Source organism: Streptomyces sp. NPDC045431 (assembly GCF_040646655.1).
In the GTDB taxonomy this organism is placed as follows: Bacteria; Actinomycetota; Actinomycetes; order Streptomycetales; family Streptomycetaceae; genus Streptomyces.
This window is the reverse complement of sequence record NZ_JBEZAQ010000011.1, coordinates 57672-114219: the sequence shown is the minus strand read 5'-3', so window position 1 is coordinate 114219 and position 56548 is coordinate 57672. Positions and strand designations below refer to the sequence as shown.

48 protein-coding genes and 2 pseudogenes (2 of these 50 only partly in view) are annotated in these 56548 nt (G+C 73.4%); 12 read left to right on the top strand and 38 right to left on the bottom strand.

The features are described 5' to 3' along the window. From AB0A69_RS22275 to AB0A69_RS22195, 17 genes are all read right to left on the bottom strand, one after another. Positions 1–1259, bottom strand: partial view of an ATP-binding protein gene (locus AB0A69_RS22275; RefSeq protein WP_361424564.1) — the 5' portion only. It extends 1090 nt beyond the left edge of the window; 1259 of the gene's 2349 nt are visible here — the first part of the coding sequence; its start codon is at positions 1257–1259; its stop codon lies beyond the left edge, outside the window. Between the two features lie 205 nt (positions 1260–1464). Next, on the bottom strand, positions 1465–2166 hold the full coding sequence (locus tag AB0A69_RS22270) for a TIGR02391 family protein (protein ID WP_361424561.1): 702 nt from the start codon (positions 2164–2166) through the stop codon (positions 1465–1467). Then, positions 2139–2501: a hypothetical protein gene (locus tag AB0A69_RS22265; RefSeq protein WP_361424558.1), complete on the bottom strand. Its 363-nt coding sequence runs from the start codon at positions 2499–2501 to the stop codon at positions 2139–2141. The genes AB0A69_RS22270 and AB0A69_RS22265 overlap by 28 nt, the downstream gene beginning before the upstream one ends. Before the next feature lie 401 nt (positions 2502–2902). Beyond that, the gene (locus AB0A69_RS22260; protein WP_361424555.1) at positions 2903–3172 is read right to left on the bottom strand and encodes an HNH endonuclease signature motif containing protein; all 270 of its coding nucleotides are present in this window, start codon (positions 3170–3172) and stop codon (positions 2903–2905) included. A 390-nt stretch (positions 3173–3562) separates the two neighbouring features. After that, positions 3563–3907: a MerR family transcriptional regulator gene (locus tag AB0A69_RS22255; protein WP_361424552.1), complete on the bottom strand. Its 345-nt coding sequence runs from the start codon at positions 3905–3907 to the stop codon at positions 3563–3565. Between the two features lie 532 nt (positions 3908–4439). Beyond that, positions 4440–7190 (bottom strand): SpoIIE family protein phosphatase, encoded by a 2751-nt coding sequence (locus AB0A69_RS22250; protein WP_361424549.1) that lies wholly within the window; start codon positions 7188–7190, stop codon positions 4440–4442. A gap of 57 nt (positions 7191–7247) precedes the next feature. Beyond that, a complete protein-coding gene (locus tag AB0A69_RS22245) occupies positions 7248–8303 on the bottom strand; it encodes an MBL fold metallo-hydrolase (RefSeq protein ID WP_361424546.1) in 1056 nt (351 codons plus the stop codon). 224 nt (positions 8304–8527) lie between these two features. After that, positions 8528–9934 (bottom strand): FAD-binding oxidoreductase, encoded by a 1407-nt coding sequence (locus AB0A69_RS22240; RefSeq protein ID WP_361424543.1) that lies wholly within the window; start codon positions 9932–9934, stop codon positions 8528–8530. A gap of 78 nt (positions 9935–10012) precedes the next feature. After that, positions 10013–10756 (bottom strand): GntR family transcriptional regulator, encoded by a 744-nt coding sequence (locus AB0A69_RS22235; RefSeq protein WP_361424540.1) that lies wholly within the window; start codon positions 10754–10756, stop codon positions 10013–10015. Between the two features lie 23 nt (positions 10757–10779). Then, positions 10780–11781, bottom strand: coding sequence for a proline racemase family protein (locus AB0A69_RS22230; protein WP_361424537.1), 1002 nt, complete (start codon positions 11779–11781; stop codon positions 10780–10782). A 2-nt stretch (positions 11782–11783) separates the two neighbouring features. After that, entirely contained in the window at positions 11784–12680 is an 897-nt protein-coding gene (locus AB0A69_RS22225) for a dihydrodipicolinate synthase family protein (RefSeq protein ID WP_361424534.1), read from the bottom strand. Then, on the bottom strand, positions 12680–14032 hold the full coding sequence (locus tag AB0A69_RS22220) for an NAD(P)/FAD-dependent oxidoreductase (RefSeq protein WP_361424531.1): 1353 nt from the start codon (positions 14030–14032) through the stop codon (positions 12680–12682). Before AB0A69_RS22220 ends, AB0A69_RS22225 begins: the two co-directional genes overlap by 1 nt. Beyond that, positions 14022–14354, bottom strand: coding sequence for a (2Fe-2S)-binding protein (locus AB0A69_RS22215; protein ID WP_361424528.1), 333 nt, complete (start codon positions 14352–14354; stop codon positions 14022–14024). Before AB0A69_RS22215 ends, AB0A69_RS22220 begins: the two co-directional genes overlap by 11 nt. Further along, a complete protein-coding gene (locus AB0A69_RS22210) occupies positions 14351–15550 on the bottom strand; it encodes an FAD-binding oxidoreductase (protein ID WP_361424525.1) in 1200 nt (399 codons plus the stop codon). Before AB0A69_RS22210 ends, AB0A69_RS22215 begins: the two co-directional genes overlap by 4 nt. 81 nt (positions 15551–15631) lie before the next feature. After that, positions 15632–17962 (bottom strand): collagenase, encoded by a 2331-nt coding sequence (locus tag AB0A69_RS22205; protein ID WP_361424522.1) that lies wholly within the window; start codon positions 17960–17962, stop codon positions 15632–15634. 131 nt (positions 17963–18093) lie between these two features. Continuing rightward, positions 18094–18492, bottom strand: a complete 399-nt coding sequence (locus tag AB0A69_RS22200) for a RidA family protein (protein ID WP_361424519.1) — start codon at positions 18490–18492, stop codon at positions 18094–18096. Next, on the bottom strand, positions 18489–19652 hold the full coding sequence (locus tag AB0A69_RS22195) for an acyl-CoA dehydrogenase family protein (RefSeq protein ID WP_361424517.1): 1164 nt from the start codon (positions 19650–19652) through the stop codon (positions 18489–18491). The genes AB0A69_RS22200 and AB0A69_RS22195 overlap by 4 nt, the downstream gene beginning before the upstream one ends. Before the next feature lie 137 nt (positions 19653–19789). On the opposite strand from AB0A69_RS22195, the gene AB0A69_RS22190 reads away from it, so the two are divergent. Both AB0A69_RS22190 and AB0A69_RS22185 read left to right on the top strand, forming a co-directional pair. After that, complete coding sequence (locus AB0A69_RS22190; RefSeq protein ID WP_361424514.1) at positions 19790–21403, top strand: AMP-binding protein; 1614 nt, start codon at positions 19790–19792, stop codon at positions 21401–21403. Between the two features lie 20 nt (positions 21404–21423). Next, a complete protein-coding gene (locus AB0A69_RS22185) occupies positions 21424–22242 on the top strand; it encodes a PaaX family transcriptional regulator C-terminal domain-containing protein (RefSeq protein ID WP_361424511.1) in 819 nt (272 codons plus the stop codon). On the opposite strand, the gene AB0A69_RS22180 is transcribed toward AB0A69_RS22185, so the two are convergent. Both AB0A69_RS22180 and AB0A69_RS22175 read right to left on the bottom strand, forming a co-directional pair. Further along, the gene (locus AB0A69_RS22180; protein ID WP_361424508.1) at positions 22220–24508 is read right to left on the bottom strand and encodes a bifunctional salicylyl-CoA 5-hydroxylase/oxidoreductase; all 2289 of its coding nucleotides are present in this window, start codon (positions 24506–24508) and stop codon (positions 22220–22222) included. The genes AB0A69_RS22185 and AB0A69_RS22180 overlap by 23 nt on opposite strands. A 6-nt stretch (positions 24509–24514) precedes the next feature. Continuing rightward, a complete protein-coding gene (locus AB0A69_RS22175) occupies positions 24515–25342 on the bottom strand; it encodes an enoyl-CoA hydratase family protein (RefSeq protein ID WP_361424505.1) in 828 nt (275 codons plus the stop codon). A gap of 322 nt (positions 25343–25664) precedes the next feature. Here AB0A69_RS22175 and AB0A69_RS22170 point away from each other — a divergent pair, with 322 nt between their 5' ends. Continuing rightward, positions 25665–26096, top strand: a complete 432-nt coding sequence (locus AB0A69_RS22170) for an ATP-binding protein (RefSeq protein ID WP_361424502.1) — start codon at positions 25665–25667, stop codon at positions 26094–26096. On the opposite strand, the gene AB0A69_RS22165 is transcribed toward AB0A69_RS22170, so the two are convergent. From AB0A69_RS22165 to AB0A69_RS22150, 4 genes are all read right to left on the bottom strand, one after another. Then, positions 26068–27510, bottom strand: a complete 1443-nt coding sequence (locus AB0A69_RS22165; RefSeq protein ID WP_361424499.1) for an amino acid permease — start codon at positions 27508–27510, stop codon at positions 26068–26070. The genes AB0A69_RS22170 and AB0A69_RS22165 overlap by 29 nt on opposite strands. Before the next feature lie 169 nt (positions 27511–27679). Beyond that, positions 27680–28678, bottom strand: coding sequence for an ornithine carbamoyltransferase (gene argF, locus AB0A69_RS22160; protein ID WP_361424496.1), 999 nt, complete (start codon positions 28676–28678; stop codon positions 27680–27682). A 206-nt stretch (positions 28679–28884) separates the two neighbouring features. Continuing rightward, positions 28885–30117, bottom strand: a complete 1233-nt coding sequence (locus tag AB0A69_RS22155; protein WP_361424493.1) for an arginine deiminase — start codon at positions 30115–30117, stop codon at positions 28885–28887. A 60-nt stretch (positions 30118–30177) separates the two neighbouring features. Beyond that, positions 30178–32001, bottom strand: a complete 1824-nt coding sequence (locus tag AB0A69_RS22150) for a hypothetical protein (protein WP_361424490.1) — start codon at positions 31999–32001, stop codon at positions 30178–30180. A gap of 332 nt (positions 32002–32333) precedes the next feature. On the opposite strand from AB0A69_RS22150, the gene AB0A69_RS22145 reads away from it, so the two are divergent. Both AB0A69_RS22145 and AB0A69_RS22140 read left to right on the top strand, forming a co-directional pair. Then, on the top strand, positions 32334–33797 hold the full coding sequence (locus AB0A69_RS22145; RefSeq protein ID WP_361424488.1) for a 3' terminal RNA ribose 2'-O-methyltransferase Hen1: 1464 nt from the start codon (positions 32334–32336) through the stop codon (positions 33795–33797). Next, positions 33794–36358 (top strand): polynucleotide kinase-phosphatase, encoded by a 2565-nt coding sequence (locus AB0A69_RS22140; protein WP_361424485.1) that lies wholly within the window; start codon positions 33794–33796, stop codon positions 36356–36358. Before AB0A69_RS22145 ends, AB0A69_RS22140 begins: the two co-directional genes overlap by 4 nt. A gap of 28 nt (positions 36359–36386) precedes the next feature. Here the strand turns inward: AB0A69_RS22140 and AB0A69_RS22135 are convergent. Beyond that, positions 36387–36473: pseudogene (locus tag AB0A69_RS22135) on the bottom strand (RidA family protein); the annotation flags it as partial. A 47-nt stretch (positions 36474–36520) separates the two neighbouring features. Next, positions 36521–37444, bottom strand: a complete 924-nt coding sequence (locus AB0A69_RS22130) for an LLM class F420-dependent oxidoreductase (protein WP_361424482.1) — start codon at positions 37442–37444, stop codon at positions 36521–36523. A gap of 170 nt (positions 37445–37614) precedes the next feature. On the opposite strand from AB0A69_RS22130, the gene AB0A69_RS22125 reads away from it, so the two are divergent. Continuing rightward, positions 37615–37797, top strand: coding sequence for a hypothetical protein (locus tag AB0A69_RS22125; protein ID WP_361424479.1), 183 nt, complete (start codon positions 37615–37617; stop codon positions 37795–37797). Between the two features lie 295 nt (positions 37798–38092). On the opposite strand, the pseudogene AB0A69_RS22120 reads toward AB0A69_RS22125, so the two are convergent. The 4 genes and pseudogenes from AB0A69_RS22120 to AB0A69_RS22105 form a co-directional block, all read right to left on the bottom strand. Next, positions 38093–38524, bottom strand: a pseudogene (locus tag AB0A69_RS22120) (DUF6099 family protein); the annotation flags it as partial. 124 nt (positions 38525–38648) lie between these two features. Further along, the gene (locus tag AB0A69_RS22115; protein WP_361424476.1) at positions 38649–39017 is read right to left on the bottom strand and encodes a nucleotide pyrophosphohydrolase; all 369 of its coding nucleotides are present in this window, start codon (positions 39015–39017) and stop codon (positions 38649–38651) included. Continuing rightward, on the bottom strand, positions 39014–40168 hold the full coding sequence (locus tag AB0A69_RS22110) for an ATP-binding protein (RefSeq protein WP_361424473.1): 1155 nt from the start codon (positions 40166–40168) through the stop codon (positions 39014–39016). Before AB0A69_RS22110 ends, AB0A69_RS22115 begins: the two co-directional genes overlap by 4 nt. A gap of 54 nt (positions 40169–40222) precedes the next feature. Further along, positions 40223–40624, bottom strand: coding sequence for a cell division protein SepF (locus AB0A69_RS22105; RefSeq protein WP_361424470.1), 402 nt, complete (start codon positions 40622–40624; stop codon positions 40223–40225). 97 nt (positions 40625–40721) lie between these two features. On the opposite strand from AB0A69_RS22105, the gene AB0A69_RS22100 reads away from it, so the two are divergent. Next, positions 40722–43427, top strand: coding sequence for a SpoIIE family protein phosphatase (locus tag AB0A69_RS22100; RefSeq protein WP_361424467.1), 2706 nt, complete (start codon positions 40722–40724; stop codon positions 43425–43427). A 9-nt stretch (positions 43428–43436) separates the two neighbouring features. On the opposite strand, the gene AB0A69_RS22095 is transcribed toward AB0A69_RS22100, so the two are convergent. Further along, a complete protein-coding gene (locus AB0A69_RS22095) occupies positions 43437–43679 on the bottom strand; it encodes a hypothetical protein (protein ID WP_361424464.1) in 243 nt (80 codons plus the stop codon). 51 nt (positions 43680–43730) lie between these two features. After that, a complete protein-coding gene (locus AB0A69_RS22090; RefSeq protein WP_361424461.1) occupies positions 43731–44054 on the bottom strand; it encodes a hypothetical protein in 324 nt (107 codons plus the stop codon). Between the two features lie 285 nt (positions 44055–44339). On the opposite strand from AB0A69_RS22090, the gene AB0A69_RS22085 reads away from it, so the two are divergent. Beyond that, positions 44340–45143: an ABC transporter permease gene (locus AB0A69_RS22085; RefSeq protein WP_361424458.1), complete on the top strand. Its 804-nt coding sequence runs from the start codon at positions 44340–44342 to the stop codon at positions 45141–45143. A gap of 3 nt (positions 45144–45146) precedes the next feature. Then, positions 45147–45905, top strand: a complete 759-nt coding sequence (locus tag AB0A69_RS22080) for an ATP-binding cassette domain-containing protein (protein ID WP_361424455.1) — start codon at positions 45147–45149, stop codon at positions 45903–45905. Between the two features lie 70 nt (positions 45906–45975). On the opposite strand, the gene AB0A69_RS22075 is transcribed toward AB0A69_RS22080, so the two are convergent. The 7 genes from AB0A69_RS22075 to AB0A69_RS22045 form a co-directional block, all read right to left on the bottom strand. Continuing rightward, a complete protein-coding gene (locus AB0A69_RS22075; protein ID WP_361424452.1) occupies positions 45976–46764 on the bottom strand; it encodes a DNA-binding response regulator in 789 nt (262 codons plus the stop codon). A gap of 111 nt (positions 46765–46875) precedes the next feature. Then, positions 46876–47298, bottom strand: coding sequence for a DUF2511 domain-containing protein (locus AB0A69_RS22070; RefSeq protein WP_361424449.1), 423 nt, complete (start codon positions 47296–47298; stop codon positions 46876–46878). A gap of 13 nt (positions 47299–47311) precedes the next feature. Continuing rightward, positions 47312–48214: an ATP-binding cassette domain-containing protein gene (locus AB0A69_RS22065; protein WP_361424446.1), complete on the bottom strand. Its 903-nt coding sequence runs from the start codon at positions 48212–48214 to the stop codon at positions 47312–47314. Further along, positions 48211–49005 carry a hypothetical protein gene (locus AB0A69_RS22060; RefSeq protein WP_361424443.1) on the bottom strand — a complete coding sequence of 265 codons (795 nt, stop codon included), beginning with the start codon at positions 49003–49005 and terminating at the stop codon, positions 48211–48213. The genes AB0A69_RS22065 and AB0A69_RS22060 overlap by 4 nt, the downstream gene beginning before the upstream one ends. Then, on the bottom strand, positions 49002–49646 hold the full coding sequence (locus AB0A69_RS22055) for a hypothetical protein (RefSeq protein WP_361424440.1): 645 nt from the start codon (positions 49644–49646) through the stop codon (positions 49002–49004). The genes AB0A69_RS22060 and AB0A69_RS22055 overlap by 4 nt, the downstream gene beginning before the upstream one ends. A gap of 239 nt (positions 49647–49885) precedes the next feature. Continuing rightward, positions 49886–50908 (bottom strand): hypothetical protein, encoded by a 1023-nt coding sequence (locus AB0A69_RS22050; RefSeq protein ID WP_361424438.1) that lies wholly within the window; start codon positions 50906–50908, stop codon positions 49886–49888. Beyond that, positions 50905–51462: a sigma-70 family RNA polymerase sigma factor gene (locus AB0A69_RS22045; protein ID WP_361424435.1), complete on the bottom strand. Its 558-nt coding sequence runs from the start codon at positions 51460–51462 to the stop codon at positions 50905–50907. The genes AB0A69_RS22050 and AB0A69_RS22045 overlap by 4 nt, the downstream gene beginning before the upstream one ends. A 230-nt stretch (positions 51463–51692) precedes the next feature. Here AB0A69_RS22045 and AB0A69_RS22040 point away from each other — a divergent pair, with 230 nt between their 5' ends. The 3 genes from AB0A69_RS22040 to AB0A69_RS22030 form a co-directional block, all read left to right on the top strand. Further along, a complete protein-coding gene (locus tag AB0A69_RS22040; protein WP_361424432.1) occupies positions 51693–51863 on the top strand; it encodes a gallidermin/nisin family lantibiotic in 171 nt (56 codons plus the stop codon). A 287-nt stretch (positions 51864–52150) separates the two neighbouring features. Further along, on the top strand, positions 52151–55258 hold the full coding sequence (locus AB0A69_RS22035) for a lantibiotic dehydratase (protein WP_361424429.1): 3108 nt from the start codon (positions 52151–52153) through the stop codon (positions 55256–55258). Further along, positions 55255–56548, top strand: the 5' portion of a protein-coding gene (locus AB0A69_RS22030; RefSeq protein WP_361424426.1) for a lanthionine synthetase C family protein. It continues 53 nt past the right edge of the window; 1294 of the gene's 1347 nt are visible here — the first part of the coding sequence; the start codon lies at positions 55255–55257; its stop codon lies off the right edge, out of view. The genes AB0A69_RS22035 and AB0A69_RS22030 overlap by 4 nt, the downstream gene beginning before the upstream one ends.

Genomic DNA, 56548 nt, shown 5'->3' with positions numbered 1-56548 from the left:
CCCCAGCGGCGGGTCTCCTCGTGGATGGGCCTGCGGCCGTCGCCAGGCACCAGACAGCGAAGGCCGGCGTCGCTACGGCGGTATCCCTTGTAGAGCTGGGCCAGGGGGCTGGTGTTCTCGGGGTAGCCGAGGGACTCGGCGCGCTTGGGCTGGAGCGGGGCGACGCCACGCAGCAGCTCCACGGCGCTGCGCCAGCTCCGGTCCGCGTACTCGAAGGCGTCCTTCTGGTAGGTGACGGGGACGTGGTCGAGGTGGATCTCGCCGATGATGCGACCGCCCAAGTGGCCGAGGTCCACGGGGTACTCGGGGTCCTCGTTGCCGGGAACGCCGTCGGGGTTGTTCCAGGTGAACAACTGCTTGTCCCAGCGCAGGATCTTCCGGCCGTTACGGAGGAAGTCGATCCCGTAGTCGGTCTTGTGGAGGTAGCGCTGGATGCCGAGCCAGCCCCAGACACGGCGCTTCCGCACCGAGAGCCTGTCACTCCCGCAGTCGGAGCAGACGTCACCCTGGGTCAGCTGCCACTGGCCGCAGTCGGAGCAAGCGAGACCGTCCTGCAGCTCCTCGTCGATCTCGATGTAGGCGGGGATCCGCTCCTTGCCGTTGAACAGCACGGAGCGGTCGTCTCCCCAGCGGCAGTGCCGGACCGGCTTGACCTTGGTGCCGCCCACGTAGAGCTCGAAGCCGCGCGCGTCCAGGATCCACGAGTAGACGGAGCCGAGCACGTTGCGGAGCACCGACCCGTTGCGGCGGAGCCACTCCACGCGCTTCCCGTGCAGCCGGTCGATGATGATCCTCGTCCCGTGCTGGGCGGGGTCGCTCTTCGGCTCGGTGATGTCCGTCGCCTCGAAGTCGTCCTTGATGTGGTCCAGGTCGATCTCGACGCCGATCCACTGGCTGTCACCGGGCCGCGTCGTCAGGACACGGGTGCGCTTGCCGAGGCGAGCCGTGGCCACGTTGAAGCCCATGCCGAACAGGCCGAGCTTGTCGTGCATGTCATTACCGGACCAGCCGGCCCGCACCGCCCGCTCGAGTCGCTCATAGTCCATCCCCCGACCGGTGTCGGTGACCACGAGTTCCCCGCTGGTCGAGGACGGCAGCGAGACGCTGACCTTGTAGCCGTCGGGCCACTCTGCCCCGGACCGGACGATCTCGCTGAAGTCGTCGAAGGAGTTGTCGACGAGCTCGGCCACGCACTGCCACTCGTCGAACTCGATCTCGCCCAGCATGCGGAGCACGCGGGCGGAGGGGGTGATCTTCACTCGGGCTGAAGCCTCTCTCCGGCAGAACCGACACGCTCAGGGCCGCTTCTTGCGCCAGCGCACGGCGAAGCGGCCCGACTCGGACGAGTCGCGCGTAAGCCAGAGCGTATACCTGGCCACTGACAACCCGTCTGCTATCGCCAAGTTCCTGCGCGACACCTCTGCGTATGACATGCTGACCGGTTCCGCAGGACGCCTTTGGACATCACCCCCGCATAAGGACGAGGGGAACCACCCGCGGGTCCCCGTTGTCGAGGAGTTCCAGCGTGTCTTTCCGTACCTCGAGTTCGGCCGGTGTCATCGCCATGCCGAGAGCCTTGGGGGCGGAGCGGTAAGGGCAGCGACCCGCTTTACGGACCGGTTCGGCCGACGGAAACGACTCACGTGTCTTGCGCTCCTTCGCGCGTCGGATCTCGCACTGATTGAGCAGCCGGACGAAGTAACTGTAGGCCGCCAGACGCTCCATGCCCTCCTGCTCGGTCAGCTCACCGCGGGTGTGTGTCGCAACGTTTCTGACCGCGCGGTTCAGTCTGGTCGCGAGATTGTTGAGCGCTGCGGCCAACGGTGCCAGAACTCCGCGCATGCTCTTTGCCGTCTGGTCCTCCGCCGGACCGGGCCAGGCGAGATCGGGCCTGCCAGGATCCGGGACTTCCGCAGAGAGGGTCTGCTGCCAGAAAGAGGTGTCGGTCACGTCGTTGCGGCCCAAGCGTTCCTTCCAGTGGACGGTCAGCGCCTCCGACGCCTCGTGCACCGCGACCCGGTACTGGTGGGTCGTCCAGTGCGCGGCCGCCGCCGTCCAGATCACCTGGTGGAGTTCGGAGGGGGCGAATCCCGGCGTCGCTGACTCGACTGCTTCCTCTGCCTCACCGATCACCGTGCTCAGCCGGCCCCGGATCCTGGCCGCCATGGCACGGGCGTCCCGGGGGAAAAGAGCGCCCGCGGGGCCGCCACCGACGACCAGTTGTCGATCGGATCAACCACACCGATCCCGGCGACGCCCATACCCGCCCCCGTGACGGTGCCCGCACGCGCGGCGGCCCCCGCGGCCTCCGCAACGCCGAGCTCCAGCATGCGGACCGCTGCCTGGCCCTGTCCGTCCTTGGTCCAGACCGTGGGGTACAGCCCACGCGATTGGAAGTGGTCCGACTCCTCCTGGGTGTCCATCCAACGCCCGAAGGCCGCCTCGAACCACTCCACAGCGGCCATCAACCGCTGCAAGTAGTCAACGCTGTAAGTCGCCATGCCTACCCCCTTCACCGGATCACGTCTCGCTGGAACCGAAAGCCTAGAAGGGCGTAGCGCGACGGCTGGTTACGGTAGGCAGCATGACGCCCTCTTGGGTTGGTGCGCGTCATGCTGCCGCCGGAGCAGTAGAAGCGGCAGTTGACACCCGGCTCGGGTGTACGGAGTCGCCAGGGGTCGGGTCATCCAGGGCGCGGCCGCCAGCCACCGCGACAGCTCGGTGGTCCGTTCGACACCGCCGTCGACTTCCTCGGTCCGCCACCCGTACATGTCCAGCGGCAGGTCGTCCAGCTGCCTGCCGACCTGTTCGGCGTAGATCCGGTGTGGGATCGGTCCGTAGCCCCATGTCGCCACGCGACCTCCCCTTGGCATCAGTTGGAGAGCTGAGGCTTCTCGTCGCGTCAGCGCCAGTTGAACTCGCGGCCTTCCTCGATGCGGCCCGCGTACCGACTGCGGCAGAAACCCACGCTGAAAGACGGCGACCGCATCAGTGTGTTGATGGCCCACTCCATCGGCGTGCGGTTGCCCTTGCGATTGTTGCAGGCCGAGCAGGACGGAACGAGGTTCCTGAGACTGTCCGCGCCGCCCTGGGCGAAAGGTATGACATGATCCATTTCCTCCGAGCGGCGCGTCTGGCAGTACACGCACAGTCCGCCGTTTGCCTCAAGCACACACAGCCATTCCTAGAGCCGCCAACGGCGCCTGTTCCTCTCCAATCCCTCCCCTATTGTCTCAAGTTCGCACAGCTCATACTTGGGGGTGCCGTCGAGCAGGCACGCTCGGTCCCACGAGGTGGCAGAGCACCAGCGAACGCCGAGCAGGCGTGATCGTCGGCGCCCCGTCGGCATCTCGACCGCTGCTGCGACGCGAGCGCAAGAACGACTCACAGAGGTAGGCAGTCGCCCGTTCCCGCCAGGTCGGCCGAATGGCTGGTCTCTTCCGCGACACCTGACCGGCGGATGCCGCCGCCCCGTCGGCCAGCACTCGTGCGGGCCACGCGGGGCGGCGGCATCCGCGCCCGGGACGCGCCCGCTCGTTCCCGGAGGCGCCCCGGGGTCTGGTCAGGCGGGGCTCGTCGGCTGGGACTCGCCGCGTTGGCTGCGCAGTTGCTCGTTCATGCGTTGGGCTTCTTCGAGCTGGTCCTCGAGGATGACGATGCGGCAGGCGGCCTCTATGGGGGTGCCCTCGTCGACGAGTTCACGGGCTCGGGCGGCGATGCGCAGCTGGTAGCGGGAGTAGCGGCGGTGGCCGCCCGGCGAGCGTCCGGGGCTGATCAGGCGGTGCTCGCCGAGGGCCCGGAGAAAGGCGGGGGTGGTGCCGAGCATCTCGGCGGCCCGGCCCATGGTGTAGGCGGGGTAGTCATCGTCGTCGAGGTTGGCGACGTGGTGGGAACTGCCAGGGGGCATAGACCTCTTCTTTCGGGGGACGCGTCGGGGGGCCCGGGTGCCGTACCGGCACCCGGGCCCCGAGCTTTCAACACCATCTACCGGCACACCGTGCCGGCCTTCTTCGTCCGCAGGTTCCGCCTGAAAGAGCGGGACTGCGGGGATCGCGGATGCGTGACCGGGGACCACCTTCCAATCCGGGGCCTGCGGTACCCGGGCGGCTACGTCCTCGCCCGGGCGATCCTGATGGCGTTCTGCTCCTTACCTCGGTTACTCGCTTGCACTGCTGGATACCGCGGGTACTGCTCACGGCCCCTGGGGCCGTGTCCTTCTCGACCTTCTTGCACGGCAGTTCGTGTCTGCCGTGCCCACTTCGACTTCCTGGGTACGACGACAACAGTAGCCCTGCGACTGGGCAATGTCTACCGTCGCCATGACAGATTTTCTCCAGAGCCGACGGATGCACTTCTCCCTCGAGTACATCCGTAAAAGTGCTGCTCCGGGTTGCGGTCCCGTCGGCCCCGTGGGCACGACCGGAGCCTGGCGAGCAGTCTCAGAGGGGATCGTCGGCCCACTGGTCGAGGAGGGCGTCGGCCGAGAGCCCCGCGGCTTCCGGGGCGCCGTGGAGGGACTGCTCGGCCCAGATGACCTTGCCGGCGGGGGTGTAGCGGGTGCCCCAGCGTTCGGTGTACTGGGCGACGAGGAACAGGCCGCGGCCGCCCTCGTCCGTGGTCTTGGCGCGGCGGAGGTGGGGCGAGGTGCTGCTGGCGTCGGCGACCTCGCAGATCAGGGTCCGGTCGCGGAGCAGCCGGACGGTGATGGGCTCGGCGCCGTAGCGGATGGCGTTGGTGAGGAGTTCGCTGAGGACCAGTTCGGTGGCGAAGCCGATGTCCTCCAGGCCCCACTCCGCCAGCCGGCGGGCGCAGGCGGCGCGGACCGGGGCCACCGCCGAGGGGTCGCGGTCCACCTCCCAGTGGGCGACGTTCGCGGGGTCGAGCCGGCGCGTACGGGCCACGAGGAGCGCGATGTCGTCCCTGGGTCGGGCGGGCACCAGGGCCTCGATGGCCGCGGCGCAGGTGTCCTCGGGCGTGCGGCCGGTTCCGGTCAGGGCGTCGCGCAGGATGTCCAGGCCGGTCTCGAGGTCCCTGCCGCGGTCCTCGACGAGCCCGTCGGTGTAGAGCACCAGGTGGGAGCCCTCGGGCAGGACGAGCTCTCTGCTCTCGAACGGCAGGCTCGCGCTCAGGCCGAGGGGAGGCGAGACCGGCAGCTCGGGGAAGTCCACGGTTCCGTCGGGGTGGACCACGGCCGGTCCGAGGTGGCCGGCGGTGGCGGCGGCCACCCGCCCGGAGACCGGGTCGTAGACGGCGTACAGGCAGGTGGCCCCGGTGACCCCGTCCCCGTCGTGCACGTCACCGGCGCGTACGTCACCCGCGGTCTCGTTGGCGTCGATGTGGGCGACGAGCTCGTCCAGGCGGGTCAGCAGTTCGTCCGGCGGCAGGTCGAGGGTGGAGAAGTTGTGCACGGCGGTACGCAGCCGGCCCATGGTGGCCGCGGCGTGCACGCCGTGGCCGACGACGTCGCCGACCACGAGCGCCACGCGGGCGCCGGACAGGGGGATGACGTCGAACCAGTCGCCCCCCACTCCGGCCTGGGCCGGCAGATAGCGGTACGCCACGTCCAGCGCGTTCTGCTCTGGCACGCCCCGGGGCAGGAGGCTGCGCTGGAGGGTGACGGTCATGGAGTGCTCGCGGGTGTAGCGGCGGGCGTTGTCGATCGCGACCGCCGCCCGGGTCGCCAGCTCCTCGGCGAACGCCTTGTCCTGCTCCTCGAACGGCGGGGAGGCGCCCGCCCGCCGGAAGGCGGCCACGCCCAGCAGGGCCCCGCGTGCCCGGATCGGCACCGCCAGCAGCGAGTGGAAGCCCGGGTCCGGGGCGTCCGCGGTGTTCGGAGCCGTATCCAGGACCGCTCGGCCGCTGGTCACGGCGGTCGCGACGGGGCCCGCGGGAGGGAACCGGACCGGCTCGCCGACCGGGTGGAGGGAGTGGTTCCCCTCCAGGCCCGCGCAGGCGGTGCGGCGCATCTCGATGCCCGCCTCCGAGGCCGCTCCCGGGCCCACCTCCGGTGGCTCCTCGCCCCGCAGGACGGGCTCCAGCAGTTCGACGGTGACGACGTCTGCGAAGTGCGGCACGGACACCTCCGCCAGCTCCTCGGCGGTACGCGTGACATCCAGCGTGGAGCCCATCCGCGCCCCCGCGTCGAACAGCAGCTTCAGCCGCTCCCGCGCCAGCTGCGCCCGGCCGGTGACCGCGGCCAGCTCCGTGGTGTCCCGCAGTGTCACCACGCTGCCGGCCTGTCCCCCGTAAGGGGCGGTGGGCCGCTTGTTCACCGCCAGCAGCCGGTCCCCGACCAGTCGCACCGCGTCCGTGACCGGGTCCCCCGACGCCAGCAGCCGCGCCGTCTCCGCGTCCAGTCCCAGGTCGGCCAGGCTGCGCCGGTCCGCGTCCGCCGGAAGGCCGAGCAGCCGGCGCGCCTCGTCGTTGGCCAGGAGCACCCGCCCCTCCGCGTCGGCGATCAGCACGCCCTCGCGCACCGCGTGCAGCACCGCGTCGTGGTGCTCGTACATGCGCGTCATCTCCGCCGGGCCCAGGCCGTGCGTCTGCCGCCGCAGCCGCCTGGACACCAGCGCGGTCCCGGCGGTGGACAGGACGAGCGCGGCGGCACCGGTGCCGAGGATGATGGGCAGCTGGCGTTCGACCAGGTCCCCCTCGTTCTCCTCGGTGATCCCGGCGGACACCAGGCCGACGACCGAGCCGTCGGCCCCTCGCACCGGGACCACCGCCTGCACGGCGGTTCCCGTGCCGGCGGGCACCGGAGGGCCGCCCGCGCGCTCGACGACGGTGCGGCCCTCCAGGGCCGGCTGGATGGTGCCGACGAACTTCCTCCCGATCTGCCGGGGGTCGGGGTAGGTGAGACGGATCCCTTCGGTGTTCATGACGAGGACGAAGTCCACGCCCGCCCTCCGCCAGGCCGCTTCGGCGCGTGGCTGGAGGACGGCCGTCGGGTCCGGGCCCTGGAGCGCCTCGGCCGTGCCGGGGGCGTTCGCGAACATCTCGGCCGCCGTGAGCGACAGGCGCTCGGCCTCCCGCGCACTGCCGCGGTTGGCCTGGACGACCAGGGCCGTCACCGCGGCCGCCACCAGCAGCAGCACGATCACGACCTGGAGAGCGAACACCTGCCCCGCGGCGCTGTGCAGCGACGCCCGCCACCACGGACCCTTCGGGCGCAAAAGGCCCTTTTCCCTCATGGTCACTTTCTAGCACCGGTGGCCGACCCCGGGCGAAGGAACGGGTGAGCCGGGTGCTCAGAGCTTGGTGTCGGGTCCGTCCAGCTCGGGCAGGTCGGCGGTCGCGAGCGGCGGCCGCACGGTGACGTCGGCGCCGATGTCGACGGTCATGCGGTCCAGCGCCATGTGGAGGGGCCCGTCGTATCCGGCCTTCCTGGTCCGGGCCATGATGACGTCGTCGCCCGCCTTGCCGTGCAGGCCCTTCTTGGCGATGTGCGAGAAGACGGCGACGCGCGGCCGGGCTTCGGAGAAGACCCGCGCGGCCTGCTCGGGGGTGGTGAGCTTCTCCTCGACGGCCTTCAGCTTCCCGCTCCTGGTGAGCTCCTCGTCGAAGGCGATGACGTTGTGGACGAGCAGGTCCACTCCCTTGCCGTGTTCCACGACGTTCCTGTGGTACGTGGTGTCGCCGGACAGGAGCACGGACTTGCCGGCGTGGTCGAAGCGGTAGCCGTAGGCCGGGTTGCCGTCCTTGTGCTCGACCGTGAAGGCGGTCACCTTGAGGCCGTCCTGGTCGTAGACGGTCCCGGGCCGTATCTCGTGGACGCGGATGTCCAGGTATTCCTTCTTGAACAGGTCGTTCGAGCGGTGCTCCAGGTCATGGGCGTACATCGCCCGCATACCGGCGACCATCCCCGCGGTCCCGGGCGGCCCCCATACCTCCAGCCGTTCGGTCCGCCCGAGCATGAACCACGGGTTCAGCCAGAGGCTCGGCAGGTCCTCGTAGTGGTCGTTGTGGAGGTGGGTCAGGAAGACCTTGGTGACGCCCTTGGGGTTGATCCGCGACTCGTACATGTTCTGGGTGGCTCCGCGGCCCACATCGAACAGCAGCCGGTGACCGCCGGCCTCGATGAGGGTGGACATGCCCTTGCGGCTGGTCGACATCTCCGGCCCACCGGTGCCGAGCAGGTGGACCTTCACGACGGGCCGCTCGCCCTTCGCGTCGGCGGCGCGGGCGGCCGGTACGGGTTCCTCGCCGGAGCGGTTCGACGTACAGCCCAGGAGGCCCAGGGAGAGGGCTGCCGCTCCGCCGAGCAGGGAGCGCCGGGCGGGCGCGGGACGGGAGGGGACGCTCATATCGTTCCTTGGGGGGACGCAGGGGTGAGCAGCGGACGCGCGGGGGGCGGCTCACGTGGAGCGGCTCAAGTAGAGCAACGCGGGCCTCTGCGGTGACATCGACGGTTCACACGAGACCGACGGAGGAATCCGGAGCTCCGCTTGTCTGTTCCGACAGCGTGGGCGGGCCCACCCGCGGCCCTCAAGCGTCCTCAAGGGTCGTCAAGCGGGGTATCGAGCGGGCGTCAGGCGGCGACCGCCGGGACGATGTTCGCGTTGCGGTGGAAGACGTTGTCCGGGTCGTAGGCGGCCTTGATGCGGGACAGCTTGTCGTACTTCTCCGGCCCGTAGGACCTGCGGACGCGGTCCTCCTCGAACTCGACCATGAAGTTGACGTAGCCGCCCGTGTTCGCCGCGTGCGGTGTCAGCTCGGTCCACAGGGCGCGGGCCCAGGCCGTGTCGGCCGTCAGGATGTCGGGGTCCGGGCTCATGGCGGAGCAGCTCATGACGTACATGGTTTCGCGCAGGCCGCCGAAGGCGGTGGCGTCCTCGTCGGGGTCGGTGTACGCGCCGGCCACGTGGAAGGTCGGGCAGAAGGACATCGGCGAGGTCTTGCGCGGCATGTACTCGCTCAGCAGGCCGATCACGTCGTCGTTCAGGTCGGTGTAGGCCAGCCCCTTGTCGTACGAGAGGATGCCGGTCGGCGCCGAGTCGTCCAGCATGCACTGGAGCGCGGTGAACGGCATGGGGGCGCGCAGCTCGAAGAGCGGGGGGAGGCCGTCGGCGAGCGGGGCGAGGGCTTCGGCGTGCTCGTCGGGCGTGCCGAAGCCGGCGATGATCAGGGCGTGGCCCGGCTTGCCCTGGTGCTCGGGCGGGACGAAGGGCGCGGGCGGGGCGCTCAGGCCGACGCCGATCAGGGCTCCGGCGGTGCGCGGCAGGCCGGGGACCAGGTCGGCGACGAGGTGCAGCGCCTCGGGGCCGTCGGCGAGGTCCCAGAAGAAGAGGGCCAGCTGGATCTCCGGGCCGACGGGGTGCGCGCGGAAGGTGAAGGTGGTGACGACGCCGAAGTTGCCGCCGCCGCCGCGCAGGGCCCAGAACAGGTCCGCGTTCTCGTCGTCGCTCGCGCGGACGAGGCCGCCGTTCGCGAGGACCACGTCGGCGGCGACCAGGTTGTCGATGGTCAGACCGTGCTTGCGGGTCAGCCAGCCGAGGCCGCCGCCGAGGGTGAGGCCGGCGACGCCGGTGTGGCTGACCGTTCCGGCCGGGACGGCGAGGCCGTACGGGGCGGTCCCGGCGTCGAGGTCGCCGAGTTTCGCGCCGCCGCCGCAGCGCACGGTGCGCGCGTCCGCGTCCACCTCGACGCGGTTCATGTCGCTCAGGTCGACGACCAGGCCGTCGGGGCAGACGGAGGCGCCGGAGAAGCTGTGGCCGCCGCCGCGGACGGAGATCTCCAGGTGCTCGTCGCGGGCGAAGCGCAGCGCCGTGGCGACGTCCTGCGGTGACGCGCAGCGGGCGACCAGGGCCGGCCGGTGGTCGATGGCCCCGTTCCACAGGGAGCGGACCTGGTCGTAGTCCGGGTCCGCGGGGGTGACGAGCCGTCCTTCGAGGCGGTCGCGCAGGGAGCCGACGGTCTGGTCGGTGAGGGTGGTCATGGCAGCCTCCGCGGGTGATGTGCCGCCGCTCTGTCAACCTATCGACACCCGAACGGGTGGACAAATCGAGGCAAACCGCTAGGACCCTTCGGTACGCGACCGGGCCCACGTGGAGCGCACGTGCCCCAGGTGGCGGGCCATGCACGCCTCGGCCGCCGCCGCGTCGCCCGCCAGCATCAGGTCGAGGAGCTCGTGGTGCTCCTGCGCCGAGGCGACCAGCAGGCCGCGCTCGTCCAGGGCCGTCAGGCCGTAGAGGCGGGAGCGTTTGCGCAGGTCGCCGACAGTCTCCACGAGGCGGTCGTTGCCGAAGAGGCCCAGCAGCGAGAGGTGGAAGCGGCGGTCGGCGTCGAGGTAGCCGATCAGGTCGTGGTCGCGGGCGCGGACGACGATCTCCTCGGCGACCGGGCGCAGCTCCTCCAGCTGCCGCCGGGTGGCCGTACCCGTGACGGCGCCGACGGTCGGCACCTCGATGAGCGCCCGCAGCTGTGTGTACTGGTCCAGGTCCCGCTCGCTGACCTCGGTGATCCGGAAGCCCTTGTTGCGTACGGGCTCGACCAGGCCCTCGCGGGCCAGCTCCAGCATCGCCTCGCGCACGGGGGTCGCGGAGACGCCGAAGCGGGCGGCGAGGCCGGGCGCCGAGTGGACCTCGCCGGGGCGCAGCTCGCCGGCGATCAGCGCGGCGCGCAGGGCGTGCGCGACGCGGTCGCTCAGCCGCTCGTGGGCGGCCAGCGTGGTCAGGGCCGTGGAGACGGTGGGGGGTCTGGTCGGGGGTGCGGCCGTGAGTGCGGTCGGGAGTGCGGCCGTGGGTCCGGTCGTCGTCATGGTGTCGGTGTTCCTTTCGGCGCTCACAGCAGGAAGCCCGCCGGGAACGGATCCTCCGGGTCGAGGAAGTACTGTGCCGTACCCGTGATCCAGGCGCGGCCGGTGACCGTCGGTACGACGGCGGGCAGGCCGCCGACCGTCGTCTCGGCGACGAGCCGCCCCGTGAACTCCGTACCGATGAACGATTCGTTGACGAAGTCGCGGCCGAGCGGCAGCGCGCCGCGCGCGTGCAGCTGCGCCATGCGCGCCGAGGTCCCGGTGCCGCACGGGGAGCGGTCGAACCAGCCGGGGTGGATGGCCATGGCGTGCCGGGAGCGTACGGCGTCGGAGCCGGGGGCGGCGAGGTACACGTGCTTGAGGCCGCCGATCTCCGGGTCCTCGGGGTGGACGGGGCGGTCGCCGGCGTTGACGGCGTCCATGAGGGCGAGTCCGGCGGCGAGGAGGTCGTCCTTGCGGGCGCGGTCGAAGGGCAGGCCGAGCGCGTCGAGCGGGACGATGGCGTAGAAGTTGCCGCCGTAGGCGAGGTCGTAGGTGACGGTGCCGTACCCGGGGACGTCGACCGTGCGGTCGAGGGCGGCGCAGAAGGCGGGCACGTTGGTGAGGGTGACGGACTTCGCGGCGCCGTCCTCGACGCGGACGTCGGCGGAGACGAGTCCGGCCGGGGTGTCGAGGCGGACGGTGGTGACGGGCTCGGTGACGGGCACCATGCCGGTCTCGACGAGCACGGTCGCGACGCCGATGGTGCCGTGGCCGCACATCGGCAGCAGCCCGGACACCTCGACGTACAGCACGCCGTAGTCGGCGTCGGGGCGGGTCGGCGGCTGGAGGATCGCGCCGCTCATGGCGGCGTGGCCGCGCGGCTCGTACATCAGCAGCGTGCGCAGGTGGTCGAGGTGGGCGGCGAAGTGGCGGCGCCGCTCGGCCATGGTGGCGCCGGGGATGGTGCCGACGCCGCCGGTGACGACGCGGGTCGGCATGCCCTCGGTGTGCGAGTCGACGGCGTGGTAGACGTGCCGGGTGCGCATGGCTAGGCGAGTCCCTCCGCGAGCGCCTTGCCGGTGGCCGCGCGGACGGCGGCGTACCGCTCCTGGTCGAGGGGGGTACGGGGTGGGCGGCACGGTCCGCCGTGGCGGCCGGCCAGGTCCATGGACGCCTTGATGGCCTGGACGAACTCCGGTCGGGAGTCCCAGCGCAGCAGCGGGTGCAGCGACCGGTACAGCGGCAGGGCGGTGTCCAGGTCGTGGGCGGTGGCGGCGTGGTAGAGGGCGGCGCACGCGGCGGGGAGGGCGTTGGGGTAGCCGGCGATCCAGCCGACGGCACCGGCCACCGCCAGCTCCAGCAGGACGTCGTCGGCGCCGATCAGCAGCTCCAGCCCGGGGGCGGCTTCGGCGATCTCGTACGCGCGGCGCACGTCGCCGCTGAACTCCTTGACGGCGACGACGCTGCCGTCGCCGTGGAGCTCCGCCAGCAGCTCGGGCGTCAGGTCGACGCGCGTGTCGTGGGGGTTGTTGTACGCGACGACCGGCAGCCCCGCGCGCGCGACCTCGGCGTAGTGGGCGCGTACGCCCCCCTCGTCGGCGCGGTACGCGCTGGGCGGCAGCAGCAGGACGGAGCCGGCGCCCGCCTCGGCGGCCTGCTCGGCCCAGTGGCGGGCCTCGGCGCTGCCGTACGCGGAGACGCCGGGCATCACGCGGGACCCGTCGCCGGCGGCCTCGACGGCGACGCGCACGAGGCGGGCGCGCTCGTCGTCGGTGAGGGTCTGGTACTCGCCGAGGGAGCCGTTGGGGACGACGCCGTCGCAGCCCTGGGCGATCAGCCAGGCGACGTGTGCGGCGTAGGCGTCGTAGTCGATGGTGAGGTCGTCGCGCAGCGGCAGCGCGGTGGCGACCATGATCCCGTGCCAGGGGGAGGTGCGGTGGTCCATCAGTCGGCTCCAGGTGGTTGTGCCAGATGGCTGAGCGGGACGGGGCAGGAGAGCGGGCGCCGGTCGGGCGCCGGGTCTTCGCCGGCGAGGCGGGCGACGGCCTGGCCGCACATGCGGCCCTGGCACCAGCCCATGCCGGCGCGGGTGAGCAGCTTCACGGTCCGGGTGTCGTGGGCGCCGAGGTCGGTGACGGCCTCGCGGATCCGGTCGGCGGTGACCTCCTCGCAGCGGCACACCTCGGTGGCACCGTCCAGCCAGCCGGTCCAGCCGGGGCCGGGCCGGTGGGCGGCGGCCATCGCCCCGGCGAAGGCACGCAGGCGGGCGCGGCGGCGGACGAGGGCTGCCGGAGGGCGCCGGCCCGCGACGGAGAGGGCGGCGATCTCGCCTTCCGTACGGGCCAGTTCGGCGCCACCGACGCCACAGGCCTCCCCGGCGGCCCACACTCCGGGCACGGAGGTGCGCTGCTCGGCGTCCACGTCGACGGCGGGGGTGGCGTCGGCGGTGCGGCGCGTGGCGCAGCCCAGGCCGGTGGCGAGCTCCAGCTGCGGTACGAGGCCGTGGCCGACGGCGAGCGCGTCGCAGGGGATGCGGCGCCCGGTGCCCTGGACGGGCCGCCAGTCGCGGTCGAGGCGCGCGACGGTGACGGCCTCGACGCGGGCGGTGCCGTGCGCCGTACCGTGCGCCGTGCCGTGTACTGCGGTGACGGCGTGACGGGACAGCAGCCGCGTGGAGTGCCGCAGCAGGGCGGCGCCGTGCCGCGCGCCCTCGACGAGCTTGCCCGGGTTGCGGGCCAGCGCGGCGGCCTCGCGGGCGTACGCCGTGTAGTCGGCGGCCTCGACGACGGCGGGTACGCGGGCGCCCGCGGCGGCGAGCGTGGTGGCGACGGCGAGCAGCAGGGGGCCGCTGCCCGCGACGACGACGCGGCGGCCGGGCAGGACGCCGCCGGACTTGAGCATGGCCTGGGCGCCGCCCGCGCCGACGACACCGGGCAGGGTCCAGCCGGGGAAGGGCAGCTGGCGCTCGTAGGCGCCGGTGGCGAGGAGGACGCCGCGGGCGCGGACGGTGGCCGCCCTGTCGTCGGGTCCGGCGACGCAGTGGAGGAGCCAGGTGTCGCCGTCCCGTAGGACGGTCCACACCTGGTGCAGCGGCAGATGGCGTACGCCGCCGGTGAGGCCGCGCACGAGGTCGCGGGCGGCGCGCGGAACGGGCCCGTGCGCCGGGTGCCGGAAGATCTGGCCGCCCGCCCGCTCCCCCGCGTCCAGCAGCGTGACGCTCAGCCCGAGCCGGGCGGCGGTGCCCGCGGCGGCGAGCCCGGCCGGCCCGGCCCCGACGACGGCGAGGTCAGCGGTCATGGCCCGTGCCCTCCTGGGTGGTGACGGTGTCGCCGGGGCGGGCCGGGGTCAGGCAGGCGCGTTGGTTGGGGCGGCCGTTGACGGTCGCCAGGCAGTCGTAGCAGGTGCCGATCCCGCAGAACGCGCCGCGCGGGGCGCCGCCGCCGCGGGTGGTGCGCCAGGCGAGGATGCCATGGGCCCAGAGGACGGCGGCGACGGTCTGCCCGGGCCGGGCGGTGAGGGGCCGCCCGTCGAAGGTGAGGGTGAACGGGGTCGCGGGCGCCGCGAGGGGTGCGGGCGCCGCGAGGGGTGGGGTCGCGGGGGGCGGGGTCGCGGGTCTCACGCGGTGGCTCCTTCCGGTGCGGCGAACCGGTCCGGGCGGAACGGCTCGGCGTCCAGCGGCGCCGGGCCGCCGCTCAGCGCCGCCGCGACGAGCAGCCCGGTCGCCGGGGCGAGGCCGATGCCCGCGCCCTCGTGGCCGCAGGCGTGGTGGAGGCCCGGCACGCGCGGGTCGGGCCCGATGGCGGGGAGGTGGTCCGGCAGGTAGGGGCGGAAGCCGTGGTACGCGCGGATGGCCCGTACGCCGCCGAGCACCGGGAAGAGGGCGGTCGCCTGCGCCGCGAGCCGCCGCAGCGCCTCGGTCGACAGGGTCCGGTCGAAGCCGACGCGCTCGCGCGTGGCGCCGATGAGAAGGGGGCCGGCCGGGGTGGACTCGACGACGGCGGAGGACTGGAGGGCGGCCGAGCCGCTGGCGACGTCGGCGACGTAGTCCGCCGCGTACACCTTGTGGCGTACGAGGCGGGGCTGCAGCGGTTCGGTGACGAGGACGAAGCCGCGGCGGGGCAGCACGGGCAGGTGGACGCCGGCCAGTGCGGCGAGCGCCCCGCCCCAGGTGCCGGCCGCGTTGACGACGGCGGGGGCCTGGAGGTCGCCCCGGGTGGTGCGTACGCCGCGGACGGCGCCGCGCCGGTCGGTGAGCACGGCGGTGACCTCCTCGCCGAGCCGGACGTCCACGCGGCCGGCGCCGGAGGCGCGGGCGGCGCGCAGCAGCCGGGCGGCGGCCTGGGCGGGCTGGACCTGGGCGTCCTGCGGGTAGTGGAAGCCGCCTGCGAGGCCGGGTGCGAGGTGGGGTTCGAGGTCGGGCAGCCGGTCGGCGGGGAGCTCGCGCGCGTCGACGCCGGAGGCGCGCTGCCCGGCCGCGAAGGCGCGCAGCGCCGTGAGGGCGGCCCCGTCGGATGCGACGACGAGACCGCCCTTGGGCTCGTACTCGACCTCCGGTGGGAGGGTTTCGGCGAGTTCGCGCCACAGTCGGGTGGACAGCAGCGCGAGGTCGAGCTCCGGACCCGGCTCCTTGTCGGAGACGAGCAGGTTGCCCTCGCCGGCGCCGGTGGTGCCGCCCGCGACGGGGCCGCGGTCGACGACGGCGACGGCGAGCCCCGCACGGCCCGCGTAGTAGGCGCAGGCCGCACCGACGACTCCGGCGCCGACGATCACGGCGTCCAGGGCGGCCGGCACATGACTCACATGTCGCGTGGGCACGGCAGTAATATTTCACGCACTACTGCCGCGCGTACAGGGGTCCGTACGGAGAATTCCCGTCCGGCGCCGGTGAGTTGGCCGTCAGCTGCGCAGGGGACCTTCGCACGTGTAGGGCGAGGTGCCGCCGGTGCGGTCGGGCCGGATCTCCACCTCCCCGAAGGAGCAGTTCATGTCGGCGAGGTTGGTGGCCGCCGGGCGCGCCCGGTCGAGGAGGAAGTAGTCGACGGTCTCCGCCATGTCGCGGAAGACCAGGTCGGGGCTGGCGGCGTCCGTCAGCCGTGCGGTGATCCGGCCCGTGCAGAGGAAGCGGGGCCTGGCCGGGTCGGCGGTGGCCGTGCAGCGCGGATCGGCGCCGGTCGCCGCCGCGAAGGCGGCGCGGACGCCCTCGGCGGAGGCGTGGTCGAGCCGGTCGTCGGGGACGTAGCGGGTGTCGGGCACGAACAGCTCGTCGGCCCTGGCGATCCGCGCGTCGAGGAAGGCGTCGTACCCGCGCTGGAGCCCGGCGTCCCGGCCTACCCGGTCGCGCCAGGCGTCGAAGGCGGCGGGGTCGTCGGCGCGCAGGTGCCGGTACATCTCGCGCAGCAGGGCGGGCCGTTCGGTCCACAGGTACGAGAAGAAGGTGCCCGCGTAGGCGTAGAAGCGGAAGCCGTCGCCGGCGTAGGTGGCGTGCAGCAGCTGGTCCACGCTCATGCGGGGGCTGCCGTCGGCGGTGTCCGCGATGACGCCTCGCACGAGCGACCTGCGGACGGCGACGCCGTCGTCGCGGGTGGCTCCGGCGAAGAACTCGGCGGTTCCCTCGTCCATCGCGGTGGTGCGGTCGCCCTCGTACCAGGGTCCCTCACCGAAGTAACCCGGCACGGCGAAGCGGCCGTTGAGGTAATGCGTGTACTCGTGGCGGAAGAGCTCCTCCAGGGTGAGCGACGAGTCCTGCGGGACGCGGCGCTGGTAGGTGTAGAAGGTGGCGCCGCGCTCGATGTAGATGCCGCCGTTGTCGGTGTCCATGCCGGTGAGGAGCGGGTGGTAGTTCTCGTAGTCGGCGCGGGAGGCGTACAGCACGATGGTCAGGGCGGTGTTGGTGTCGCCGGCGAGCGGCTCCTCGGTGCCGAGGACGCGGTGGAACTGCGCCCTGACCTGCTTGCCCGCGTAGTACAGCTGGTCGACGGTGGCGGCGTCGAGACCGGTGCGGACCTTGATGGCGCCGGTGTCGTAGCGGTACGCGTGCGGGAAGATGCGCCGCTCGATGTCGTCCTTGCAGACGCGGTACGGCGCGCACGCCTCGTAGAAGACGAGCCAGCCGGCGAGGCGCGCCCAGGGCGCGCTGCCCTCGCCGAAGTTGCGGACGACGGGGTCGAGCAGGGCGCCCACGTCCGGGACGATCTCCGCCTTGACGGCCGCGATCTGGCCGAAGCGGCCGTACTCGGCGAGCGCGTCGCGCACCACCCACTCGTTGGGCGTTCCCTTGAGGTGCGTGTGGTCGGCGAAGGCGCGGAAGGCGGCGCGGTACGCGGTGTTCCGGGCGGCCAGGGTGTGGAAGGCGGTGTCCCGGTTGCCGGGGTACACGCCGAGGTGGTTGACCGAGAGCGCGGCGAGGGCGGCGCCGCCCCAGGCGGGGTCGCGGTAGGTGGTGGTGTGGTACCGGTCCATGGTGGCCAGCACCTTCTGGATGAGCCCGAGTTGCGAGTGGCGCAGGCCGGCGGCGCTGCCGGTGTAGAGGGCCTCGCGCAGGGTGTCGGCGTTGGTGCGGGTGGCGCGGAAGGAGCGGGCGGCCGAGCCGAAGGCGTGGATGGCGCGGCGCATGGCCTCCGTGGTGGGCGGGTCGGTGACGTCGATCTCGCCGCGCGAGAAGTCGTGGTACACGACCGCGTGCAGGTAGGTGAGCATCTCCAGCAGGTGGGTGCCGTTCGCGCCGTCGTGCGCCGGGGCGAGGGCGGAGACGCGGCGCGAGACGGCCTGGACGTGGGCGTCGGACATGACGGGGGCGAGGCGGGCGTCCCAGGTCCACAGGAGGGTGCGCAGGCAGCCGTCGGCGGTGACGGCCGGGTCGGCGAGGAAGTCGGCGAACTCCTCGGGGCGTAAGCCGGTGACACCGTCCAGGGTGCAGGTGGGGACGGCGGCCGTGGCGGTGGTGGCCGGAGCCTGCGGCGTCTGCGGGCCGGGGACACGGGCGTCGTCGGCGCGTTCCCCGGGCGCGGGGGCGGGGCGCGAGGTCGGCCGCGGTGCGGTGGCCAGGCGTACGACCTGGTCGTGCGGCGCCTCGCGGGGGTCGGGTGCCGCGGACACGGCACGGGCGGTGTGGGCGTGGGCGGTGGGGGCGTTGAGGCCGGTCACGCCGCCGCCGAGCAGGGTCGCGGTGGCGACCGCGCCGGCGAGGAGGGTTCTGCGGAGGGGGCCTGGTGTCGTGGGCTGGGGCACGTGCGACTCCTGGGTGAGGTCGGATTGTCGAGTGCATGCCACTGCTGTACGACGCGTAACATAGTAATGTGATATTGCACTGACAACCCGTCAGGAGCGGTCGTTGTCGCCGCCGATGCGGAACCGTTCGTTCAGTCCAGCACCGCGAACCCGTCCAACTCCACCAGCGCCTCCTCGTCCCAGAGGCGCACCGCGCCGATCACCGCCATCGCCGGATAGTCACGCCCCGCCAGCCGCCGCCAGATCCGGCCCAGTTCCGCGGCGCGCGCCCGGTAGTCGGCGACATCGGTGGCGTACACGGTGACGCGCGCGAGGTCGGCGGGGGTGCCGCCGGCGGCCTGCAGGGCGGCGAGCAGATTGCCGAGCGCCGTCTCGAACTGCTCCGGCAGGCTCTCCCCCACCACCCGGCCGTCGCCGTCGAGCGCGGTCTGCCCGGCGAGGAACACCAGCCGGGAGCCGGTGGCGACGACGGCGTGCGAGAAGCCGGTGGGCGGCGAGAGGTCAGCGGGGTTGACGCGTTCGATGCTCATGAACCCAACTCCTCGGCGTACGGCTCCTTCGCGTACAGCTCCTTCGCGATGATCGTGCGCTGCACCTCGGTCGCGCCCTCGTAGATGCGCGGCGCCCGGACCTCGCGGTAGAGGTGCTCCAGCAGGTGGCCGCGTTGCAGGGCGCGGGCGCCGTGGAGCTGGACGGCGGCGTCGACGACGTACTGCGCGGTCTCGGTGGCGAGCAGCTTCGCCATGGCGGCGCGCCGGGGCACCTCGTCGCCGCCCGCGTCGTCGCCATCGCCGTCGCCCGCGTCGTACGCCGCCGCCGCCGCGTACACCAGCAGGCGGGCCGCCTCGGTGCGGGTGGCCATCTCGGCGACCTGGTGGGCGACCGCCTGGAGGTCCTTCAGCACGCCGCCGAAGGCGCTCCGCCGCGCCGTGTGCGCGAGCGTCGCGTCCACGGCGGCCTGGGCCATGCCGACGGCGAAGGCGCCGACGCTGGGCCGGAAGAGGTTGAGGGTGGTCATGGCGACGCGGAAGCCCCGGTCGACCTCGCCGAGCACGTCCGCGCGCGTGACGGGTACGCCGTCGAAGCGCAGGCTGCCGATGGGGTGCGGGGAGAGCATGTCGAGGTGGGCGCCCGTCAGGCCGGGGCGGTCGGCGGGCACGAGGAAGGCGGTGACGCCCCGCGCCCCGGCGCCCGGGGTCGTCCGGGCGAAGACGGTGGCGAAGTCGGCCTCCGGTGCGTTGGAGATCCAGCACTTCTCGCCGGTCAGCCGCCAGCCCTCCCCCTCCGGTACGGCTTCCAGCGCGAGCGCCGCCGCGTCCGACCCGGCCTCCGGCTCGCTGAGCGCGAAGGCCGCCACCGCCCGCCCGGCGGTGACCTCCGGCAGCCAGCGCGCCCGCTGCTCCGGCGTGCCGAAGGCGGCGACCGGGTGGGCGCCGAGGCCCTGGAGCGCGAGGGCGGTCTCCGCCTCCGTACAGGCGCGGGCGAGGGACTCGCGCATCAGGCACAGGTCGAGGGCGCCGGAGCCGAAGAGCCGGGAGATCAGCCCGAGTTCGCCGAGCGCTGCGACGAGCGGGCGGTTGACGCGGCCCGGCTCGCCCTTCTCGGCGAGGGGGCGCAAGCGTTCGGCCGCGAGGACACGCAGCTCCTCGCACCATGCTTTCTGTCCCGGATCAAGTGAGAATGCGGGCATTCGCGCCCCCTCCGAAGAATCCGTCAGAGCTCGGTCTATCGCGTACCGTTGACTGTCGTCACCTTCACGATACGCTCGATGGGCGTTCCCATCACCCATAGGAGTCACCCGCAAGGGTCTTCCACAGGGGGCGAATCATGGAGCTGACCGGATCGGCCCACCTCGACACCTTCGCCCGCGACCATCTGCCGCCCCGCGAGCAGTGGCCCGAGCTCCTCTTCGACCTGCCCGAGCTGCGCTACCCGGACCGGCTCAACTGCGGTGCGGAGCTGCTGGACCGCACGATCGAGCGGTTCGGCCCGGACCGCCCGGCCTTCCGGGACGGCGCGGGCGGCGTGTGGACGTACGGCGACCTGCGCACGCGGGTCGACCGGATCGCCCACGCCCTCACCCGCGACCTGGGCGTGGTGCCGGGCAACCGCGTGATGCTGCGCGGCCCGACGACCCCGTGGCTGGCGGCCTGCTGGCTGGCGGTGATGAAGGCGGGCGGCGTGGCCGTCACCGTCCTGGCGCAGGCGCGCGCCGGGGAGCTCGCCGTGATGTGCGAGATGGCCCGGGTCAGCCACGCGCTGTGCGACGTCCGGTCGGTCGACGACCTGGTGAAGGCCGAGGTGGAGGGGTTGCGCGTCACGGCGTACGGCGGTGACGCGCCCGACGACCTGCTGCGCCTGGCGGCCCGTCACCCGGACGCGTACGATGCCGTCGACACCGCCGCCGACGACGTCGCGCTGATCGCCTTCACCTCCGGGACCACCGGACGGCCCAAGGGGTGCATGCACTTCCACCGCGATGTGCCGGCCGTCGCCGACACCTTCTCGGCGCGGGTCCTGCGCCCCGAGCCGGACGACGTCTTCGCGGGCAGCCCGCCGCTGGGCTTCACCTTCGGGCTCGGCGGCCTGGTGATCTTCCCACTGCGGGCAGGCGCCTCGGCGCTGCTGCTGGAGCAGGCGGGGCCGAAGCAGTTGCTGCCCGCGATCGGCGAGCACCGGGTGTCGGTGCTGTTCACGGCGCCGACGGCGTACCGGGTGATGCTGGAGAACCTCGACGGGCACGACACCGGCTCGCTGCGCCGCTGCGTGTCGGCGGGCGAGAACCTGCCCGCCGCCACCTGGCGCGCCTGGTACGAGCGGACCGGGCTGCGGATCATCAACGGCATCGGCGCGACCGAGCTGCTGCACATCTTCATCTCGGCGGCCGACGACGCGATCAGACCCGGGGCGACCGGCGTGCCGGTGCCGGGCTGGCAGGCGCGGGTGGTGGACGGCTCCGGGCGGCCGGTCCCGGACGGCGAGGAGGGCCTGCTGGCCGTGCGCGGCCCGGTGGGCTGCCGCTATCTGTCCGATCCGCGCCAGACGGAGTACGTCAGGGACGGCTGGAACCTCACCGGTGACACATACGTCCGCGAACCGGATGGCTACCTGCGCTACGTCGCCCGCGCGGACGACATGATCATCTCGGCGGGCTACAACATCGCGGGCCCGGAGGTCGAGGACGCGCTCCTCGCCCACCCCGACGTGGTCGAGGCGGCGGTGGTGGGCCGGCCGGACGAGGTGCGCGGCCAGATCGCCGTGGCGTACGCGGTGGTCCGGGAGGGCGTCGCGCGCGACGACGCCACGGCCGAGGAGCTGCGCGCCTTCGTCCGCTCGCGCCTCGCCCCGTACAAGTGCCCGCGCGAGATCGTCTTCCTGGACGCCCTACCCCGGACGGCCACGGGGAAGCTCCAGCGCTTCCGGCTGCGCGCGCGGCCCTGACCCCGTCCTAGAGTGATCACGTGGCCGAGCAGCACACTCCGCGTTCCCTGATCGTCTCCCTGTACGGCGCGTACGGGCGGACGCCCGACAACGCCCCGCTGCCGGTGGCCGAGCTGATCCGGCTGCTGGCGGTCCTCGGCGTGGACGCCCCGTCCGTCCGGTCCTCGGTGTCCCGGCTCAAGCGGCGCGGCCTGCTGGAGCCGCGCCGCACGGCGGACGGGGCGGCCGGGTACGCCCTGTCGGCGGACGCCCGCCAGCTCCTCGACGACGGCGACCGGCGCATCTACGCGGCCGGCGAGCCGCCCGAGGAGGAGGGCTGGGTACTCGCCGTCTTCTCGGTCCCCGAGGCCGAGCGGCACAAGCGCCACCTGCTCCGCTCCCGGCTGGGCCGCCTCGGCTTCGGCACGGCGGCCCCGGGCGTCTGGATCGCCCCCGCCGCCCTCCACGAGGAGGCCCGCCACACCCTCACGCGGCTGCACCTCGACCCGTACGTGGACCTGTTCCGCGGCGAGCACCTCGGCTTCGCGCCGACGGCCGAGGCGGTGGGCCGCTGGTGGGACCTGGCCGCGATCGCCAAGCTGTACGAGGAGTTCCTCGACCTCCACGAGCCGGTCCTGCGCACCTGGTCGACGCGCGAGCCCTCCCCCGAGCAGGCGTACCGCGACTACCTGCTGGCCCTGGACTCCTGGCGGCGCCTCCCGTACGCGGACCCGGGCCTGCCGGCCGCCCTGCTCCCGGCGGGCTGGCCGGGCGGCAGGGCGGCGGCCGTCTTCGGCGGGCTGCACGGGCTGCTGCGGGACCGGGGCGAGGACTTCGTCAGGGGCGCGGGGACAGGCTGAGGCGCGGCTTCGGCGCGTCCGTGCGGCCCGTCGGGGGCTTGCGGCTGCCCGCGCGGTACGGGGCCGGCCAGGGGGCGGCGGGGCCCTCGTAACCCTGGTCGGCCGCCGCGTGCAGCGTCCAGTGGGGGTCGTACAGGTGCGGGCGCGCCAGGGCGCACAGGTCGGCGCGGCCGGCCAGCAGCAGGGAGTTGACGTCGTCCCAGGAGGAGATGGCGCCGACCGCGATGACCGGGACCTTCAGCGCGTTACGGATCTTGTCGGCGTACGGGGCCTGGTACGAGCGGCCGTACTCGGGGCGTTCGTCGGGCACCACCTGGCCGGTGGAGACGTCGATGGCGTCGGCGCCGTGCTCGGCGAAGGCGCGGGCGATCTCGACGGCCTCCTCGGCGGTGGTGCCGCCGGGCGCCCAGTCGGTGGCCGAGAGCCGCACGGTCATGGGCCGCTCGCCGGGCCAAGCGGCGCGGACCGCGTCGAAGACCTCCAGCGGGAAGCGGAGCCTGCGCTCGAGGGAGCCGCCGTAGGCGTCGGTGCGGCGGTTGGTGAGCGGGGAGAGGAATCCGGAGAGGAGGTAGCCGTGCGCGCAGTGCAGTTCGAGCAGGTCGAACCCGGCGCGGGCGGCGCGGCGCGCGGCGGCGGCGAACTGCTCCCTTATGTCGGTGAGCGCCGCCCGGTGCAGCTCGTGCGGGACCTGGTTGACGCCGGGGCGGTACGGCAGGGGTGAGGCGGCGACGAGCGGCCAGTTGCCGGAGTCGAGGGGCTGGTCGATGCCCTCCCACATGCGCTTGGTGGAGCCCTTGCGGCCGGAGTGCCCGAGCTGGACGCCGAGGGCGGTGCCGGGTGACTGGCGGTGCACGAAGTCGGTGATCCGGGACCAGGCGGCGGCCTGCGCGGGCGTGTACAGGCCGGCGCAGCCGGGGGTGATGCGCCCTTCGGGGCTGACGCACACCATCTCGGTCATGACCAGCCCGGCGCCCCCAAGGGCGCGGGCCCCCAGATGGACGAGGTGGAAGTCGCCGGGGACGCCGTCGGCGGCCGAGTACATGTCCATGGGCGAGACGACGACGCGGTTGCGCAGGGTCAGCCCGCGCAGCCGGAACGGCGTGAACATCGGCGGGGTGCCGGGCGGGCAGCCGAAGTCGCGTTCGACGGCGCCGGTGAAGCGCGGGTCGCGCAGCCGCAGGTTGTCGTGGGTGACGCGGCGGCTGCGGGTGAGGAGGTTGAAGGCGAACTGGCGCGGCGGCTGGTCCAGATAGCCGGCGAGCTCCTCGAACCAGCGCAGGCTGGCGGCGGCCGCGCGCTGCGTGGACGCGACGACGGGCCGGCGTTCCGCTTCGTACGCCGCCAGCGCCCGGTCGAGGTCCGGCTGCTCCTCGACGCAGGCGGCGAGCGCGAGGGCGTCCTCGACGGCGAGCTTGGTGCCGGAGCCGATGGAGAAGTGCGCGGTGTGGGCGGCGTCGCCGAGCAGGACGGTGTTGCCGTGGGACCAGCGCTCGTTGACGACGGTCCGGAAAGCGGTCCAGGTGCTCTTGTTCGAGGTGAGGGGCCGGCCGCGCAGCGCCTCGGCGAAGATCTTGGCGCAGCGGTCGATGGACTCCTGGGTGTCGAGCTCGTCGAAGCCGGCCGCCCGCCAGACCTCCTCGCGCATCTCGACGATGACGGTGGAGGCGTCCGCCGAAAAGGGGTAGCCGTGGAGTTGCATCACGCCGTGCTCGCTCTCCGCGACCTCGAAGCGGAACGCCTCGAAGGCGAAGTCGGCGGCGAGCCAGATGTAGCGGCAGCGGTGGGTGGTCAGGGTCGGGCGGAAGACGTCGGCGTGGGTCTCGCGGGTGCGGCTGTGGACGCCGTCGGCGGCGATGACCAGGTCGTACGCGGTGGCCAGCTCGGCGGCGGGCGGCGCCTCGGTGCGGAAGCGGAGCCGTACGCCGAGCGCGGCGCAGCGGGCGTGGAGGATCTCCAGCAGCCGGCGGCGGCCGAGCGCGGCGAAGCCGTGGCCGCCGGAGGTGAGGGTGCGGCCGCGGTGGACGATGTCGATGTCGTCCCAGCGGACGAACTCCGCCTGGAGCGCGGCGTACACGGCGGGGTCGGCGTGCTCGATGCCGCCGAGGGTCTCGTCGGAGAGCACGACGCCGAAGCCGAAGGTGTCGTCCGGGGCGTTCCGCTCCCAGACGGTGATGTCACGGGCGGGGTCGAGGCGCTTGAGCAGCGCGGCGGCGTACAGGCCGCCGGGCCCGCCGCCGATGACGGCCACGCGCAGGGCACGGCTCACGGCGGGTCACCGCCCCCGCCACTTGGGAGGACGCTTCTCGGTGAAGGCGGCGTGGAACTCGGCGTAGTCCTCGCCGTTCATCAGCAGGGCCTGCGTCGCCGCGTCCAGCTCGACGGCGGCGGCGAGCGGCATGTCGAGCTCGGCGGTGAGCAGCGCCTTGGTCTGGGCGTACGCGAGGGCCGGGCCCTCGGCGAGGCGGCGGGCGAGCGCGGCGGCGCGCTCGTCGGCGCGGCCCTCCTCGGTGAGCTCGCTGATCAGGCCGATGCGCTCGGCCTCGGGGGCGCGGACCGGTTCGCCGAGCATCAGCAGCCGGGTGGCGTGGCCGAGGCCGACGACCCGGGGCAGGAGGTACGCGGCGCCCATGTCGCCGCCGGAGAGGCCGACCTTGGTGAAGAGGAACGCGAAGCGTGCGGAGGGGTCGGCCACGCGGAAGTCCGCGGCGAGGGCCAGGACCGCTCCGGCGCCGGCGGCGACCCCGTGGACGGCGGCGATCACGGGGAAGGGCGCTTCGCGCAGCGCCCGCACCACCTGGCCGGTCATCCGGTTGAAGTCGAGGAGCTGAGCGGTGTCCATGGCGAGGGTGGCGCCGATGATGTCGTCCACGTCGCCGCCGGAGCAGAAGCCACGCCCCTCCCCCCCGAGGACCAGGGCCCGCACGGCGCGCTCGCGGGACAGCTCGGCGAGCAGGTCGCGCAGGTCGGCGTAGGCGCCGAAGGTGAGCGCGTTCAGCTTGGCGGGGCGGGCGAGGGTCACGGTGGCGACGCCGTCGTCGACGGTGAGCCTCAGATGGCGCCACTCGGGGGTCCGGGGCGCGGAGCTGGTGAAGGGGCTCATGGGGTGCGGCCTCCCTCGGCGAGCGGATTGCCTGGCGAGTACCTGCCCGTCGACGCTATCACTCAACCGTGACCACCGTCACGTACACGCGATAGAGGGTACGCGGACCGCGACGGTCGTGTGACAGGTGTGGCACAGGTCTCCTGAAGGAAGGCCTGAGGCTCTGGTGGCGTCGGTTGCGGTCCGTAAGGTGGAGGGGAGGAAACCGAACGACCGAACGGCCCACCGGACAGACGCCGCGGAGACAGCCGCGGAGCCGGCGGACGCCGCCGAGACCGAAGACACCGCAGAGACCGAAGAGACGCAACGGAGGACCGCCATCGTGCTCGAAGCCTCCGGCCCCGCCTACTGGCGCCTGGCCCTGCCGCACTCCGCGGCCGCCGTGCCACTCGCCCGGGCGCTGGTACGGAAGGCCCTCGCGGACCTCGACGCTCCGGCGTCGGCGGACACCGACACGGCGGAGCTGCTGACGGCTGAGCTGGTGGCGAACGCGGTGAAGCACACCGATCCCGGCGACCCGCCGATCGAGCTGGTGGTGGAGCTGCTGGAGACCGGGTGCCAGGTCGAGGTGCACGACCGCGACCCGGCCCCGCCCGGTGACCTGTCTCCCGCCCACACCACGCCACCGGACCCGTGGCAGGAGCACGGCCGCGGGCTGCTCCTGATCCGTACGCTCAGCGCGGCGTGCGGCCACCGCCGTACCCCGCAGGGCAAGGCGGTGTGGTTCACGCTCCCGGGGCTCGGGACGACGTGACCTCTTCCGCCTCCGGCACGGCGCCGGCGGCGGCGAGGCGCGAGTTGCGGCGCCCGTAGCCCGCGTACACCAGCGCGCCGGCCAGCAGGAAGACGGCGAACTGCAGCCAGGTGGTCCAGCCGGTGCCCCACATCAGGTACAGGCAGAAGGCGACGCCCAGGACCGGGCTGACCGGGTAGAGCGGCACCCGGAAGGTGCGCTCGAGGGCGGGGTGGCGGCGGCGCAGCGTGATCACCGCGATGTTGACCACGGCCATGACGGCGAGCGTGCCGATCGTCGTCAGGTTCATCACGACGTCGAGCGGCACGACGGCGGCCGGAACGGCGAAGACGGCGGCGACGATCCAGGTGTTCGCGACGGGGGTGGAGGTCTTCGGCGAGACCTTCTCGAAGACGCGCGGGATCAGCCCGTCCCGGGACATCGACATCAGGATGCGGGTCTGGCCGTACATCACGGCGAGGACGACCGAGGCGATGGCGACGACCGCGCCGAAGGCGATGATCCCGCCGCCGAGGGCGGAACCGGTGACCTCGTCGACGATGAGCGAGAGCGCGGCCGGCTGGTCGGCGACGTCGTCGGCGGACATCGCGCCGATCGCGGCGAGGGCGACCAGCCCGTACAACAGCGTGACGGCACCGATGCAGATCATGATCGCGAGGGGGATGTTCCGGCGCGGGTTCTTGACCTCCTCGCCGGCGGTGGTGATCGCGTCGAAGCCGATGTACGAGAAGAAGGCGAGCGACGCGCCCGAGGTGACCCCGGCGAGGCCGTGCGCCGCGAACGGCGAGAGGTTGCCCGAGCGGAAGGCGCTGAACGCGAGCGCGCAGAACAGGATCAGGATCGCGATCTTGACGACGGCCATGGCGGCGGTGGCGCGGGCGCTCTCGCGCACGCCGCGCACCAGCAGCACGGCGGCGAGGGCGATCACCACGACGGCGGGGACGTTCACGATGCCGCCGTCCCCGGGCGGGGCGGACAGGGCGGCGGGCAGCTGTACGCCGATGAGGCTGTCGAGCAGTTCGTTGAGGTACTGGCCCCAGCCGACCGAGACGGCGGAGACGGACACGCCGTACTCCAGCAGCAGGCACCAGCCGGTGAGGAACGCGACGCGCTCGCCGAGGGCGGCGTACGCGAAGGAGTACGAGCTGCCGGAGACCGGGATGGCACTGCCCAGCTCGGCGAAGGAGAAGGCGGTGAAGACGCAGGTGATCGCGGCGAGCACGAAGGAGACGACGACCGCGGGGCCCGCCTCGGCGACGCTGTCGGAGAGCCCGACGAAGATGCCGGTGCCGACGATGGCGCCGACCCCGAAGCACACGAGCTGGAAGAGGCCCATGGTCCGCTTGAGGCCATGCCCCTCCAGATCGGCGCCGGATTCGGCGACCAGTTGGGCGGGGGTCTTGAGGCGCTGCATGGGTGGTTCTCCCGGCGGTGGTGCGGGCTCGTGCAGGGGTGGCGCACAAGCGGAAGGGGTCCGGACATGTGAGCCCGGACCCCACCTTCTGTACCGAGACTAACCGGTACCGCGCATATTCACCCCATCGCCCGCATGGCCATCCCGGCCCCCCGGGGCCGATGCGGAATCAGCCGAGGGTGGCGACCAGCACCGCCTTGATGGTGTGCATGCGGTTCTCGGCCTCGTCGAAGACGACGGAGTGCTCCGACTCGAAGACCTCGTCCGTGACCTCCAGCTCGGTCAGGCCGTGCCGCTCGTGGATGTCGCGGCCGACCGCCGTGCCCAGGTCGTGGAAGGCGGGCAGGCAGTGCAGGAACTTCACCCCGGGATTGCCGGTGGCGCGCAGCACGTCCATGGTCACGGCGTACGGGGCCAGGGCGGCGATGCGCTCGTCCCACACCTCCTTCGGCTCGCCCATCGAGACCCAGACGTCGGTGGCGACGAAGTCGGCGCCCCGGACCCCCTCGGCGACGTCCTCGGTGAGCGTGACGCGCGCCCCGCTGGCCTCGGCGAGCTCGCGCGCCTTCGCCACGACGGCCTCGGCCGGCCAGAACTCCTTGGGCGCCACGATCCGTACGTCCATGCCGAGCAGGGCACCGGTGACGAGGTAGGAGTTGCCCATGTTGTAGCGGCCGTCGCCCAGGTAGGCGAAGGCGACGGCCTCCAGGGGCTTGTCGGTGTGCTCGGTCATGGTGAGCACGTCGGCGAGCATCTGGGTGGGGTGCCAGTCGTCGGTCAGGCCGTTGTAGACCGGGACCCCGGCGTACGCGGCCAGCTCCTCGACCGTCGCCTGCGCGTCGCCCCGGTACTCGATCGCGTCGAACATCCGACCGAGTACGCGGGCGGTGTCCTTGACCGACTCCTTGTGGCCGATCTGCGAGCCGGAGGGGTCCAGGTAGGTGGTGGAGGCACCCTGATCGGCCGCCGCGACCTCGAACGCGCAGCGCGTGCGCGTGGAGGTCTTCTCGAAGATCAGCGCGATGTTCCGACCCCGCAGCCGCTGGACCTCGGTCCCCGCCTTCTTCGCCGACTTGAGTTCGGCGGCCAGTTCGATCAGGCTGCGGAACTCGTCGGCGGTGAAGTCCAGCTCCTTGAGGAAGTGGCGGCCGGTGAGATCGGTGGCCATGGGGCGCTCCTGGGTTACGGGGGTCGGGGACTGTGGAAGTCTATACGAAGGTCGGCATTTCTATTCGTTCGCTTCCGTGAGGTACGCCTCAGCGGCGCGGCGGCAGGGGCGAGGCGCGGACGCCCGGCGCGGCGGCCTGGGCGAGACGCGGGCGCCCCGGCCCGGCTCAGGCGCGACGCGGGCGCCCGGCCCGGCTCAGACGAACCTCATATGGCGTCACGCTCGACCGGGCAGCTCATGCAGCGCGGACCGCCCCGGCCGCGCCCCAGCTCACTGCCCGGGATCTCGATCACCTCGATGCCCTCCCGCCGCAGGTGCGTGTTGGTGGTGACGTTCCGCTCGTACGCGACCACGACCCCGGGCTCCACCGCCAGCACGTTGCAGCCGTCGTCCCACTGCTCCCGCTCGGCCGCGTGCACGTCCTGCGTCGCCGTCAGCACCCGGATGGAGGTCATGCCGAGCGCCGCCGCGATGGCGCTGTGCATGTGCTCGGGCGGGTGGTCGGAGACCTTGAGCGTGCCCATCCGGTCCCCGGGGTCGATGGTGTACGAGCGGAGCATGCCGAGCCCCGCGTACTGCGTGAACGTGTCCGGCGCCACCATCGTCATCACGGTGTCCAGGTGCATGAACGCGCGGCTCTTCGGCATGTCCAGCGCCACGATCGTGCGCGCCGAGCCGGCCGCGAACATGCCGCGGGCCAGCATCTCCACCGCCTGCGGGGTGGTCCGCTCGCTCATCCCGATCAGCACCGCGCCGTTGCCGAGGACCAGGACGTCGCCGCCCTCGATGGTGGACGGGTAGTCGTCCTGCCCCTCCGACCAGTGGTGGAACGCGCCCGCCTCCGGGCCGGTGAAGAGGGGGTGGTGCTTGTAGATCGCCTCGAAGTGCACGGTCTCGCGCTGCCGGGCGGGGTAGCGCATGGCGTTGATGGCGACGCCGTTGTAGATCCAGGCCGAGGTGTCCCGGGTGAAGAGGTGGTTCGGCAGGGGCGGCAGCAGGAAGTCGTCCAGGTCCATCACGTGGAACCGGACGGAGGTCGGCTCGGGGTGGCCGGCGAGGTACTCGCGCTTCGTCATCCCGCCGACCAGCGCTTCGACGAGCCTGGCCGTCTCCATCTCGTCGAAGACTGCCCTGAGGTGGTCCGTGGCGAGCGGCCCGTACTCCTTCTCGTCGAAGACCCGGTCGAGGACGAGCTTCCTGGCGGCCGGCAACTCCAGTGCCTCGCGCAGCAGATCGCCGAAGAGGTGGACGGTCACGCCCCGGTCGCGCAGCACGTCGGCGAACCCGTCGTGTTCCTGGCGGGCCCGCCGCACCCAGAGCACGTCGTCGAAGAGGAGCCGCTCCTTGTTGCTGGGCGTGAGCCGCTTCAGCTCCAGGTCGGGCCGGTGCAGGATGACGCGGCGGAGCCGCCCGGTCTCGGAATCGACATGGAATCCCATGCACCCATCCTGGCCGAGCCGCGCGCTCGGCGCGCCCCCGCCTACGGCACGAACGTACCGTCAGAACGCCGTCAGCAGCGTGATGAGCACCAGGAGGAGGACGACGAGGGCGGCGCTGAGTCCGTAGAGGACGAGGCGGCCGTCCTGTGCGGAGAGCCCGGCGGGCGCGGACGGGGGATCCGACGGGGGCTGCGCCCGGGGTACGGACTCGGGTTCCGCCTCCGATTCCGGTTCCGGCGGCTTCGGGTCCTGCTTGGGCTCCTGCTCCTGCTCCTGCTCCGGCTCCGGCTTCGGCTTCGGCTTCGGCTTCGGCGGAGGCTCGGCGGTGTAGGAGGCCATGAGCAGGGCCTGCCACGCCGCCTCGGGCAGGCGCGGCTCGTCGCTCTCCACGATCCGCCGGACCGCCGCCCGGGCGGCCCGGTGCGGGCCGGTGCTGAGCCGGGGCAGCAGGACCGCCACCCGGTCGGCGACGCGCGGGTCGCCCAGCAGCGGGCGGACCGCCCAGCGGTAGACGGACGCGGCGTTGGCGGCGCGCACCTCGCAGTCGGGGTCGCCGAGGCCTACGGGCCGGTCGGTGAGGAAGAGCTCCTGGTCGAGCAGGACGACGCACAACTGGGTGCGCGTCTCGCGGTTCCAGGACGGCCACCGCTCGACGGCCTCCTCCATGAGCCGCGTCAGCACGTCGTACGGGACGGGCCGGCGCAGCGCCCGCAGGAGCTCGGTGTCCGGGGCCACCGCCGCCGCCTCGCGCGGCAGCGGCACGCCCGCCTCGGCGACGGCGGCGAGCGCGGCGGGCAGTCGGCCGGGGCGCCGCGGGCGGGAGCGCCCTACGCGGTGCAGCGGCCCGCGCGGCCCGCGCCGGGGCACCGGCCAGTCGGGGGCGGCGGGGCTGCCTGGTACCGCCGCCTGTGTCCGTGTACGCGTAGGCGTAGGCGTACGGGTAGGCGTAGGCGTACGGGTGCCGGGCTCGTTCTCGAGCAGTGCGAGGGCGCGTTCCGCGATGTCCAGCAGCGTGCCCGGCCCCTGCTCCGCGGCGGCCCGGAGCGTGGCGCCGACGTCGGACCGCAGATGGCTCGCCACCAGCCGCCGCGCGATCCCGTCCGCCCGGTCGGCGCGCCGCTCCAGGGGGTCGGTCCGCCGCCGCGAGCCGCCGCCCGGCGGCGCACCGGAACCGGCCAGGCTCCCGGCGAAGACGAACCGCACGTCGTCCGTCTCGGCGGTGTCGCGCGTGGCGAAGGTCCAGCCGTCCCCGGCCTCGCCCTCGGCGGCGAACCCGCCCCCGGCGGCGTACGCGCCGAAGATCTCGTGCAGGCCCCACAGCACCCGGCAGGCCGTCTCGCCGCCCGACGGGTCCAGCAGGGTGAAGCGGGCGCCGGGGTCGCGCAGCAGCTCGGCGACCGCGCCCGTCAGCTCGTCCCGCGCGCGCCGCAGCGTCCGCGCCAGCAGCGTCCGGCCCTCGCGTGCCGTCGGTTCCAGCGCGGCCAGGGGCACGGGCGGGAGCGTCCCGCTCGCCCGGGGCGGCAGCCTGCCGCCCTGCCAGCACCAGCCGTGGAGCCCCAGGCAGGTCACCGGAGTGAGGAGCTCCGCCGCTCCGACGAGCGCGTGGCAGAGGGGCCCCGTGCCGCCGCCCGTGTCGCGCCACGGCGACCGGTGCACGAGCAGGACGTCGTCCCCGTACCGCAGGCGCAGCAGCGCCGGCCCGGGGTCCTCGCCGCCGGGGCCCGGCAGCAGGGCGGCGGCCCGGTGGAAGACGGCGTCGGCCATGTCGCGGCTGTGGGACCAGGCGACCGGACCGAACCCTCCGTCGGCGTGGGGGCGGAGGACGATCTGGTGCACCGTCGTGTGTTCGGGGCGGTCGGGTGGTGGAGCGGTGCGCGGGCTCATGTGCCGTCCCAGTCGTCGGTTCGTCGGGGTGGCGGTGGGCCGTCCCCTCCCTCGGTCCACCGCCACCGGTAAGGGGAGACATCGCCCCTCCCAACTGACCCTTTTTCAGGCCCAGTTGGGAGGCCGTCACTCCACGCGTCCACGAACGTACGGGCTCGTCCCGACCTGCGTCAACACGCTCCGGGGGCCACGAAACGGTGCACCTTTCCATGCTCCCCGTGCGCCTCCCCACGCCTCGGCGCGCGCCTCCTCGCCCGCGTCCCGTACCTCCGCGGCGATCCGCGACCGAAATTCCATGGTTGGAGAAGGCCGCCTCGTCGATACTCGGACACGTGTTCCTGACGATCAGTACGACCGGTACCCCTGAACGCCCCGCCACCGACCTCGGATTCCTCCTCCACAAGCATCCGGACAAGGCGCAGGCGTTCTCCACCTCCTACGGCACGGCCCACGTCCTCTACCCGGAGGCGTCGCCCGAGCGCTGCACGGCGGCGCTGCTGCTGGAGGTGGATCCCGTCGCGCTCGTACGCCGCGGCAAGGGCAAGGGGCGCGGCGGCGCACCCGACCAGGCGCTCGCGCAGTACGTCAACGACCGGCCGTACGCCGCCTCCTCGCTGCTCGCCGTCGCCCTCGGCAACGTCTTCTCCAGTGCGCTCAAGGGGCAGTGCCAGGCCCGGCCGGAGCTCGTCGGCCAGGCGCTGCCGCTGCGCGTGGAGGTGCCGGCGCTGCCCGCGCGCGGCGGCGCCGAGCTCGTACGGAAGCTGTTCGAACCGCTGGGATGGGCGGTGACGGCGGAGCCGGTGGTGCTCGACGAGCGGTTCCCGGAGTGGGGCGAGTCCCGCTACGTCCGCCTCGTACTGGAGGGTGAGCAGCGGCTCGCCGACGCCCTGCGTCACCTGTACGTGCTGCTGCCGGTGCTGGACGACGCCAAGCACTACTGGGTCTCGCCGGACGAGGTCGACAAGCTGCTGCGGGTCGGCGAGGGCTGGCTGCCCGGGCACCCGGAGCACAAGCTGATCACCAGCCGCTACCTGGCGCGCCGCTGGTCGCTGACGCGTGAGGCGATGGAGCGCATCGAGCTGGCGCGGCTGGCCGCGGCGGACGACAGCGACGTCGAGGAGATCGACAACGCCGTCGACGAGGACACCGACACGGAGGAGCGCCCGGTGCCGCTGGCGGTCCAGCGGCGCGAGGCGATCATCGAGGCGCTGCGCGGCGCGGGTGCGAGCCGGGTTCTCGACCTGGGCTGCGGGCAGGGCCAGTTGGTGCGCGAGCTGCTGAAGGACCCGCGCTTCACCGAGATCGTCGGTGTCGACGTGTCGATGCGGGCGCTGTCCCTGGCGGCGCGGCGGCTGCGGATCGAGCGCATGGGCGAGCGGCAGTCGGAGCGCGTACGGCTCTTCCAGGGCTCGCTCGCGTACACCGACAAGCGGCTCAAGGGGTACGACGCGGCCGTGCTCAGCGAGGTCATCGAGCACCTCGACCTGGAGCGGCTGCCCGCGCTGGAGTACGCCGTGTTCGGCGCGGCCCGCCCGGCGACCGTGCTCGTGACGACGCCGAACGTCGAGTACAACGTCCGCTGGGAGACCCTCCCGGCCGGACACGTACGCCATGGCGACCACCGCTTCGAGTGGACGCGTGCGGAGTTCCGCGACTGGGCCGTGGCGGTCGCCGAACGTCACGGGTACGGCGTGGAGTTCGTGGCCGTCGGGCCCGACGACCCCGAGGTCGGTCCGCCGACGCAGATGGCCGTGTTCGCGCTGGCCGCCCCCGTATCCGAGGAGAAGGCCGCATGACCGAGACCGAAACCATCAAGCGCAGGCTGCCGGTCACCGACCTGTCCCTCGTCGTCCTCATCGGTGCCACGGGCTCCGGCAAGTCGACCTTCGCGCGCAAGCACTTCAAGCCGACGGAGATCATCTCGTCGGACTTCTGCCGCGGCCTCGTCGCCGACGACGAGAACGACCAGAGCGCGAGCCGCGACGCCTTCGACGTCCTGCACTACATCGCCGGGAAGCGCCTCGCGGCCGGCCGGCTGACGGTGGTCGACGCGACCAGCGTGCAGCAGGAGAGCCGCCGGCAGCTGGTGCGCCTCGCGCGCGAGCACGACGTGCTGCCCATCGCCATCGTGCTGGACCTGCCGGAGGAGGTGTGCGCGGCGCGCAACGCCGCCCGGCCGGACCGGGCGGGCATGCCGCGCCACGTCATCCAGCGCCACCGGCGCGAGCTGCGCCGTTCGCTGCGCGGCCTGGAGCGCGAGGGCTTCCGCAAGGTGCACGTGCTGCGCAGCGTCGAGGAGGTCGAGGCGGCCGAGGTCGTCCTGGAGAAGCGGTTCAACGACCTGCGTCACCTGACCGGGCCGTTCGACATCATCGGCGACATCCACGGCTGCTCCTCCGAGCTGGAGACCCTGCTCGCCAAGCTCGGGTACGTCGACGGCCACCACCCCGAGGGGCGTACCGCCGTCTTCGTCGGCGACCTCGTCGACCGGGGGCCGGACAGCCCGGGCGTGCTGCGGCGCGTCATGGGCATGGTCGCCGCGGGCGACGCGCTGTGCGTACCCGGCAACCACGAGAACAAGCTGGGCCGCTGGCTGAACGGCAAGAACGTCCAGCACACGCACGGCCTCGCCGAGACCATCGAGCAGCTGGAGCGCGAGAGCGACGAGTTCCGGGCGCAGGTGCGGGAGTTCATCGCGGGCCTGGTCAGCCACTACGTCCTGGACGAGGGCAGGCTCGTCGTCTGTCACGCGGGCCTGCCGGAGAAGTACCACGGCCGCACGTCCGGGCGGGTGCGCTCGCACGCGCTGTACGGCGACACGACCGGCGAGACGGACGAGTTCGGCCTGCCGGTGCGCTACCCGTGGGCGGAGGACTACCGGGGCCGGGCGGCCGTGGTCTACGGCCACACGCCGGTTCCGAACACCTCGTGGATCAACAACACCATCTGCCTCGACACCGGCGCGGTGTTCGGCGGCAGGATGACGGCGCTGCGCTGGCCGGAGCGCGAACTCGTCGACGTACCGGCCGAGAAGGTCTGGTACGAGCCGGTCAAGCCGCTCGCCACCGAGGCGCCCGGCGGCCACCAGGGGCGGCCGCTGGACCTCGCCGACGTGCACGGGCGCCGGGTCGTCGAGACGCGTTACGCGGGCAACGTCGGTGTGCGCGAGGAGAACGCCGCGGCGGCGCTGGAGGTGATGAGCCGCTTCGCCGTCGACCCGCGGCTCGTGCCGTACCTACCGCCGACCATGGCGCCCACCGCCACGTCGAGCCGCGAGGGCTACCTGGAGCACCCGGCCGAGGCGTTCGCCGCCTACGCCGCCGACGGTGTGGCGCGGGTGGTCTGCGAGGAGAAGCACATGGGGTCGCGGGCCGTGGCCCTGGTGTGCCGGGACGCGGAGGCCGCGCGGGAGCACTTCGGCGTGGAGCCGGGGCCGACCGGGGCCACCGGGCCCACCGGGTCCCTGTACACCCGCACCGGGCGGCCCTTCTTCGACGACGCCTCGGTCACGGAGGAGATCCTCGGCCGTCTGCGCCCGGCGCTGACGGCGGCCGGGCTGTGGGAGGAGCTCGACACGGACTGGCTGCTGCTCGACGCCGAGCTGATGCCCTGGTCCCTCAAGGCCTCCGGTCTGCTGCGCACGCAGTACGCGGCGGTGGGCGCCGCGTCGTCGGCCGTCTTCCCCGGTGCGCTCGCCGCGCTGGAGGCGGCCGCCGCCCGCGGGGTCGAGGTCGGCGGGCTGCTGGCGCGGCAGCGCGACCGGGCGGTCGACGCGGCCGCCTTCACGGAGGCGTACCGCCGCTACTGCTGGACCACGGACGGACTGGACGGTGTCGAACTGGCGCCGTTCCAACTGCTCGCCGCGCGGGGCCGCAGCCTCGCCGCGCTCCCGCACGACGAACAGCTGGCCCTGATCGACCGCATGGTGGAGCACGACACCACCGGTCTGCTCCGGACCACCCGGCGTCTCTACGTCGACACCGGCGACGAGGCGTCGGTCGCGGCCGGTATCGACTGGTGGCTGGAGATGACCGGCCGCGGCGGCGAGGGCATGGTCGTCAAGCCGCTCCAGGCCCTCGCCCACGACGGCAAGGGCCGCCTCATCCAGCCCGGCATCAAGTGCCGGGGCCGCGAGTACCTGCGGATCATCTACGGCCCCGAGTACACGCGCCCCGACAACCTCGACCGCCTGCGCTCCCGCTTCCTGGGCCACAAGCGCTCCCTCGCCCTGCGCGAGTACGCCCTGGGCCTGGAAGCCCTCTCCCGGCTCGCCGACGGCGAACCCCTGTGGCGCGTCCACGAAGCGGTCTTCGCGGTCCTCGCCCTGGAGTCGGAACCGGTGGACCCGCGGTTGTAGCGGGCGTCGAGGTCACCTCACACGACGGTCACGCGACGGCGGTCCCCTCCAGCTCCACCAGCTGGCCGGGGACCGCCAGCCGTGTCACCCCGAGCATCGTGGTGGCCGGCGCCACCCTCAGTCCAGGTGCCCTCAAGTCCAGGCGTCCTCAGCCAGGCGTCCTCAGTCCAGCTGCGACTGCACCTGCGACGAGATCAGCTCCAGGTGGTCCAGGTCCGTCAGGTCCAGGAGCTGGAGGTAGATCCGCGACGAGCCGAGGCTCGCGTAGCGGCCGATCTTGTCCACGACTTCGGCGGGTGAGCCCGCGAGGCCGTTCGCCTTCAGTTCGTCCACGTCCCGGCCGATGGCGGCCGCGCGGCGGGCGACCTCGGCGTCGTCCTTGCCGACGCAGACGACCAGCGCGTTGGAGTACACGAGGTCGTCCGGGCGGCGGCCGAACTCCTCCGCGGCCGTCCGGACCCGGCCGAACTGCTCCCGCGTGGCCTCCAGCGAGGCGAACGGGATGTTGAACTCGTCGGCGTACCGCGCGGCCAGCCGCGGGGTGCGCGTGGCGCCGTGGCCGCCGATCAGCACCGGCACCTTGGCCTGGGCGGGCTTGGGCAGGGCGGGCGAGTCGGTCAGCTGGTAGTACCTCCCCTCGTACGAGAACGTCTTGCCGGCCTCCGTCTCCCACAGGCCGGTGACGATGGCCAGCTGCTCCTCCAGGCGCCCGAACTTCTCCTTCGGGAAGGGGATGCCGTACGCCTGGTGCTCCTCCTCGAACCAGCCGGCTCCCAGCCCGAGCTCGACGCGGCCGCCCGACATCTGGTCGACCTGCGCGACCTGGATCGCGAGCACGCCCGGCAGCCGGAAGGTCGCGGCGGTCATCAACGTGCCGAGGCGGATCCGCTTGGTCTCCCGGGCGAGGCCGGCCAGCGTGATCCAGGCGTCGGTGGGCCCGGGCAGGCCGTCCACGGACCCCATGCGGAGATAGTGGTCCGAGCGGAAGAAGGCGTCGAATCCGAGGTCCTCGGTCGCCTTGGCGACGGTCAACAGGGTGTCGTAGCTCGCCCCTTGCTGGGGCTCGGTGAAGATGCGGAGATCCATGCCCCCCATCCTGCCCGTTCGAACGGGCGTCATTTCACGGGCTCGCCCGGGTGAAGATCCATGAACCTGGTGACTCGCCGCCCGTACCCGTCGTTGGCTCGGCTGGAGCCGGACCGCCCGGCCCGCGTGCCGGCGGCAGCTGTCGGCACGTCGTTGCCGAGGAGGCCCTCATGTCCCAGGAAGCAATGCCCGAGCAGCAACAGGGCGCCGGCGCCCCCAAGGGCCTGCTGCAGCAGATGGAGGAGTTGATGGCGGCGCTCACCGCCGATCTCTCGCAGCTCGACGCCGACCTCCAGGGCTCGGCCGACCGCGGCCGCGCCGCCGGCGAGGCCGCCCCCGAGCGACCGGCCTGACACTCGGCCCGGCGCTCCCTCCGGCGTCCCGGCGGTGCACTCCCGGTCATGGCGGGCCCGCCATCGAGTCCGCCGCGTCCGTCAGATCGGTCGACAGGCCGGTCGGCAGGTTGGTCGGCAGATCCGTTGGCAGATCGATCGACAGACCGGCCAGCTCCTCCCAGCCCTTTAAGCCCTTCAGGTCCTTCAGGTCCTTCGCATCCTTCGGCGGCTCCGACGGATCCACCGGGTCGCGCGCCGACCGCTCCTCGTCGGGCGGCACGGGCGATCCTGAGGGTCTGCCCGACTGCCGCGCGGTGAGTCTGCGCAGCATGACGCGCACCCGGTCACTGGACTCGTCGGCGGCGTCGATCGCCTCGATGCACTGCCAGTACAGCCCCTCCTCGTCGGTGGCGCAGGCGACGCCGACGAGCGCCATGCCCACCTCGCCCAGCAGCGCGCCCAGCGCCCGTAACGTGCCTCGCACATCGGCGACACCCGTCAGGCGGGCGGCCCGCACGCCCCCGTCGCGCAGCCCGGGATGGTCGGGCACGGTGCCGCCGCGCCCGCCGATCTCGCTGAGTCCCCGCGCGTCGTTGCGCAGCTCCGGCGGCCCCGTCAGCGCCAGGCGACGGCCGATGGCCTGGGCGAGCGCCTGTGCCTGCCAGGCCTCCGCCACGATGTCGAGCGCCACCCGGCTCTCCGCCAGTCCACCCCGACCCGCCGTGATCAGTCGTTCCGCGTCCATCCGAGCCGCCCCCGTTCGTACGTCTGTCCGCCACTCTTTCACTACCCAGAGTGAGGCTGAACGGACCCAAAAGCCAGGGGAATTCGGAAATCTGTGGACAGGAAACTCAGTGTGAATAACTCGATCACTCCGGAGAGTGACGGTCGTCCCGTGCGGCGCGCCCCGGTGGCCGCCCCACCGGGAAACGGAGCTCGTTGCGGTCGATCTTCGCGGAGAGCGCCGCCAGCGGGTCGACGCCCAGCACGCCGCAGAACTGCAGCAGGTAGGCGAGCACGTCCGCGACCTCGTCGGCGACCCGGTGCGCCGTCTCCGGCTCCTCCATCACCCGCGCCGCTTCCTCGGGTGTCAACCACTGGAAGATCTCCAGCAGTTCGGCGGCCTCGACGCTCAGCGCCGCGGCCAGGTTCTTCGGCGTGTGGTACGGCTGCCACTCGCGCGCCGCCGCGAACTCCGCCAGTCGGCGCTGCAGTTCTCGTACATCCGGTTCCGTCACGGCCCCAGGTCTACCACCGTCACCCCCTCCCGCCCGCGCACGGCCCCCGCCACCGCCTCACCGGCCGTCCCCACCAGCCGCATGTGGCCCTCCCCGCAGATCAGCGCGGCCAGCGCAACCAGTTCCCGCGCCTGGCGCCCGTCCAGGTCCCGGTCGAAGCCGTCCGCGAGGACGGTGAGGGTCTGCAGCGCTCCGGGCACCTCCACCGCCTGATCGACGGCGAGCACCCGCGGCCCGGTCAGCAGCACCAGCGCGAGCGCCAGGTACCGCAGCTCGCCGTCGCCGAGCCGCTCCAGCGGCGTGCCGTGCCGCGACGCGCCGGCGCCCCGGTCGAGTACCGCGCGCACCCTGCCGTCCGCGAGCCGCTCCACGCCCACGTCCCGTACCGGCCCCGCGCACCCCGCCCGGGCCGCGGCCGCCAGCCGGGCGTGGCGCCGCGCGCAGTCGGCGCGCGTACGGTGCAGCACCTCCGCGAGGTTCTCGCAGCCGCGCCGCAGCCGGCCGTCCCCCGGCTCCACCGGCGCCCGCATCCGGTCGGGCCGCGGCTGGCACGGGAAGACGGACCGCAGCGCCAGGACGACCTGTTCGGCCGCGGCCAGCACCCGCCGCTGCCCGTCCGTCCGCCCCGCCACCCGCAGTGGCAGCAGCGCCGTGCCGAGCCGGTCGTCGGGCAGCTGCTCACGCGTCATGGACGCCGGGCCGGCCGTGAGCCACTCGGCCCGCACGGTGCCCCGCCGCGGGTCGTGCGGCGCGGTGGCCAGCAGTATCCGCCCGTCGGCGTCCGTCAGCCGCTCGCTCACGATGCGGGGTTCGGGTTCCGCCTGCACGGCGAGGTCGAGCCGTACGGGGCCGGCCGGGCCGTCCACGGTGCAGCCGATCCTGAACCCCCGCCGCCCCTGCGCGTCCGCCGCCGCGCCGTCCGGTACGCAGCCGGCCGGGTCCGGGAACGCCCGGCCGAGCGCCGCTCCCCCGCCGAGCAGCGCGAGTGCCTCGTACGCCTGGACCGCACTGGACTTGCCGCTTCCGCTCGGCCCCGCGAAGAGGGTGACGGGGCCGAGTGGGAGGGCCGCCCCGCGGTGCGCTCTGAAGGCGGAGAGCCGCAGCTGTGTGAGGGCGGGGCGGGCCGGGTGCGTGGTGTGGGTGCGGTCCATGGCCGGACCGTACGGTCACGCGTGCGCGGCGAACCGATTCACCCGGACGGGCTCCTACGAATGGGGGACGGCCGTCTCGGCCGCCGCGCCCTCGACCTCGGTCCCGACCGGCGCCAGCAGGAAGACGTTCCGGTCCACCCGGTGCATGCCGCTGCCGAGCCCGAAGACGACGCCGCTGCTGAAGTCGAGGATCCGCTTGGCGACTTCGGCGTCCGCCCCGGTGAGGTCCAGCAGGACCGGGATCTGCGCGATGAGGTACTCGGCGACCTCCCGCGCGTCCGCGAAGACCTGCACCCGCAGTACGACCATGCGGCGCTGCTCGGCGGCCTCGTAATCCTGCGGGATCGTCCGGTGGTCGATCCTGGACGGCCACTCGTTGCGCCCCCGAAGCGGGACCACCTGGGCCAGGCCCTCCCACTGTTCGTCGGTGACGTCGTACCTCTCGTACCTACTCATGGACCTATCCTCGCCCGCCTCACCCGTTCGGCCCAACTACGACACTCAGCGTGTCCCGCGCGGCGGAGGCCGGAGAGCTCATATGAGAAAATGAGACATGGCCGGACTTTTCGGCCGCTTGCGTTCGCGCTTGAGCACGCGTGCCGTCGCCAGCCAGGTGTTCGCCCTGCAAGCGGCGGTGGTGCTGCTGCTCGTCGTCGCCGCCGTGGTGGCGCTCGTGCTGCAGTCGCGCACCGACAGCGAGCGCGAAGCGCGTCAGCGCTCGGCCGCCGTGGCCGAGACCTTCGCGAGGGCGCCCGGCGTAGCCGCCGCCCTGACCGGACCCGACCCGTCCGCCGTCCTCCAGCCGCACGCCGAACGGCTCCGCGAGGCGTCCGGCGTGGACTTCGTCGTCGTGATGTCCCCCGACGGCACGCGTCACACCCACCCGAACCCGGACCTGATCGGCGAGCGGTACATCGGCACCATCGCCCCCGCCGTGGCCGGCGGCACCGTGACGGAGACCGTCGACGGCTCCCTCGGCCCCGCCATTCAGCACGTCGTCCCGGTCACCGGTCCCGGCGGCCGGGTCGTGGGGCTCGTCTCGACCGGGATCACCGTCGACGAGGTGAGTGGTGTCGTCGAACACCAGCTGCCCGTCGTCTTCGGCTCCGCGGCCGCCGCCCTCGCCCTCGCGACGGCCGGCGCCGCCCTGGTCAGCAGGCGGCTGCGGCACCAGACCCATGGCCTCGGGCCGGCCGAGATGGCCCGGATGTACGAACACCACGACGCCGTCCTGCACTCCGTCCGGGAGGGCGTGCTCATCCTCGACGGCGGCCACCGGCTCCTGCTCGCCAACGACGAGGCGCGCCGACTGCTCGGTCTGCCCCCGGACGCGGAGGGCCGCCACGTCGGCGACCTGGGCATCGAGCCGGGAATGGCCCGGCTGCTGGACTCCGGGCGGCCGGCCACCGACGAGGTCCACCCGGCCCGCGACCGGCTTCTCGCCGTCAGCCTGCGGTTGACCGGAGACCGTACCGGAGGGCCGCCCGGCGCCGTCGCCACCTTGCGGGACACCACGGAACTCCGGCAGGTCACCAGCCGGGCGGACCGCACCCAGAGCCGCCTCGAGTTGCTGTACGACGCGGGCGTGGAGATCGGCACCAGCCTCGACGTCGTACGCACCTCCCAGGAGCTCGCCCGGTTCGCGGTGCCACGGTTCGCCGACTTCGTCACCGTCGACGTCCCCGACGCCGTGCTGCGCGGCGGTGAGCCCACGGGCACCGGCTCCCTCCGCGAGATGCGCCGGGTCGCGTACTGCGGCATCCGGGACGACACGCCACTCCACCCCGCCGGCACCCTCATCCGGTTCCTGCCCCACACTCCGCAGGCGCGCGGCTTCGACACCGGCAGCGCCGTACTGGAGGCGGACATGACCGCGCTCCACGGCTGGCAGTCGCAGGAACCGGACCGGGCCCGCCGGCTCGTCGCGTACGGCATCCACTCGATGATCGCCGCCCCGCTGCGGGCACGGGGCGTCATCATGGGCGTGGCCACCTTCTGGCGCGCCGACGAGCCCGAGCCCTTCGACGAGGGCGATGTGTCCCTCGCCGAGGAACTGGTCGCCCGCGCGGCCGTCAGCATCGACAACGCCCGCCGCTACACCCGCGAACACACCATGGCGGTCACCCTCCAGCGCAGCCTGCTGCCCCGCTCCCTGCCCGGGCACACCGCCCTGGAGATCGCGCACCGCTACCTGCCCGCGCAGGCCGGGCAAGGCGGACAGGGGGGCGTCGGCGGCGACTGGTTCGACGTCATCCCGCTGCCCGGCACGCGGGTCGGTCTCGTCGTCGGAGACGTGGTGGGGCACGGCATCCGGGCCGCCGCCACCATGGGGCGGCTGCGCACCGCGGTCCACAACTTCGCCGCCCTCGACCTGGCCCCCGACGAACTGCTCTGGCACATGGACGAACTGGTCGCCCGGATCGACCAGGACGACAGCGGGGACGGCGACGCGCTGACGGTCACCGGGGCGACCTGCCTGTACGCCGTGTACGACCCGGTCTCGGGCGTGTGCACCATGGCCCGCGCCGGTCACGTCGAACCCGCGATCGTGTACCCCGACGGGCGCGCGGAGTTCCCCGGCCTGCCCACCGGGCCGCCGCTCGGGCTCGGCGGCCTGCCCTTCGAGAGGGCCGAGGTGCACCTGCCCGAGGGCAGCAGCCTGGTGCTCTACACCGATGGACTGCTGGAGGACCGCGACCGGGACCGCGACCTCGACGAGGGCCTCCGGCTGCTGCGCCGCACCCTCGCGCACCCGGACCGGACACCCGAGGAGACCTGCCGCGCGCTCCTGGACGCCCTGCTGCCCGAGCGGCCCCGCGACGACGTCGCGCTCGTCGTCGCCCGGACGCGGACGCTGGCGCCGGACCGCACCGCCACCTGGGACGTGCCCGCGGAACCTGCCGCCGTGGGGCGCGTCCGGGCGGAGGCCCGGCGGACGCTGGAGGCGTGGGGGCTGGCCGACGAGGCATTCGCCACCGAGCTCGTTCTCGGCGAGCTCGTCACCAACGCCGTACGCCACGCCGCCGCCCCGATCCGCGTACGGCTGATCCGTGACCGGGCGCTGATCTGCGAGGTCTCCGACGGCAGCAGCACGGCCCCGCACCTGCGGTGGGCGGCGGAGACGGACGAGGGCGGGCGGGGGCTGTTCCTGGTGTCCCAGTTCGCGGAGCGCTGGGGCACCAGATACACCGGGACGGGCAAGGTCGTCTGGGCGGAACACCCCCTGCGCGAGCGGACCTCGGGAGTCCCGCGGTCCTAGCTTGGTGCTCTACCCGCCGTCGCGGTCCTCGGCCGCGGCCCCCTCGATGCGGGCCTGTTCGAGGAGCTCCTCGTACGCGTCGTCGAGGTCCGTCCCGTGCAGCAGCATCACCGACCACGGGACCGGGCAGGGCGGCGCGTGGTCGGGGTCCGGGCACAGCAGCCTGGTGATGCGCTCCTTGACCTCTTCGGCCTGCTTCTCGGTGGCGTAGATACCCAGCCGTACTTCCCAGACACTCGGGTCCTCGGACATCGCGCACCTGTTCCTGTGCCAGTTCGTGCCGGTGAGAAGGGACGTTCGACGCTACCAGACGCGCTTGGTGTCGCAGTGGCGCTTGTAGTGGCCCTGCGGGACGGGCACGTTGCGCTGGGCGTCGTGGATGGCCGCTTCCTTGCTGTTGCCCGTGCCGTCGGCGCGCTCGTACCCGACGACGTTGTTGTCGCTGATGCGGACGATCTGGCACTGGACCGTGGCGTGCCAGGTCTTCATGACCTGGATCCCGCCGAGGGTGGCCGGTGCCGCGGGGGCCGCAGGGGCCGCTGAGGCGGCGGGCGCGAGGAGGCCGCCGAGGGTGAGGGCGAGGGCGGCCGCCGCAAGGGTGCGGTGGAGCGGGCGGAGTGTCTTCATGGGTCCTCCCCGAGGACTGGTGGGACGACGATGAGCCATGCCCCGGACCGGCCGACGGGGGATTCGACCGGTCCGGGCTCTACGACCCTCGCACTCCGGCACCGCCCCGTGTGCCCCCTGGCAGCGGGGTTGGCAGTCCCGTGTCAGCTGTCCGCCGACTGCCAGCCGACGCGGCACACGGTGGCAGCATCCGGCGTTCCCGGCGGTGAACCGGGCCGCGCGGCCGCGCTACGTACAGGGCGTAACCGCAAGCGGCCAGGCCCACGGGGCCGGGTAGGAGAACCCATGGCGTACGACACGGCTGCCCCGCCCCTGGCGGGTCGGCGCGACAATCCCTCGCTGGTGACTGTGGTGGGCACCGAGCTCGCCCGCCACAAGCGGGGGTTCATCCCCTGGTACCACCTCCTCGCGCCCGTGATCATCACGGTTCCGCTGTTCCTCGGCGCGCTCGGCTCGTCCGAGGCGAAGGCGGGCCAGACCTTCGAGGTCTTCCGGAACGTGACCCTGGAGTTCTGGGGCGTGCTCGTGCCGATGACGGCGGGCCTGGCCGCGGCGCTGTCGGTCCGGGCCGACCAGGACGCCTGGCGGCTGCTGCTGTCGTACGGCGTGCCCCGCGGGCGGTACTTCGTCGGCAAGGTCGCCGCACTCGGCGTCCTCGGGTTCGTCTCCTCGACCGTGCTGCTGGTCATGCTCTCGCTCGGCGCGGCGGTCAGCGGGCGGTTCCCGGGGGCCCTGGGGACGGTGGTCGCGGCGGTGTACCTGCCGTGGCTGGTGGGCCTGTCCATGACGGCCCTGGCCGTGCTCGTCGCCGTGGTGTGGGGCATGGGCCCCAGCATCGGCGTGGGCGTGGCCGGGCTGCTGAGCGGGGCCCTCGTCTCGGACAAGGACTTCTGGTACGCGGTGCCCTTCGCCTGGCCCATGCGGGTGGTGCTGCCGCTCGCCGGGATCGGGCCCAACGGTGTACCGCTGCCCGAGGACAGTCCGGTGACGGCGATGTCCGCCATTCCGGTCGCCTTGGTCCTCGCCTTCGCCCTGACCGCGATCCTGCTGGTCGTCGGCAGTCTGCACATGCGCCGTAAGGAGATCTGACCCATGACCACGCCGACCACCCCCGCCGCGCCGGGCTCCCCCGTCACGCCGACGCCCGCGCTGCGCATCCGCGAGCTGCACAAGCACTACGGCTCCCACCGCGCCCTCGACGGGGTCGACCTCACCGTCGGGACGGGCGAGGTCTACGGCCTGCTCGGGCCCAACGGCGCCGGCAAGACGACCCTGATGAAGGCGCTGCTGGGCCTTCAGCGGCCCACTTCGGGATCCATCGAGATCTTCGGCAAGCCCGTGGGACGGGAGTCGCTGGCCGATGTCGGCGCCCTGATCGAAGTACCGGGGCTGTGGCCGACCCTGACCGGGGACGAGACCCTCAAGGTCCACGCCAAGCTGCGGTGCGTGCCCGAGGAGTGGATCGAACCGGCGCTCAGCCTCGTCAAGATGACCGACGCGCGCGACCGGAGGGTCGGCGCCTACTCCCTCGGCATGCGCTGGCGGCTGGGCATCGCCGTCGCCCTGCTGGCCCGGCCGCGGCTGATCGTCCTCGACGAGCCGACCAACGGCCTCGACCCCGTCGGCATCCGCGAGATGCGGGGCATCATCCGCTCACTGGCCGGCGAAGGTGTGGCCGTGCTCATCGCCAGCCACCAGCTCGCCGAAGTCGCCCAGGTCTGTGACCGGGTCCAGGTCCTGGCGTCGGGCCGCACCCAGTACGAAGGGCCGCTGGCGGGCCTCGCCGTCGACGGAGACGTGGAAGCCGGCTTCTTCCGGCTGCTCGAAAGCGCCGATGCGGGTATCCGCTGACCGGCCCGGTGGACGGCACCGCTGATGGGCCCCGCCGACGCGAGCGTCACGGGGCCCATCAGCGAGGGCTTCAGCCCGCGCGAGCCGTCAACGCCTGGCGGCGCGGGCTCAGGCGCGCGCCCAACACGGCGGCCATCGACATCAGTTCGGCACGGCCGGTGACACCCAGATCGTCGTACAGCCTGCGGATGCGGCGGTACATGGACCGCTCGGAGCAGTAGTGGCGTCGGGCGATCTCCGACACGGTCATCGACGTACAGAGCATGCGTGCCAGCTCCAGGTCTCCCTCGCACAGGGCCGGCGGGTGCGACGCCTGCTGATACGTCCTGGGGCGGGCCGGCTCCTCGGGCTGGTGCTGGTGCTGGTGCTCGTCGTGGCTGCGGATGGCCTGGAGCCAGGGCGCGGCAGGTCCGGCCGCAGCCGGGTCGGCCTGTTCGGCCGGTTCGGTGGGCTCGCACCGGGTGGCGGTCATGCTGTGGGCCCGCAACTGCGCATACAGCATGTCGATTTGGCTTTCGGCCGGTATCGCGAGGTTGAGGACGAAGTTCGCACCGGAGCGGATGGCGTAGTAGGTGCGGTATCCCGAGACGTCGGTGGTGACGGCGATGAGCAGGGAGAGGGGGTGCCGTACGCGTACGGCACGGAGGCCTTCGGCCTGGAATTCGCTGGTGACCGGTATCAGTACGGGCAGCTCGATGGCGTCGCCGGGTGCGGTGAGGTCTTCGTCGTCGACGAAGTCGACGCGGTCGAGGATGGTGCGGACCGTGCTGAGTGGGGCGTTCGGGGAGTCGAGGTGGGTTTGGAGGCCGGCGTGGGCGAGGACGTGGATGTGGCTGGTGTGTGTGGCGTGCGGGTGCAAGGGCGTGTCCCCCGTGGTCGTCCCGTGGTCATCGGTGGTCGGGCCGATGATCGGGTGCGTGGTGCTGCTGGTGGGGTGCGCGTGCCCGGCGGTGTCCCGTGCCGGGTGCTGTCACCGGGAGAATCGGCAGAGTTTCATGGTGGTGCTGAGGAGGGTGCCGAGGCTGACTTTGTCGCCGCCGTCGCCGGTGGCGCGTACGGCGTCGATGTCGCGGTAGCCGGCTTCTTCGGCGCGGTCGTTGAGGGCGTAGGTGGTGCCGTCGGGGGCGGTGAAGACGGCTTGTTCGCCTTTTCGGCATTCGGCGGTGCCGTGGTCGACGGTGAGGGGCCACATGTAGCCGAGGTTCTTCTCGCTCAGCTGCTGGCTGGCGGCGGTGGGGCTGGGCAGGGGGACGGGTTCTTTGGTGGCGGGGTCGGTGCGGCCGCCGCCTCCGCACGCGGTGAGGCCGACGGTGACGGTGAGGGTGAGGCCGCTGAGGAGGAGGGCCAGGGTGGTGTGGGTGCGGTGGCGGGTGGTGGTGTGTGTCGTCTTCACGGGTGTGACTGCCTCACTGTCGGAGTGTGCTGGTGGGGTGGTGGGTGGCGCCGTCGGCGGCGAGGAGGGCGGCGTAGCCGTCTTCGAGTGAGGGCTCGACGGGGCGTGCTCCGGCGGGCGGGGTAGTGGTGACGATGCGGTATTCGGTGCCTTCCGCGGTGGTGACGGCGCTGACGACTTCGGCGCCGGCGGGCGGGCCACCGGGGCCGGTGGCACGGGTGGTGTAGGTGCAGCCGGCGGCCTGGCTGACGAGGGCGCTGGTGGTGTCGTGGAAGACGAGCCGGCCGGTGGAGAGGACGGCTACTTCGGGGCAGGTCTGGGCGACGTCGTCGAGGATGTGGGTGGAGAGGAGGACGGTGCGGCCGTGGCCGAGTCCGGCGAGGAGGGTGCGGAAGCGCATGCGTTCGTGCGGGTCGAGGCCGGTGGTGGGTTCGTCGACGATGAGGACGGATGGGTTGCCCATGAGGGCTTGGGCGATGCCGACGCGGCGTTTCATGCCGCCGGAGAATCCGGCGAGGCGTTCGCGGGCGCGGTCTTGGAGGCCGACTTCGGCGATGTGCTCGTCGACTTGTCGGCGGCGTTCGCGTTTGTCGTGGATGCCTTTGAGGACGCCGATGTAGTCGAGGAATTCACGGGTGGTGAGGTCGGGGTAGAGGGCGAGTTCCTGCGGGAGGTAGCCGAGGGTGCGTTTGACGGCGGTGAGGCCGGCGCTGGTGGACAGGTCGTGTCCGGCGACGGTGACGCGTCCGGAGGTGGGGCGCAGGACTCCGGTGAGGATGCGGAGGAGGGTGGTTTTGCCTGCGCCGTTGGCTCCGAGGAGTCCGACGGTGCCGCTTTCGATGTGGAGGTCGACGGCGTCGAGGGCGCGGCGGCCGCCGGGGTGGATTTTGGTGAGCTGCTCGGTGGTGATGTTCATGATGCTCCGTGGTGTGTGGCGCGGGCGACGAGGTGTCCGAGTGCGTAGCAGACGGCGGCCATGGCGAGGACGAGGGCGACGTTCAGCAGGGCGGTGGTGTCGCTGACGGCGGGGCGCAGCGCGCCGGTGCCCTGCCGGGTCGCCCACACGTGCGGCGCGTGTGCCCACGCCACCAGGGCGTAGCCGCCGAGTGGTGACAGGACGGTGCCGGTCGCGGTGGGGAGCGGTGAGAAGGTCGGCGGGAAGTGGCAGGCCCAGAGCCACAGTACGGCGGTGACGGCGCGGGCGGCGGCGACTGGCAGGAGTACGCCGAGGAGTCCGGCGAGCGCGGTGACGAGGAGCGCGGCGGGGAGCACGGCGGTGGTCAGGGCGATGGCGGCGGAGCCGAGGGGGGCGAGGGTGCCGCTGGTGGCCGAGACGACGGTGGCGTAGAGGAGGAAGAGGGCGGCGACGGGGCCGAGGGCGGTGAGGAGGGGGCCTGCGAGGGCTCCGGCGGTACGTGGGAGAAGGCGCGCCGGGGTGGCGGCGAGCAGTTCGGGCATGCCGCGGGCTTCGATGTCGCGGCGGAGGCGGTCGGCGAGGGCGAGGCCGACGCCGAGGGTGCAGAGGGTGTTGACGAGGACGGCGGCGGCGCCGGTGCGGGCGGCGGGGTCGCCGTGTCCGGTGACGACGGGTGAGGTCGCGGCGAGCAGCAGGCTGAGCAGGGCCAGTGGCAGGACGGCGCCCCAGACGATTTTGCGACGGGCGGCCATGAGGGCCTCGTACCGCAGGGTCCACAGCAGTGCGGTCATGCTTCCTCCCGGGTGCCGAGGTGCGGTCCGGCGGTGTGGCGCAGGCGGGTGCCGGTCGGTCCGCCGGGGCCGAGGGCGCGCAGGGCGAGGGCGGTGAGCCAGGCCCCGGCGAGGAGGGCGGGCACGGCTTGCGCGGCTCCGTCCGGTACGACGCGGTCGACGAGCAGGAGTTTGGCGAGGACGGCGGCGACGACGAGGCCGGTGGCGGGGGCGGCGGAGCCGGTCCGTACGGTCGCCCAGACGGCGGCGCCGCTCAGCAGGGCGGCGAGTCCGGCCAGTTCCAGCAGGGCGGGTGCGGGATCGAGGTCGCGCCCGGTGGCCGCGAGGAGCGTCACGAGCGCGACGGCGGCGACGGAGGTGACGGCGGCGGGCCAGGCGAGGCGGCGGGCGACGGTGCGTGCGTACGGCGTGGGCAGGGAGAGGTGCAGTTCGAGCATCGGCTCGCGGGCGACGATCGCCGCGCAGGCCAGTGCGGTGGCGGCGGGCAGCGCGGTGGTCAGCAGGGCGCGGCCGAGGAGCGCGCCGCCGTCGGGGCCGGTGGCCATCGCCGCGTACGCGAGGAGGGCGGCCAGCAGGGGCAGTGCGTAGGCCTGCCTCCCGCAGCGGCGCACCTCGTGCGTCCACCAGGTCGCAGCGGTCATGTCGGCTCCTCCCGTTTCGGCTCCCTCCTCAGGGGGCCGGCCGTGCGTGGTGTACCGCCGCCCGGTGTCGGCTACCGGGATGCCGGCCGGAAGCGGCGGTACTCCCTGTACGTAGCGGCGCGGCCTGGGGTGGTTCACGGTCGGCGCGTACGAATGCGCCGATGTGGACGACGAGCACGGGACTCGGTCGCGGGCGCGGGCTGCAGGCCGCAGGCGCGGGGGTGTCGGGCGGGCGGGGCCTACGACGACGGTGTGGCGGAGGCGCCGAAGGAGCGCATGGCGGTGGCGGCCCAGGCCAGCAGGGCGGCGGCCAGCAGGAGGGTCCACGGCGTGGTGGCCAGCAGGACGTCGAGCAGGCCGTCGAAGGGGGTGGCGAGGATGCCCTGGGGCCCGCCGAACACGCCCAGCATCCAGAGTGTGGCGCCGGATGCCGCGCCGACGGCCGGTGAGTGCCGGACGGCGAGGGCGAGGGCGAGGGAGGCGGCGAGCAGGGCTTCGCCGAGCCAGCTGGACACCACGGGCCACCACCCTGGCCCGTCGACGAGTGTCGAGCAGGCCATGGCGAGGGCCACGTCGACGGCGAGCACCACGGTGAGGCGGGCGAGGAACACGGCGGCCGGCGGCACGGGGAGGGTGAAGAGCAGTTCGCGCCGGGGGTCCCGGGCGGGTGAGGCGACCATGAGCGCGCCGAACATCACCAGCAGGACGGCCACGGCGCCGAAGAGCCGTACGGCGAACCGGTCCGGTACGTGCGCGGACGCGAGGAGGGCGGCGCCGACGAATCCGGCGGCGCTGAGGGGTGCCCAGAGGCTGGTCATCAGCGTGGCCTGTCTGACGGCGAGTTGCCATGCGGTGCGCCAGGGGCGGGCGACGCCGGGGGTGCTGGCCGGGGCCGGGGCCAGGGCCGGGGAAACGGCTCGGCGAGGGTCGCCGGCGGGGCTGGCGGGGCTGGCGGGGCTGGTGAGGTCGGCGAGGGCGTGGCCGAGCAGGGCGTCGAAGGGTGGCGGGGTGATGACGGCCTCGGTCGGGGTGGCCGCTTCGGCCGGTGCCGGGGTTTCCGTGACGCGTACCGCCGCGCCGATGTCCTGCCAGACGGCGAGGCGGGTTCGGCAGTCGGGGCAGCGCGTGAGGTGCGTGCGGTGGGGTGTGGTGTCGTCCGGGTGGGGGGTGCGGGTGGCGAGGCGCGCCAGGACGTCGTCGGTGAGGTGTTCGGCGAGGGAGTGGGGCTGGTGGGGCTTGTGGGGGTGGTGGTGGTCGGTCATCGTCGTCCCGTTCCTTCCAGCCGCGTGGCGGCGAGCATGCTGCCCAGCCGCCTTCGCGCGTGGGACATCCGGCTTTTGACGGTACCCACCGGGATGGCGAGCACGGTGGCCACTTCGGGGTAGGCCAGTTCCTCGATGAGGACGAGCGCGAGCACTTCGCGGAGGTGTTCGGGGAGGGCGCGTACGGCTGCGGCGAGTTCGGTGCGTTCGGCTTCTTTCAGGATGTGGTCCTCCACGCTGGGTGCGGGGTCGGGGACGTCCTGGGCTTCGGCGAGGTCGGTGAGTTGCGGCCGGGATCTGCGGAGCTGGTTGTGGGCTTGGCGTCTGGCGACGCCGAGGAGCCAGCCGCGCACGCTGGAGTCGCCTCGGAAGCCGCCCGCCGAGCGCCATACGGCGAGCCATGCCTCTTGGAGGATCTCCTCGGCGACTCCCTGGTCGGAGGTGAGCCGGCGGATGAGGCGGAGCATGGCGGTGGCGTGCCGCTCGTAGAGGGCGCGGAGGGCGGTTTGGTCGCCGCGGGCCACGGCGGTCAGCAGAGCTTCGTCCGAACACACATCACGTACGTATCCAGATCGGGCGCGTCGGTTCACGGTCCCGCGCCACCGAATTGATGTACGACCGGAAACCGACGGGCGGGCGAGGGCGGTGCGGCCGTCCTGCCAGCGAACTGCCATGACTGCCAAGCCGGGCGGAAGCCATTGATCGGGCATCTCGCGGCGTGATTCGGTGGGGCACCGGATCGCGGTCCACGAACATCCATTCGGTTTCAACGGAGGAGTTCAGCATGGGAATCAACGCCCCTGCTCCGTCGCAGAACGACGGAAACCTGTTCGACCTGGACCTGGAGATCGGCGTGGAGCAGTCCGTCGCCGGCCCGGCCATCACGAGCATCTCCTACTGCACCCCGGGCTGCACCAGCGAGGGCGGCGGCTCCGGCTGCAGCCACTGCTGCTGAACCGCCTAGCGTGACGCGTCCGTGGGGCCGGGGCCGGCGGGTCGCCCGCCCCGGTCCCACGGGCGTTCAGGGCCGTACGGAGGAGGAGAGGGAGACCCGTGGGGGAAGCGGCACCGGAGACATCACCGGCACGGCCGGCACTGTTCGAGGCGAAGGACGTCTTCCTGCACCGGGCACCGCTGGCCCCGGAGACGGCCGGTACCAGCGGGTCCGGAGAATCCCGCGAGACGCGTGAGACTCATCAGACCGCGGAAGCGCCTTTCCGCGCACCGCAAGCAGACGGCCCCTTGGACCTCGGCGCGTGCGCCGCGGTGCTCGCCCGCGCCGCCGCCGACCCCCTGCTCGGCGAGGCGCTCGAACTCGCCTCCCCCAGCCTCAGCGCCCTCGTCCGCCGTGTCGCCGAGCACGGCCCCGAGGGCGTCAAGGCGGCCCGGCTGCGCCGGGCCGCACTCGCGGTGTCGCGCTACGACATCAGGATGCGTACCCGCCCCACACCCTTCGGGCTGTTCGCGGGTGTGGCGGCCGGGCACTTCGACTCGACCGCCAAGGTGGCGCGCGGCACGGCCCACCGCACCCGCACGCACGTCGACCTGCAGTGGCTCACGCGTGTCGTCCACCGCCTGGAACGCGACCCGGCCGTCCTCGCCGCGCTGACGGTCCAGGCGCACCAGGCCCTCGTCGTACGCGGGGACCGGCTGGTCCTGACCGCGCCCTCCAACCAGGGCGTACGGCTCCCGGAGACCGGCGAGGGCCGCTCCACGGTGTCGGTGCGTCACACCCCCGTCGTCGCGCGGGCGGTGGCCGGGGCCGTGGCGCCGGTGCCGTACGAGGAGCTCGTGCGCCACACCGCGCAGGGGTTTCCCGGGGCGCCCGCCGAGCGGGTCCGGGGGCTGCTGGCGGAGCTGGTCCGCCAGGAGGTCCTCATCACCGCGCTGCGCCCGCCCCTGGACGGCGGCGACCCGCTGCACCATGTGCTCGGGCTGCTCGCGACCGTGCGGGGTGCGTCCGCCGAGACGCACCGCGTGCACGAGGGCCTGCTGGCTGTGGAGCGCGAGCGGCACGCGTACGACGTCCGCCCCGTCGGGGCCGGACACGCCGAGCTGGGCCGGCTGCTGGCGACGGCGCGGGCGGTGGAACCGGACGACACGCCGCTGCACATCGACACCCGGCTCGACACCGCGCTCCACCTCCCGTACTCCGTACGGGAGGTGGTCGAGCGGGCCACCGAGGTGATGTGGCGGCTGTCCCGGCCCAAGCTCGGGCTCTTCGCGCTGCGCGACTACCACCGCCGCTTCCTCGACGTGTACGGCGCCGACCGACTGGTACCGGTCCTGGAGCTCGTCGACGAGTCGACGGGGCTCGGGGCACCGGCCGGTTACGGCTGGCCCAACAGCGAGGCGGCGCCCGTGGAGCCGGACGTTCCGCGCACCGCGCGCCGGGACCGTGCGATGGCGCGGCTGGTCGCGGGCGCACTGCGCGCCGGACGGCGCGAGGTCGTCCTGACCGACGAGGACCTGCCGGAGCTGCACCACGAGCACCACGAGCACCACGGCGACGCCGACCGGGCTCCCGACCCCGCCGACCTCCCCGGCTCCTGCGAGGTGACCGTCCAGGTCGTGGCCCCGTCCGTGGAAGCGCTGGACGACGGGGTGTTCCGGGTCTTCCTGGCGCCGTCGCCCGGTTCACACCGCGCCGGGTCGACCTTCGCGCGCTTCGCGGACCAGGACCCGTCCTGGCGCGCGGAGTTCGCGGCGCTGCACCGTGACAGTCCGGTGCACGTCGAGGGGGCGGTCCCGGTGGACCTGGCGTTCCGGCCGCGCTCGGGCCGGGCGGCGAACCTGGCGCACACCGTCCCGGCCACCGGCCGCCGCATCGCCGTCGGCGTACCCGACGTGCCGGGTGGCGGCGTCGAGGAGCTGAGGCTCGCCGACATCGGCATCGGCGCGACGCTGGAGCGGCTGACGGCCGTGCACCTGCCCACCGGCCGCGAGATCGTCCCGGTCCTCGGCAACATGGTGAGCGCGCCGGCCCAGGCGCCCAACGCCGTACGGCTGCTGTGGGAGATCGGCCTGGAGGGCCGGCGGCTGTGGGAGCCGTGGAACTGGGGCGCGCTCGCCGACGCGCCCTTCGTGCCGCGCGTGCGGTACGGGAGGTTCGTCCTGGCCCCGGCCGTGTGGCGGCTCGACGCGCTGCGGGACACCGACGGGGAGAGCTGGTCGCGCGCGGTGGCCGACTGGCGCGCCGCCTGGGGCGTGCCGCGCCGGGTCCTGGCCGTCACGGCGGACCAGCGGCTGCTGCTGGACCTGGACGACGCGTTCCACCGGGAGCTGCTGCGGGACCAGGTCGCGCGCCACCCGGACCTGGTCGCGCAGGAGGTGCCGGGCGAGTACGAGGGCTGGCTGGACAGTCCGTTGGCCGGGCATCTGGCGGAGTTGGTGGTGCCGCTGACGCGCCGCGACACCGGGGGGCCGCGCCGGCGCCCGTACGCGGGGAGCCACCGGCCCGCGCGGGCCGTGCACGGCCTGGGTGGCGAGTGGCTGTACCTGAAGCTGTACGGCGCGGCGCGGACGCAGGACGACCTGGTGCGCGACCACGTTCCGGAGCTGGTCGCGGCGGCGGCCGGGCACGGCGCCGACGGCTGGTTCTTCATCCGCTACACCGACGAGGGGGGCCACCACCTGCGGCTGCGGCTGCACGGCCCCGACCCGGGGCGGCTGTGGGGCGAGGCGGCGCCCGCCGTGGGGGCGCTGCTGGCGCGGTGGCGGGAGCGGGGGCTGCTGCGCGGGCACGCCGTGGCCGCGTACGACCCGGAAGTGGAGCGGTACGGCGGCCCGGCCGCGCTGCGGCTCGCGGAGCGGGTCTTCCAGTACGACAGCGAGGCCGCGCTCGCGCTGCTGCGGCTGGCGAAGGACCCGGGCAACGCGTACGGCGTCGACGACCTGGCCGTCGTCTCGTGCGCCGCGCTGGCGCACGCCTTCGGCCCTCCGGACCCCGGTCATCCGCTCCTCGCCGAGGACTGCGGTGACGACGGGGCGGCGGCCTGGCTGTCGATGACCGGCGGGCGCCGCGACCTGCCGGCCGCGTACCGGGGCCGCGCCGCGCACTGGCGGCGCACGGTCGATCCGTACGGCGGCTGGCCCGCGTTCACCGGCGGCGGGGACCCGGCCGGTGCCGCCGCGCTGGAGGCGCTGCGCCCGCGCGACGAGGCCGTGCGCGAACTGGCCCGCGTCGTACGGGAGGCGGGCGGTACGCCCGAGGGCCGGGTCGTGGGCAGTCTGCTGCACATGGTGTGCAACCGCCTTTTCGGCGGGGAGGGCGCCCGCGAGCTGACCGTGCTCGGGATCGCCCGGGGCGCCGTACAGGACCACCTCAACCGGCGGAGGCACCGGTCATGACGACAGCGGTCGGTACGGCGGAGGCCGTGGAGTGGGTGGCGGGGCGGCTCGCCGACCCGGAGCGGGTCGCGGCGGTCGCCTCGCGCGACGACAACCGGGACCCGGTGTACGACGCCGTGATGTGGGGGCCGTTGACGCTCGCCAACGGGCTGCCCGGCACCGCGCTGCTGTACGGCGAGCTCGCGCGCGCCGACGAGGCGTGGCGGCCGGTGGCGCACCGGCATCTGGCGGCGGCCGGACGGGCGATGCACACGGCGCCGAACCGGGGCCTGTTCTCCGGTCCGGCCGCGCTGTTCGCCGCCGCGCAGACCTGCGCCGGGCCGGAGGGGCACTATGCCGGGCTGCGCCGGAAGCTGGCCGACTGGCTGGCCGAGGACCAGCTGGACCGGCTGGCGGTGTTCCGTACCCGTACGGGCGCGGGCGTGGACTGGGCGGCGTACGACCTGATCAACGGCGTCTCCGGGACGACCCGGCTGCTGCTGGACGCGGCGGCCGACCCGGCGGAGGCGTCGCCGGTCGTCGCGTCGGCGCTGACGGCGTCCCTCGGGCACCTGGTGCGCCTGACCGAGCCGGTACGGGTCGACGGGCAGGAGGTGCCGGGGTGGTGGGTGCCGCCGGAGCTCCAGGTCAGCGAGCGGGACCGGCGCGACTATCCGCGCGGGGACCTCAACCTGGGGATGGCGCACGGGATCGCCGGCCCGCTGGCGGTGTTGTGCTCCGCGTACGAGGCGGGACGCGAGGTGGAGGGCATGCGTGCGGCCGTCGGGCGGATCGCCGACTGGCTGCTGGGATGGAGGCTGTACGACGAGGCGGGCCCGTACTGGCCGGCCCGCGCGGGCCTGGAGCACGAGGTGGCGCAGCGGCGTCCGAGCGCGCTGTTCACGCGGACGGCGTGGTGCTACGGCACTCCGGGCGTGGCCGCGGCGCTGCTGCGGGCCGGGCGGGCGATGGGGCGGCCGGAGTGGTGCGCGGCGGCCGTCGAGGGGCTGCGTGCGGCGCTGCGGCGCGACGAGGCGCTGTGGGCGATCGAGGGCGCGACGGTGTGCCACGGCTACGCGGGCCTGTTGCGGATCGTGGCGCGGGCCGCGGCGGCGACGGGTGACGCGGAGCTGGTGGCGGGGCGGGAACGGCTCGTGGGCAAGGTGCTGGCGTGTGCCGATGAGGAGGCGCCGTTCGGCTTCCGGCATCTGATGCGCTTCCCGGCGGCGGCGCGTTCGCCGGTGCCGCACCGGGCCGTGGACACGGCGGGGATGCTGGAGGGCGCGGCGGGTGTGGCGCTGGCGTTGCTGC

Excerpts from the sequence above, each read along its gene's own strand:
- AB0A69_RS22055 (WP_361424440.1), bottom strand. The coding sequence starts at position 49,646 with ATGACCGCTGCGACCTGGTGGACGCACGAGGTGCGCCGCTGCGGGAGG.
- AB0A69_RS22125 (WP_361424479.1), top strand. The coding sequence starts at position 37,615 with ATGTCCCAGGAAGCAATGCCCGAGCAGCAACAGGGCGCCGGCGCCCCC.
- AB0A69_RS22265 (WP_361424558.1), bottom strand. The coding sequence starts at position 2,501 with ATGGCGACTTACAGCGTTGACTACTTGCAGCGGTTGATGGCCGCTGTG.
- AB0A69_RS22065 (WP_361424446.1), bottom strand. The coding sequence starts at position 48,214 with ATGAACATCACCACCGAGCAGCTCACCAAAATCCACCCCGGCGGCCGC.
- AB0A69_RS22240 (WP_361424543.1), bottom strand. The coding sequence starts at position 9,934 with ATGACCACCCTCACCGACCAGACCGTCGGCTCCCTGCGCGACCGCCTC.
- AB0A69_RS22140 (WP_361424485.1), top strand. The coding sequence starts at position 33,794 with ATGACCGAGACCGAAACCATCAAGCGCAGGCTGCCGGTCACCGACCTG.
- AB0A69_RS22095 (WP_361424464.1), bottom strand. The coding sequence starts at position 43,679 with ATGTCCGAGGACCCGAGTGTCTGGGAAGTACGGCTGGGTATCTACGCC.
- AB0A69_RS22090 (WP_361424461.1), bottom strand. The coding sequence starts at position 44,054 with ATGAAGACACTCCGCCCGCTCCACCGCACCCTTGCGGCGGCCGCCCTC.
- AB0A69_RS22060 (WP_361424443.1), bottom strand. The coding sequence starts at position 49,005 with ATGACCGCACTGCTGTGGACCCTGCGGTACGAGGCCCTCATGGCCGCC.
- AB0A69_RS22130 (WP_361424482.1), bottom strand. The coding sequence starts at position 37,444 with ATGGATCTCCGCATCTTCACCGAGCCCCAGCAAGGGGCGAGCTACGAC.
- AB0A69_RS22050 (WP_361424438.1), bottom strand. The coding sequence starts at position 50,908 with ATGACCGACCACCACCACCCCCACAAGCCCCACCAGCCCCACTCCCTC.
- argF (WP_361424496.1), bottom strand. The coding sequence starts at position 28,678 with ATGGCCACCGATCTCACCGGCCGCCACTTCCTCAAGGAGCTGGACTTC.
- AB0A69_RS22175 (WP_361424505.1), bottom strand. The coding sequence starts at position 25,342 with ATGAGCCCCTTCACCAGCTCCGCGCCCCGGACCCCCGAGTGGCGCCAT.
- AB0A69_RS22235 (WP_361424540.1), bottom strand. The coding sequence starts at position 10,756 with ATGACGACGACCGGACCCACGGCCGCACTCCCGACCGCACTCACGGCC.
- AB0A69_RS22085 (WP_361424458.1), top strand. The coding sequence starts at position 44,340 with ATGGCGTACGACACGGCTGCCCCGCCCCTGGCGGGTCGGCGCGACAAT.
- AB0A69_RS22255 (WP_361424552.1), bottom strand. The coding sequence starts at position 3,907 with ATGCCCCCTGGCAGTTCCCACCACGTCGCCAACCTCGACGACGATGAC.
- AB0A69_RS22270 (WP_361424561.1), bottom strand. The coding sequence starts at position 2,166 with ATGGCGGCCAGGATCCGGGGCCGGCTGAGCACGGTGATCGGTGAGGCA.
- AB0A69_RS22040 (WP_361424432.1), top strand. The coding sequence starts at position 51,693 with ATGGGAATCAACGCCCCTGCTCCGTCGCAGAACGACGGAAACCTGTTC.
- AB0A69_RS22220 (WP_361424531.1), bottom strand. The coding sequence starts at position 14,032 with ATGACCGCTGACCTCGCCGTCGTCGGGGCCGGGCCGGCCGGGCTCGCC.
- AB0A69_RS22165 (WP_361424499.1), bottom strand. The coding sequence starts at position 27,510 with ATGCAGCGCCTCAAGACCCCCGCCCAACTGGTCGCCGAATCCGGCGCC.
- AB0A69_RS22080 (WP_361424455.1), top strand. The coding sequence starts at position 45,147 with ATGACCACGCCGACCACCCCCGCCGCGCCGGGCTCCCCCGTCACGCCG.
- AB0A69_RS22225 (WP_361424534.1), bottom strand. The coding sequence starts at position 12,680 with ATGGACCACCGCACCTCCCCCTGGCACGGGATCATGGTCGCCACCGCG.
- AB0A69_RS22150 (WP_361424490.1), bottom strand. The coding sequence starts at position 32,001 with ATGAGCCCGCGCACCGCTCCACCACCCGACCGCCCCGAACACACGACG.
- AB0A69_RS22190 (WP_361424514.1), top strand. The coding sequence starts at position 19,790 with ATGGAGCTGACCGGATCGGCCCACCTCGACACCTTCGCCCGCGACCAT.
- AB0A69_RS22100 (WP_361424467.1), top strand. The coding sequence starts at position 40,722 with ATGGCCGGACTTTTCGGCCGCTTGCGTTCGCGCTTGAGCACGCGTGCC.
- AB0A69_RS22105 (WP_361424470.1), bottom strand. The coding sequence starts at position 40,624 with ATGAGTAGGTACGAGAGGTACGACGTCACCGACGAACAGTGGGAGGGC.
- AB0A69_RS22195 (WP_361424517.1), bottom strand. The coding sequence starts at position 19,652 with ATGCCCGCATTCTCACTTGATCCGGGACAGAAAGCATGGTGCGAGGAG.
- AB0A69_RS22245 (WP_361424546.1), bottom strand. The coding sequence starts at position 8,303 with ATGAGCGTCCCCTCCCGTCCCGCGCCCGCCCGGCGCTCCCTGCTCGGC.
- AB0A69_RS22155 (WP_361424493.1), bottom strand. The coding sequence starts at position 30,117 with ATGGGATTCCATGTCGATTCCGAGACCGGGCGGCTCCGCCGCGTCATC.
- AB0A69_RS22110 (WP_361424473.1), bottom strand. The coding sequence starts at position 40,168 with ATGGACCGCACCCACACCACGCACCCGGCCCGCCCCGCCCTCACACAG.
- AB0A69_RS22250 (WP_361424549.1), bottom strand. The coding sequence starts at position 7,190 with ATGAGGGAAAAGGGCCTTTTGCGCCCGAAGGGTCCGTGGTGGCGGGCG.
- AB0A69_RS22230 (WP_361424537.1), bottom strand. The coding sequence starts at position 11,781 with ATGCGCACCCGGCACGTCTACCACGCCGTCGACTCGCACACCGAGGGC.
- AB0A69_RS22200 (WP_361424519.1), bottom strand. The coding sequence starts at position 18,492 with ATGAGCATCGAACGCGTCAACCCCGCTGACCTCTCGCCGCCCACCGGC.